General features: G+C 69.9%; 32 protein-coding genes and 1 pseudogene (1 of these 33 cut by a window edge). 21 read left to right on the top strand and 12 right to left on the bottom strand.

The features are described 5' to 3' along the window. A partial coding sequence (locus ACGFIG_RS29405) for an FAD-binding protein (RefSeq protein WP_393008415.1) occupies positions 1 to 612 on the bottom strand: 612 nt, incomplete at its 3' end. A gap of 204 nt (positions 613 to 816) precedes the next feature. Here ACGFIG_RS29405 and ACGFIG_RS29400 point away from each other — a divergent pair. Together ACGFIG_RS29400 and ACGFIG_RS29395 are read left to right on the top strand one after the other, a co-directional pair. Continuing rightward, positions 817 to 1,083: pseudogene (locus tag ACGFIG_RS29400) on the top strand (transposase family protein); the annotation flags it as partial. Positions 1,084 to 1,301: 218 nt separating this feature from the next. Continuing rightward, on the top strand, positions 1,302 to 5,090 hold the full coding sequence (locus ACGFIG_RS29395) for a S8 family serine peptidase (RefSeq protein WP_393008413.1): 3,789 nt from the start codon (positions 1,302 to 1,304) through the stop codon (positions 5,088 to 5,090). Between the two features lie 222 nt (positions 5,091 to 5,312). Here the strand turns inward: ACGFIG_RS29395 and ACGFIG_RS29390 are convergent, their stop codons facing one another. Continuing rightward, positions 5,313 to 6,587, bottom strand: coding sequence for a TolB family protein (locus tag ACGFIG_RS29390; RefSeq protein WP_393008411.1), 1,275 nt, complete (start codon positions 6,585 to 6,587; stop codon positions 5,313 to 5,315). Between the two features lie 116 nt (positions 6,588 to 6,703). Next, positions 6,704 to 7,162 carry a SigE family RNA polymerase sigma factor gene (locus ACGFIG_RS29385; RefSeq protein WP_393008421.1) on the bottom strand — a complete coding sequence of 153 codons (459 nt, stop codon included), beginning with the start codon at positions 7,160 to 7,162 and terminating at the stop codon, positions 6,704 to 6,706. Positions 7,163 to 7,247: 85 nt separating this feature from the next. On the opposite strand from ACGFIG_RS29385, the gene ACGFIG_RS29380 reads away from it, so the two are divergent. Next, positions 7,248 to 7,487, top strand: a complete 240-nt coding sequence (locus tag ACGFIG_RS29380; protein ID WP_393008409.1) for a hypothetical protein — start codon at positions 7,248 to 7,250, stop codon at positions 7,485 to 7,487. On the opposite strand, the gene ACGFIG_RS29375 is transcribed toward ACGFIG_RS29380, so the two are convergent. Together ACGFIG_RS29375 and ACGFIG_RS29370 are read right to left on the bottom strand one after the other, a co-directional pair. After that, complete coding sequence (locus tag ACGFIG_RS29375; RefSeq protein WP_393008407.1) at positions 7,465 to 8,523, bottom strand: sensor histidine kinase; 1,059 nt, start codon at positions 8,521 to 8,523, stop codon at positions 7,465 to 7,467. The genes ACGFIG_RS29380 and ACGFIG_RS29375 overlap by 23 nt on opposite strands. 70 nt (positions 8,524 to 8,593) lie before the next feature. Continuing rightward, entirely contained in the window at positions 8,594 to 9,247 is a 654-nt protein-coding gene (locus ACGFIG_RS29370; RefSeq protein WP_393008405.1) for a response regulator transcription factor, read from the bottom strand. 114 nt (positions 9,248 to 9,361) lie between these two features. Here ACGFIG_RS29370 and ACGFIG_RS29365 point away from each other — a divergent pair, with 114 nt between their 5' ends. The 3 genes from ACGFIG_RS29365 (at position 9,362) to ACGFIG_RS29355 (ending at position 14,389) form a co-directional block, all read left to right on the top strand. After that, positions 9,362 to 10,198 carry an ABC transporter ATP-binding protein gene (locus ACGFIG_RS29365; RefSeq protein ID WP_393008403.1) on the top strand — a complete coding sequence of 279 codons (837 nt, stop codon included), beginning with the start codon at positions 9,362 to 9,364 and terminating at the stop codon, positions 10,196 to 10,198. After that, the gene (locus tag ACGFIG_RS29360; protein WP_393008401.1) at positions 10,195 to 11,184 is read left to right on the top strand and encodes an ABC transporter permease subunit; all 990 of its coding nucleotides are present in this window, start codon (positions 10,195 to 10,197) and stop codon (positions 11,182 to 11,184) included. The genes ACGFIG_RS29365 and ACGFIG_RS29360 overlap by 4 nt, the downstream gene beginning before the upstream one ends. Positions 11,185 to 11,407: 223 nt before the next feature. Next, positions 11,408 to 14,389: a M20/M25/M40 family metallo-hydrolase gene (locus ACGFIG_RS29355; protein WP_393008399.1), complete on the top strand. Its 2,982-nt coding sequence runs from the start codon at positions 11,408 to 11,410 to the stop codon at positions 14,387 to 14,389. 157 nt (positions 14,390 to 14,546) lie between these two features. Here the strand turns inward: ACGFIG_RS29355 and ACGFIG_RS29350 are convergent, their stop codons facing one another. Beyond that, positions 14,547 to 15,116: a dienelactone hydrolase family protein gene (locus ACGFIG_RS29350; RefSeq protein ID WP_393008397.1), complete on the bottom strand. Its 570-nt coding sequence runs from the start codon at positions 15,114 to 15,116 to the stop codon at positions 14,547 to 14,549. A 65-nt stretch (positions 15,117 to 15,181) separates the two neighbouring features. Between ACGFIG_RS29350 and ACGFIG_RS29345 the strand changes: the two genes are divergently transcribed. Beyond that, a complete protein-coding gene (locus ACGFIG_RS29345) occupies positions 15,182 to 15,745 on the top strand; it encodes an ArsR/SmtB family transcription factor (protein ID WP_393008395.1) in 564 nt (187 codons plus the stop codon). A gap of 157 nt (positions 15,746 to 15,902) precedes the next feature. On the opposite strand, the gene ACGFIG_RS29340 is transcribed toward ACGFIG_RS29345, so the two are convergent. Both ACGFIG_RS29340 and ACGFIG_RS29335 read right to left on the bottom strand, forming a co-directional pair. Then, entirely contained in the window at positions 15,903 to 16,874 is a 972-nt protein-coding gene (locus ACGFIG_RS29340) for a transmembrane transport protein (protein WP_393008393.1), read from the bottom strand. Beyond that, entirely contained in the window at positions 16,871 to 17,758 is an 888-nt protein-coding gene (locus ACGFIG_RS29335; protein WP_393008391.1) for an ABC transporter ATP-binding protein, read from the bottom strand. The genes ACGFIG_RS29340 and ACGFIG_RS29335 overlap by 4 nt, the downstream gene beginning before the upstream one ends. 118 nt (positions 17,759 to 17,876) lie before the next feature. On the opposite strand from ACGFIG_RS29335, the gene ACGFIG_RS29330 reads away from it, so the two are divergent. From ACGFIG_RS29330 to ACGFIG_RS29320, 3 genes are read left to right on the top strand one after another with little or no spacing between them, the layout of a single operon-like run. Next, entirely contained in the window at positions 17,877 to 18,026 is a 150-nt protein-coding gene (locus ACGFIG_RS29330) for a hypothetical protein (RefSeq protein WP_393008389.1), read from the top strand. Between the two features lie 4 nt (positions 18,027 to 18,030). Then, positions 18,031 to 19,176, top strand: coding sequence for a sensor histidine kinase (locus tag ACGFIG_RS29325; RefSeq protein WP_393008387.1), 1,146 nt, complete (start codon positions 18,031 to 18,033; stop codon positions 19,174 to 19,176). Then, entirely contained in the window at positions 19,173 to 19,826 is a 654-nt protein-coding gene (locus ACGFIG_RS29320; RefSeq protein ID WP_393008385.1) for a response regulator, read from the top strand. The genes ACGFIG_RS29325 and ACGFIG_RS29320 overlap by 4 nt, the downstream gene beginning before the upstream one ends. Before the next feature lie 85 nt (positions 19,827 to 19,911). On the opposite strand, the gene ACGFIG_RS29315 is transcribed toward ACGFIG_RS29320, so the two are convergent. Both ACGFIG_RS29315 and ACGFIG_RS29310 read right to left on the bottom strand, forming a co-directional pair. Beyond that, complete coding sequence (locus ACGFIG_RS29315) at positions 19,912 to 20,262, bottom strand: VOC family protein (RefSeq protein WP_393008383.1); 351 nt, start codon at positions 20,260 to 20,262, stop codon at positions 19,912 to 19,914. A 166-nt stretch (positions 20,263 to 20,428) separates the two neighbouring features. Then, a complete protein-coding gene (locus tag ACGFIG_RS29310; protein WP_393008381.1) occupies positions 20,429 to 21,388 on the bottom strand; it encodes a sulfotransferase family protein in 960 nt (319 codons plus the stop codon). Positions 21,389 to 21,562: 174 nt separating this feature from the next. Between ACGFIG_RS29310 and ACGFIG_RS29305 the strand changes: the two genes are divergently transcribed. The 5 genes from ACGFIG_RS29305 (at position 21,563) to ACGFIG_RS29285 (ending at position 28,779) form a co-directional block, all read left to right on the top strand. After that, on the top strand, positions 21,563 to 22,111 hold the full coding sequence (locus ACGFIG_RS29305; RefSeq protein ID WP_393008379.1) for an aspartyl/asparaginyl beta-hydroxylase domain-containing protein: 549 nt from the start codon (positions 21,563 to 21,565) through the stop codon (positions 22,109 to 22,111). A 730-nt stretch (positions 22,112 to 22,841) separates the two neighbouring features. Further along, positions 22,842 to 24,113, top strand: a complete 1,272-nt coding sequence (locus ACGFIG_RS29300; RefSeq protein ID WP_393008377.1) for an MFS transporter — start codon at positions 22,842 to 22,844, stop codon at positions 24,111 to 24,113. Between the two features lie 451 nt (positions 24,114 to 24,564). Continuing rightward, entirely contained in the window at positions 24,565 to 26,574 is a 2,010-nt protein-coding gene (locus ACGFIG_RS29295) for a hypothetical protein (RefSeq protein ID WP_393008375.1), read from the top strand. Positions 26,575 to 26,606: 32 nt separating this feature from the next. Beyond that, positions 26,607 to 27,002: a hypothetical protein gene (locus ACGFIG_RS29290; protein WP_393008373.1), complete on the top strand. Its 396-nt coding sequence runs from the start codon at positions 26,607 to 26,609 to the stop codon at positions 27,000 to 27,002. A gap of 631 nt (positions 27,003 to 27,633) precedes the next feature. Continuing rightward, complete coding sequence (locus ACGFIG_RS29285) at positions 27,634 to 28,779, top strand: substrate-binding domain-containing protein (protein ID WP_393008371.1); 1,146 nt, start codon at positions 27,634 to 27,636, stop codon at positions 28,777 to 28,779. Positions 28,780 to 29,275: 496 nt separating this feature from the next. Here ACGFIG_RS29285 and ACGFIG_RS29280 read toward each other — a convergent pair whose 3' ends face one another. After that, positions 29,276 to 30,157, bottom strand: a complete 882-nt coding sequence (locus ACGFIG_RS29280) for a DUF1963 domain-containing protein (protein WP_393008369.1) — start codon at positions 30,155 to 30,157, stop codon at positions 29,276 to 29,278. A gap of 89 nt (positions 30,158 to 30,246) precedes the next feature. Between ACGFIG_RS29280 and ACGFIG_RS29275 the strand changes: the two genes are divergently transcribed. From ACGFIG_RS29275 to ACGFIG_RS29265, 3 genes are all read left to right on the top strand, one after another. Beyond that, positions 30,247 to 31,143: a hypothetical protein gene (locus ACGFIG_RS29275; RefSeq protein WP_393008367.1), complete on the top strand. Its 897-nt coding sequence runs from the start codon at positions 30,247 to 30,249 to the stop codon at positions 31,141 to 31,143. A 101-nt stretch (positions 31,144 to 31,244) separates the two neighbouring features. After that, complete coding sequence (locus ACGFIG_RS29270) at positions 31,245 to 31,613, top strand: DUF1877 family protein (protein ID WP_393008365.1); 369 nt, start codon at positions 31,245 to 31,247, stop codon at positions 31,611 to 31,613. Continuing rightward, the gene (locus tag ACGFIG_RS29265; RefSeq protein WP_393008363.1) at positions 31,610 to 32,596 is read left to right on the top strand and encodes a serine hydrolase domain-containing protein; all 987 of its coding nucleotides are present in this window, start codon (positions 31,610 to 31,612) and stop codon (positions 32,594 to 32,596) included. Before ACGFIG_RS29270 ends, ACGFIG_RS29265 begins: the two co-directional genes overlap by 4 nt. Before the next feature lie 284 nt (positions 32,597 to 32,880). Here the strand turns inward: ACGFIG_RS29265 and ACGFIG_RS29260 are convergent, their stop codons facing one another. Then, complete coding sequence (locus tag ACGFIG_RS29260) at positions 32,881 to 33,837, bottom strand: hypothetical protein (protein WP_393008361.1); 957 nt, start codon at positions 33,835 to 33,837, stop codon at positions 32,881 to 32,883. 512 nt (positions 33,838 to 34,349) lie between these two features. Between ACGFIG_RS29260 and ACGFIG_RS29255 the strand changes: the two genes are divergently transcribed. The 3 genes in view from ACGFIG_RS29255 to ACGFIG_RS29245 are tightly spaced (each overlapping or abutting the next) and all read left to right on the top strand, a layout consistent with a single transcriptional unit that may run on beyond the window. Further along, positions 34,350 to 35,279, top strand: coding sequence for an ornithine carbamoyltransferase (locus ACGFIG_RS29255; RefSeq protein WP_393008359.1), 930 nt, complete (start codon positions 34,350 to 34,352; stop codon positions 35,277 to 35,279). After that, entirely contained in the window at positions 35,276 to 40,225 is a 4,950-nt protein-coding gene (locus ACGFIG_RS29250) for an amino acid adenylation domain-containing protein (RefSeq protein ID WP_393008357.1), read from the top strand. Before ACGFIG_RS29255 ends, ACGFIG_RS29250 begins: the two co-directional genes overlap by 4 nt. Beyond that, positions 40,222 to 41,403: the 5' portion of an SDR family NAD(P)-dependent oxidoreductase gene (locus ACGFIG_RS29245; RefSeq protein WP_393008355.1), read on the top strand. The gene runs 4,095 nt beyond the window's last position; only the first 1,182 of its 5,277 coding nucleotides appear in the window; its start codon is at positions 40,222 to 40,224; its stop codon lies off the right edge, out of view. Before ACGFIG_RS29250 ends, ACGFIG_RS29245 begins: the two co-directional genes overlap by 4 nt.

Below are 41,403 nucleotides of genomic sequence, written 5' to 3'. Positions count from 1 at the left end.
GTGCTGCAACTCGGCCAGGTGGTCCAGGGTCCAGTCGACGGGCGCGCACCAGGACCGGCGGTGCAGCTGGTAGCGGGGCTGCACGGCCAGCGTGACCCGGGTGAGCACACCGAGGGCGCCCAGTGAGAGCCGGGCGGCCGGCAGGAGTTCCGGGTTGTGCTCGGCGTCGACGTCCAGCGTCTCACCGGTGCCGGTGACCAGCCGGACGCCGGCGACCTGGGTGGAGAGGTTGCCGAAGCCGAGACCCGTGCCGTGGGTGCCGGTGGCGGTCGCGCCGGCGATCGACTGATAGTCGACGTCCCCGAGGTTGTCCATCGCCAGGCCGGCGTCGTACAGACCCTCGCCGAGCGCCCTGAGCTTCGTGCCGGCGTGGACCGTGGCGAGCTGCCCGTCGTCGGCGATCACCCCGGCGAGGCGGTCGAGGCTGGCGAGGATCCCGTCGGTGCGCACCAACGGGCTCGACGAGTGCCCGGAGCCCACCGGGCGCAGGGTGGCGCCGCTCTCGCGGGCGCGGCACACCAGCGCCCGCACCTCGTCCTCGTCGGCGGGCTCGGCGTACTCGGCGGGGATGAACGACAGGCTGCCGGACCAGTTCACGAACCCGCGCCCCACGTCGCCTCCTCCCCCCGGCCGGTCGGGCGGCTTACCCGCCGACGGCCAGGGTAGTCGTCGCGCTGCCGAGGTCCGCACGTCCTCGCGGGTACGGCACCCAAGGCGGGCCGTTCCCATATCAGCGGGGTTACGTCGAGCCAGGTGACCGCGTCGGCGTACTTGGCACTCGGCGGTTCGTCCATTGGGGATCATGTCGGGGTGTAGGTGATCCTGACGGCCCGCCCGGAGCGGATCTTCCCGGGCGCCGGGCTGCAGCCCGCCCGGTTCCGCCGCCTCGTCAGGCTGGTCGCCGAGCGTGGCGGTGACGCCATCGCCGACCGTCGGCCGGGTCGGCAGTGGTCCCTCGACCTCGCCGACCGGGTGTTCCTGGTGGCCGCGTACCGGCACACGAACCTGGCCATGCGGCTGATCGGCCCGCTGTTCGGGGTGTCGCACTCCGCCGGTCACGCGATCGTGTCGGCGTCGCCACTCCACGAAGCGGTGTCGTTCCCTGTCCACGACCGGCCGCCCCACCACCCGTTGCCGACAGCCATCGGATCGAAACTCGGTGTCGTCGTTGTGGGCGGGCGGTCGCTGTCGAGTTACCGCCGTGGCGCAACTCCGCCAGCTCGGAAGCCGCTCAGCTGGGGCGCACGCTGCGACGATGCGTCGCGACGCCTTGCGTACCAGTGGAAGGATCCATCCCCGCCATGCCTGTTCTGTCGCGACGACGGCGCGCCGTCGTTCTGTCGGCCGCCGCCGCGCTCGCTTTGACGACGCTCGCCGCGCCCGGTTCGTCCGCCGCCGCGCCCGGTTCGTCCGGCGCCGCACCGAGCCGGTCGCTGCTCGGCACCGAGCCCACCGCGAACGGCACCTTGGTCACGTTGATTACGGGTGACCGCGCGGTGTTGACCACCGATCCGAACGGCAAGCCGGGGGCCACCCTGCTGCCCCGGCCCGGCGGCGACGCCCATGGATACACCACCCGGGCGTTCCGCGACGACCTCTACGTCATCCCGGCCGCCGCCATGCCGCTCATCGCCGCCGGCCGGGTCGACGAGGAACTGTTCAACGTCACCGGGCTGGTCCGCCAGGGCTACGACGACCGGTCCACCGCCATCCTGCCGGTTCTCGCGACGTACGGCGGCAGCCTGCGCCGCACCCGCCAGGCGCCCGCGGCGCCCGACGGCGCCACCGTCGCCGCGTCCCTGCCGGTCGCCGACGCGGTCGCGCTCGACGTCACCAAGGAGAAGGCCGCCGAGCTGTGGCGAGACCTGACCGACGGGAAGGGCCCGGCCATCGGCAAGCTCTGGCTCGACGGCCGGGTGACCGCCGCCATGGCCGAGACCACGGCGCAGATCAACGCGCCGCAGGCGTGGAAGGCCGGCCTGGACGGCGCGGGCACCACCGTCGCGGTCCTCGACAGCGGCTACGACGCCAACCACCCGGATCTCGCCGGGCAGGTCGTCGGCGAGAAGAACTTCACCGACGAGACCGGCGGCGCCGTGGACCGTAACGGGCACGGCACCCACGTCGCCTCCACCGTGGCCGGCACCGGTGCCGCGTCCGGCGGTGCCGAGAAGGGCGTCGCTCCCGGCGCCGACCTGCTCATCGGCAAGGTCCTCAACCGCGAGGGCAGGGGCCAGGAGTCCTGGATCATCGCCGGCATGCAGTGGGCCGTCGACAACGGCGCCGACGTGGTGAACATGAGCCTCGGCGGCAGCATCGGCACCGACTGCACCGACCCGCTCGGTGTCACCGCCCAGCAGCTGACCCGGCAGTCGCACACCCTGTTCGTGATCTCCGCCGGCAACTCCGGCTCGGCCGCCCGCACGCTCGGCTCGCCCGCCTGCGCGGACGGCGCGCTGACCGTGGCCGCCGTCGACGCCGCCGGTGCCACCGCCGGGTTCTCCAGCCGCGGCCCGGTCACCGGCTCGCACAAGGTCAAGCCCGAGATCGCGGCGCCCGGCGTCGACGTGCTCGCCGCCGCCATGGGCAGCCCCGGCGGCAACCCGTACGTCCGGATGTCCGGCACCTCGATGGCCGCCCCGCACGTGGCCGGTGTCGCCGCGCTGCTGAGCCAGCGGCACCCGAAGTGGAGCGCGCAGCAGCGCAAGGACGTCCTGGTGTCGTCCGTCCAGCCGGGCGGGCAGGGCAGCGTGTACGCCCAGGGTGCCGGCGTGGTGGACGCGTACCGCGCGATCAACGCCACCGTGTACGGCCCCGGCACCGTCGACGCCGGCTCGTACGCGTGGCCGCACCAGCACCAGCAGCCGACCACCACCACGGTCACCCTGACCAACACCGGCGACAGCGCGGTCACTTTCGCGCTGTCGATCGAGGGCGCCACGGGCGAGGACGGCCAACCGCTGGCCAAGCGAACGCTGAACGTCGGCGTGGACCAGGTCACCGTGCCCGCCCGCGGCACCGCCGACGTCCCGGTCGTGCTCGACCCCTCGGTGCGCCAGAGCGACGCCGGCTACGGCACCATCGGTGGCCGCCTGGTCGCCCGCGCCGCCGACGGCACCACCGTCACCACCGCCGTCGGCGCCTGGCTGGAGCCGCACACCGTGACCGTCACGCTGGACCTGATCGACCGACGCGGCCAGGCACCGACCGCCGGTTCCTTCGTGGACGTCGTCGACATCGACCGGCTCACCGCCCAACGGTTCAGCACCTTCGACACCGCCCCTCAGCTGCGCCTGCGGGAGGGCCGCTACTCGATCGCCGCGCTGATCGCCAGCCTCGACGAGGGCACCACCGGCGAACAGGGCCTGGTCAAGTCGATCGCCTTCATGGGCGACCCGGACCTGGTCATCAACAACAGCGCCACTGACATGACGATCACCTACGACGCGCGCACCGCGGTACGCCAGCAGGTCAAGGGTGAGCGCCCGTTGGAGGCGCAGAGCACCACTCTGCAGTACGCCCGCTGGTGGGACGCCGCCTACCTGGCCGCGTCGTACAGCGGCGGCAAGTCCGTCGACGAGGTGTACGTCGGGCAGACCGCACCGGTGCACTCCGGCAAGTTCGAGCTGGACACCTTCTACCGCATGTACGCCCCCGAACTGAGCCTGCGCAGCTCCACCGGGACCGCGCTGGCACCCGAGTACATGGTCGGCAATTTCATCCAGGGCACGGCCTCGGTGAAGCTCGACGGCTCCGGCTCGGCGCCGCTGGTCGCGGCCGGGGCGGGCACCAGGGCCGAGATCGAAGCCGCCGGGGTCGCCGGCAAGGTCGTGCTGGTGCACGACGCGGTCAACTCGGCGACGACGCTGACCGCAGCGGCAGCCGCCGGCGCCAAGGCGGTGCTGTTCGGCCAGGACACCCCGGGCCGGTGGCTCGCGGTGTCGACGGCCACCATTCCCGGCCTGACGCTGAGCGGGGCCGAGACCGCGGCGCTGCGTGCCGACCTGGCGGCCGGCCCGGTGACGCTGTCCTGGGACGCCGTCGCGGCCAGCCCGTACGTCTACCACCTGGCGTTTGTCGCCGAGGGTAAGACCCAGCCGCAGGTGCCGCTGCACGTGCGTGACCGGGACCTCGGCCGGGTCGACGAGCAGATCAACTCGCTGCGGACCGACCGGGCGGTCATCGACTACCTGCGGGCGTTCCGGCCGGACTTCCCGACCGTGTCCACCACGCTGTCGGAGGCGTTCACCGCGCCCATCCAGCGCACCGTGTACTACACCGCGAACCAGCAGTGGCAGCACATGGTCGGCGGGGCGGCGGTGTTCGACGAGGTCATGTTCGACATCCCGCGCACCTACGCCGCGGGTTCGCAGCGGACCGAGCGGTGGTACGGCGGGCCAGTCCGCTCCGTCGCCACGCGCCGGGCTGACGGTTTGGCCGAGCGCATCTCCGAGCGCCAGGGCAACCTGATCGGCGTCGCCATGATCCCGTTCGGTGACACCGAACCGGACCACTTCAGCACGGGTGGCGGGTTCGGTGACACGGGCGCGGCGATCCTGACCCGGAACGGCGAGCAGATCGAAGCGTTGGCCTGGCCGTCGGGCGTGTTCACGGTGCCGGACGGGGACGCCGACTACCAGCTGCGGGTGCTGACCATGCGGTTCAACCCGCGCCCGCCCTACCACCCGAACTGGAACCTGTTCCACCGCACCGACACCACGTTCCGGTTCCGCTCCGAGCGGCCGGCCGACGACGCGCTGCAGGCGCTGCCGATCGTCGTGCCGACGTACGACATCGCGCTCGACAGTCGCAACCTCGCGCCCGCCGACGCCGCGTTCGCGGTGCGCTTCGACGGGGTGGGCCAGCGCGACTACGACGCGGGCGACATCGTCGACGCGAAGCTGTGGGTGTCCTTCGACGACGGCACCACCTGGACGCAGGCCCCGGTGGCGGCATCCGGGCCGGGCTTCGTCGGCACGGTGGACCAGTCGGCGGCAGCCGGACGCGACGTGTCGCTGAAGGTGGACCTGACCGACGCGCACGGCAACGGCGTCGAACAGACCATCATCCGGGCGTACGGCGTGCGCTGACGCGGCGGAGTGGCGGGGCCCGGGACGGTCATCGTCCCGGGCCCCGCCCACCCTGGGTGCGGGGCGTGTGTGGGTGCAGGAGTACGCCGCCGGCTGCCCGGCTCGGACGGATCGAGCGTCTCCTGCAACGAGACGACACCCTCTCCTTTTTGAACGCGGTGAGAAAGCCGATCAGCGGAGCGGCCGGTGTACCGGGCGCCGTTCGATCTCCGGCCTCTGCGATCACGATGATCCCTCACCCTGCCCGCGCGTCCGCCTGACACGCCGGTTGTCGAGCCAGAGCGCCAGCCCCTTGCGACAGCGATATGCCGCGATGCCAGTCACCAGGACGGGGATGAGGATGGTCCAGAACCAGAATCGGGGGCCGACGCCATGGGGCGGACTTGCGTCACGGGTGCGACCGCTGCGGATCACGTCGTCGGAAACGTCGATCGCGACGACCTCCATTGGGGCGGTGAGCAGGGTGGTGGGAGCGTCCGCGCCACGATCGAGGGCGAGCACCCGTACGGTGCCGACGTTGCCGTACGCCAGTCGCTGATCCATCTCGAGGGGCCCGTCGAACGCGGCCGGAGCGTGGGGTGCGGGCTGGTAGGCGACGACCCACCCAGTCTCATCCGCCGTCCAGCCCAGCAGCCGGATGGCGGTCACACCGGAGACGGCCGGCGTGTCGATCGCGCCGAGGTCCCTCCCCGTGGCCGGGTCGATCCGCCGCAGGCTCCAGCTGGCGCCGTCCCGTCGGGTGACCGTCAGCGACCGGCCGTCCGTGCTCCAGGCGCCCTTGCCGGCCAACTCCGTTTCGGGCGCGAGAGCGAACGAGGAGAGCCGCCGGCCGTCGAGGTCGGCGACGGTGACCGTCCGCCCGGTTTGGAAGGCGAGCCGTGCGCCGTCCGGGGCGAATGCGACCAAGGACCCGTGTACCTCGTAATCGTCGGCCAGCCGGGTTCGGCGGTCGTCGTCCAGCCAGACGATGCTCAGCACCTGCCGGTAGGCGCTGCGCTCCGGGTTGGCCGGCACAGTGTCTCGGACGACCAGCGCACGCCCGTCCGGCGACCAGCCCGCCGGTTCGATCATGACGGTGCCGGCAACGCCGCTGGTCACGGTACGGCTGCGCCCGGTCACCAGATCGACGATTTCCACTCGGGGACGTGGGTGGCCGACTGCGCGGAAGGCGACGCGGCGACCATCGGGAGACAGGACCGTGTCCTCGCCGGCCTGCGCCTCGATTTCGCCTTTGATGATCCGGTAGCGGTCGGCGTCCGCACCGACGATCGCGATGATGCTGCCCTCGTCGCCGTACGTCAGACGCGGGGCCTGACCGGTGAAGATCACCGAGGCGGGACCGAGACGCGGTCGATCGTCGGCGTACAGGCTGCCAAGGGGTGGCTCGCCGACCCGGTCGGGCAGCGCGGCCTCAACGCCGGCTGCCGGGTCGACGGCGGGGATACTCGCCAGCGGCAGCACCGCCCCGGCCAGCGCGACCAGCATCAGCGCCGCCATGGCCGCCAGCGCCGTACGGCGGCGGGACCGGCGGGCGGTGGCGAGCGCCCGTTCGTAGACCGGGTACGCGGGAACGTCGGCCGCCGCAGTGTGCAGCGACTCGCGTAGTCGGGCGGTCATCGCGTGCTCCTCTCCGCCGCACGGTCGACCAGGTCGGGGGCGATGACGCGCAACCGGCGTACCGCGTCGTGGCCGTGCCGCTTCACCGTGCCGACGGAGCAGCCCAGCACCTCGGCGACCTGCGTCTCGGTCAGGTCCTCGTAGAACCGCAGCACGACCACGGCGCGTTGGCGCGGAGTGAGCTGGCGCAGCGCGGCCGCCACGGTCAGCCGCAGGGCGGTCGCATCGGAGTGGTCGTCGCCGGGCCGGTCGATGGGCTCCGGGTCCAGCCGTTCGGCGAGGCGGCGGCGCCGCCACCAGGAAACCTGCTGGTGGTACATCACCCGCCGCACGTACGCATCCGGGTCGCCGTCGCGAATGCGCCGCCAGTGCTGGTACGTCCTGGCCAGCGCGCTCTGCAGCAGATCCTCGGCGAGCTGGTGATCACCGGTGAGCAGATAGGCCGTCCGGGACAGCGCTGGTCAGCGGTGCGCCACGAACTCGTGGAACGTCTCGGTCATGCCCACCCCCTCGCCAAGTAAGACGCCTCCCGTCGCCGCGATGGTTGAGGCGGCACGGCGATGGCGCTGCACCGCCGTTCACGTCGACCACCGCGCTGGTCGCATCCTCGCCGCTCAGCAAGGTCGGCTCGAACCATGGATCATCCACGAAGTCGACCGCACCTGGTCCATCCGCGCCCTGGTGGTGGGCCTCGCAACGATCGCCTCCGCCGCCGTGACCTTGATCAGCTTCTCCAGCGGCGGTTCGTCGCCACAGGTCACGACATGGCCGGGAAGCTGATCTCGACAGTGAGCCCACCGCCGGGACGTGCGTGGGCCGTGAGCACGGCGCCGTGGGCGACGGCGATCGCCCGTACGATCGACAGGCCGAGCCCGTGGTGGGCGTCGTCAGCCACCCGTCGCAAACGCTGGAAGGGCTCGAACAGCCGGTCCACCTCCTCGGGTGGCACCACCGGACCCGTGTTCGTGACGGTCAGGAGCGCCTGACCGGCGGTGAGGCGGGTGGCCACCTCGACCATTCCGCCGGGAACGTTGTAGTGCACCGCGTTGTCGCACAGGTTCGCCACCAGGCGCCTGATCAGCGTCGGATCGCCGAGCGTTCTGGCCGGCCGGATCGTCGTTCTCACCCGCAGCCCGTGTCGGTCGAGGCCAAGCGCCCGGTCGCGTACCGCCTGCTCGGCCAGCCCGGCGAGGTCCACCGGCTCCGTCCGGCCTCGGCCGTGCTCGCTGCCGGCCAGTGTCAGCAGCGACTCCAGCAGCTGGCCTCGTTCCCGGCTGGCCGCGATCAGGCGCTCGAAGCTGGCCCGGTACGCCTCGACGGTGGCGTCCGGGTCGATGAGCGGCTCCTCGAGCAGAGCGTGCTCGACGGTCAGCGGCGTGCGCAGCTCGTGTGCGGCGTTGGCGACGAACCTCCTGTGCCCGTCGAGCGCGGTCTCCAGCCGGTCGAGCAGCCCGTCGACGGTGTCCGCGAGGTCCTTGAACTCGTCGCGCGGGCCCGCCACCGCGAGCCGCTCGTGCACGTTGCGGTCGGAGATCTGCTGCAGGCGCTCGGCCATCGTACGCACAGGGCGCAGCATCCGGCCGGCGATCACCCAGCCCGCCGCCAGCGAGAGCACGGCCATGATGGCCAGCGCGATGCCTGGCAGGACCAGGATTTCCGACCGGTAGTCGCTGAGCTCGACCCGCGCGGAGGCGGGCAGGTGGCCCGGCTCGGCAGGGATGCCCTGCGGCGTACCCGACCAGGGACAGCACCTCGCTCTGGGTGCGTCGGCTGGTGGCAGGCTGCGGGACAGCGCCATGATGATGAGCAGTAGCACGACGCCGGATGCGACCGAAGCCGCGCAGTACAGCAGCGTGAGGCGCCACCGGAGCCGGTTGACCCGCATGTCAGATCCGGTAACCGGCGCGGGCGACCGTCACGATCAGCGGTGGGTCGCCGAGCTTCGCCCGTAGCCGGTTGATGGTCGCCTTGACGGTCGTGGTGAACGGGTCGGCGGCCTCGTCCCACACCCGGTCGAGAAGCTCCTCCGCGGAGACCACCCGGCCCTGGGCGGTGAGCAGGTGCTCGAGCGCGGCGAACTCCTTCGGGCTCAGCGCCAGCCGCGCTCCGGCCCGGGTGGCGATCCGCCGCGCCGGGTCGAGCCGCAGGTCGCCGTGCACGAGGACCGGCGGTGCGGCCGGGTGGGAGCGCCGGCCGAGCGCGCGGATTCGGGCCACGAGTTCGGCGTAGGCGAACGGTTTGGGCAGGTAGTCGTCGGCGCCCAGCCCGAGCCCTTCGACCCGCTCGGCGACGGTGCCCGAGGCGGTCAGCATCAGCACCCGGCTGAGCGACTCCCGGGCCACCAACGCGCTGCACACCTGGTCGCCGTGCACGCCGGGCAGGTCGCGGTCGAGCACGACGACGTCGTAGTCGAGCACGGCGGTGCGCTGCAACGCGGCGGCACCGTCATAGGCGACGTCGACCGCCATCCCCTCGCGACGCAGCACCCGCGCCACCGAGTCGGCGAGCGCCGCCTGATCCTCGACCACGAGCACCCTCATCGGCCGAGGTTATCCGCACCGGCGTCACAGCGCGGTCACAGCCACGCTGACCGTGCTGTGACCGCCGGCTGGCTAGAACTGGCCCCACATCTACTCGAGACAGGGGATCGCACCGTGGCGACAGCAACGACACCGGCCATCGAGGCCAGAGGGCTCGGTAAACGGTACGGTCGCACGACCGCCCTGGCCGACTGCACCCTGCGCGTGCCGGCCGGACGGGTCGTCGGCCTGGTCGGCCCCAACGGCGCAGGGAAGTCCACGCTGCTTGGACTGACCTGCGGGATCGTCGCCCCCACGGCGGGCAGCATCGAAGTACTCGGTGACCGACCGGGGGCTGGCGCCGCACAGTTGTCCAGGGTCGGGTTCGTCGCGCAGGACGCACCGGTCTACCACGGTCTGTCTGTCGCCGACCACCTGCGGCTCGGCGCCCGGCTCAACCCCCGCTGGGACCGGCCGCTCGCCGAGCGACGGGTCAAGCGGCTCGGCCTCGACCCCGCGCAGAAGGCCGGCCGGCTCTCCGGCGGGCAGCGCGCCCAGCTTGCCCTGACCATCGCCGCAGCCAAGCGCGCCGAGCTGCTCATCCTCGACGAGCCGGTCGCGTCGCTGGACCCGTTGGCCCGCCGCGCGTTCCTGCGCGACCTGCTCGACTTCGTCGCCGACCTCGGGGTCAGTGTCGTGCTGTCCTCGCATCTGCTCGGTGACCTGGAACAGGTCTGCGACCACCTCATCGTGCTGGCCGCGGGCCGGGTCCAGTTGGCCGGCGACGTCGCCGACCTGCTGGCCGTGCACCACCGGGTGGCCGGTGCCCTGCCGCCCAGCGCCGAGCGCATTCACGAGGACGTCGTGCGCTGCGACGTCGCGGTGCCGGGCGCGCAGCCGGTCGACATCGAGGACCTGGGCATGGCATACATGACCCGCGCCGCCGTCGGGTCGATCGGGGGTGCCGCATGATCTGGCTGACCTGGCGGCAGTTCCGCACCCAGGCCCTGGTCGCCGCCGCCGCGCTGGTCGCGGTCGCGATCTACCTCGTGTACCTGGCCTTCCGTATCCGTGACGACTACGTCGACGTCCTGGGCTGCCAGCCCAGCGACTGCATCACCGCACGGCACACGTTCGAGGACACGTACACCGGCCAGCTGTCGGTCCTCGGCCTGCTACTCATCGCCGCTCCCGCCCTCATCGGTGTCTTCTGGGGCGCGCCCCTGATCACGCGGGAGCTGGAGGAGAAGACCGACCGCCTGGTGTGGAACCAGAGCGTCACCCGCACCCGCTGGCTGGCGACCAAGCTGGTGTTTCTCACGCTCGTCAGCGTCGCGGTCACCGGCCTGTTCAGCCTTCTGCTCACCTGGAGCGCGAGCCGCTACGACCAGTTCATCGGAGACCGCTTCAGTGCGCTGAACTTCGCCTCCCGCAACGTTGTCCCCCTCGGCTACGCCGCCTTCGCGTTCGTCCTCGGTGCCGTCATCGGGCTCATCGTGCGCCGCACGCTGCTGGCCATGGCGATGACCCTGGCGGTGTTCGCCGTTGTCCAGCTCTTCGTGCCCAATGTGGTCCGCGAGCATCTCATGACGCCGGTGACGAGCACCGTGGCGTTCGACGAGGACGCGATGAGCCGTGCGAACGGCTTCGGCATGAACGACCGTGGCGCCACGATCGTGGGCTACACCATGGCGGGCGCGTGGTCCCTGACAGACGAGGCCAAGGTGGTCAACGCCGACGGCACCCCGTACACCCACCAGCAGGCAGTGGCGTGCCAGAAAGGTCTGCCGGCCGAGAACATCACCTGTATCGCCGGCCAGAACCTGCACTTCAGCTACACCTACCAGCCGGCCGACCGCTACTGGCCGTTCCAGTGGATCGAGCTCTCGGCGTACCTCGGGGTCACCCTGTTGCTGGCCGCCTTCGGCTTCTGGTGGATCCGGTACCGCTCAAGCTGATGTGTCTGCGCCATCTACGGTCCGGCGGTGAGGGCGAGCCGCGAGGGCGTTGCACCTTGGGTGAAATGCCTATCCATGCCCCGTATGGTATGCCGACGCCGGCCTGGTGGAGACGGTACGCGGGGTGGGCCACCGGCTGCGGCCGAGCTGACGGCACCCAGCCGTTTCTCAGATCATGCTCAAGAAATCCCGTCCCGTCGGCCGCTGGCGGCAGGGCTAGCGTGTGCTGTCGCCACGGTGTCATCCCCCCTGTTCTGGAGCTTCTATGAGAGACAGACGGACGGCCATCTTCTCCGTCCTGACCGCCGCCACCCTCGCGGCGACGGTTGCGCCCGCGCCCAACGCGTCCGCGGCCAGCTTGGGCGAGGAGCGCTTCCAGCCGAGTGTCACCTACGATCTGTCGGTCACCGACGCCGAGCGGGACGCGATCCACGCGGAAGTCGAGGCGTTGGCGGGACGCGTCAACAAGGCGCGGGCGGGGGACGGCACGTACGACCCGCTCAGTCTGATCGGTGCGATGCTGGACGGGTCGAGCTATGACTCCATCTCCCGCGGCGGCACGGCCGCGACGGCGTACCCCTTCCCGGTCAGCAACACCGCAGCCAACCAGAACGAGTACGACCGCAAGGTCGCCAAGCTCGCCTGGGTGGTCAAGCTGGCCACCGACCTGGGTTTCCCGGTGGTCGTCCAACGCCAGCCCGACAAGTACGTCTACGCGGAGATCGGTGACCCGGACGCCCCGGAGATGGTCATGGCGTTGAGCCACCTCGACTCGCCGACGGCTTCCGTTTCGCCCGCCCAGCTGGCGCGGTGGCGGGACGCCGACGGCAACCTCGGCACTCCTGGTGCGTACCACTCGCCCTATGTCCAGGACGGCTGGGTCTACGGGGCGGGCCTCCAGGACGACAGCGGCCCGACGCTGGCGACGCTGCTCGCGGCCAAGGCGCTGCTCAAGGCGGGGTTGCCCCTTGACCGACGCATCCGCATCGTCATGGGAATCTACGAAGACGGCGGTCCCGGCACGCCCTCGACGACGAACACCGCCAACTTCCAGTCGATCCCGTACAACTCGAACCCGAGCTTCTACGACAACTGGGCCTACAAGAACCTGAATCGGGAGGAGATCCCGATCGCGGCCTACACCTCCGACTCGCGGTTCCCGGTCATCGTCGGCAACTCCGGATCGGTGACCCCGCCGGTGTCGATGAGCCTGTCCGCGGACAGCACCAAGGCCTTCCGGCTGACGGATGCCACAGCTGGCGTCACGCTGCGCGAAGGCGACCCGACGCTCAAGGACATCGCCTACGGCAGCACCACGCAGATCGCCTCGCGGGCCATCTTCACCCTCGACGTGGCGGGAGCCGGCTCCGCCGAGCGCGACCGATTCGTGTCGGCGATCACCGCCGCCGCGACCACGAAGGGTTGGCTCCCGGCCGCTCCCCGCACCACGCCCAAGGTGCAGACCACGATCACCGGTGACTCGCTCACGCTGGAGATCAACACCGATGTCGCGATGGAGATGCCGACCCCGCAGTACGGCAAGAATGCCGTCGTGTGGGGAATGTTCCTCCTCTCCAAGGGGCTCGGCGAGGTGGGAATCACGGCCGCCGACATGCAGTTGAAGAAGGCCGCCGACGGCATCGCCGATCTGTTCTTCCGCGACGGCGTCGAAGGCGAAGCCTATATCGGCAAGTACATGGGCATCCCGGCGAGTCTGTTGCGCAACCCGAGCAATGGCACGCCGAACCTGACCTTCGCCCTCATGGGTGGCATCAATTCGGAGACCCCGACGAGGTTCTACACGGACGCCTCCGGCGTCCTCAGCATGCCGATGTACGTGCGCAGCATGCATGTCAACGCCGCTGACTCCGGCCAGGCAACGGCGGCGGTCACGGCCGCCTTCCAGGCGCAGGGGTTCACCCTCGGCAACCTCGGCTCGCCGATCGGCGCCGGGTTGTACGTCACCCACGACAACCCGCTGACGGCTCTTCAGTTCGGCAGTTACCAGGCCTCGATCAACCGCAGCCCGGAGGAGTTCGCGGATCCGTATTCCCTCAGGGACGTGGTCTATCCGCAGGGCACGACCGGTGGCACCCTGGCCAGCAATTTCCGCAACAAGATGACCGCCTTCGGCGCCGTCATCCCGGGTAACGAGCGCTGGTGGCACACGGCCAACGAGCGGATGAAGGTCGACTCGGCGGTGCAGATGACCAAGATCATGGCGGATGGCATGCTGGAGATGGCCCGGTACTCCGGGCCCGCCGGTGCCAAGTTCATGTGGGCAGACATCCCGGGGCTGAACGCCGACCGGGCTGACCTCGACCTGCTCGACGTCACGATCGGTACCTACAAGGACGCGTCGGGCGCGGTCGGCACGAGCCAGTTGGGCAACCAGGCCCTGCTCGGCGCCACCTCGTTCAACATCCCGATGTGGAACGGGCGCGGCAACTCGACCCCGACCGCGGCGGCCTTCGCACTGGGGCACGCCCCGGGAGGGGTCTACCTGCCCCTGACCGACACCGAGTACCTCAACTCCACGTACGTGGCGCCGATGCGCCTGGAGTTCAAGGTGGAGCGCCCCGACCACATGTCGGACGCGGCCTGGGCGAAGTTCGTGGCCGGCGGCTACGGCGACTTCCAGTTCAACGTGCTCGTCGGTGACAAGGTTGTGCCGCTGGCCGTTCCTGCGGGCCAGAGTGCGGCCAAGTACTTCTCCTCGCGCATCTCGGCCAACAACCCCAACGCCATCTACCTGTCGGTCAACCTCGCGATCACCGATGCGCCGTACACCGGGGTGCAGGCCGTCCTCGCGGATTCCAAGACGGACCTGTACACGGTCAATCCGACGTACCTGGCCTCGAACCCGGATCCGTTCCCCGAGCGCGGGGCCATCGAACAGCGGGGCTTCTTCCTGTTCGGTGACGGGCAGAAGAACGCGGAGTTCTCCTCACCCGACGCGGTCTACGTGACGGTCGCCAACGCGGTCGTCGATGCGAAGCCGTCGGCGGTGGTGAAGAAGCTGAAGGGCAACACGAACGAGTTGACCATCACGGTGAAGCAGACCCGCATCGATGGCAGCGAGTCGCCGGTGGTGGCCACGTACACCATCGACAACAACGCTGCCGGCACCTACACCGTCGGCGATTACAAGGTGTACGTCGACACCAAGGGCAACACCCAGGTGCGGTCCATCTCCATTGTGTGACCGGGGGTCAGCGGCCGCCGGGACGTGCGGCACATTGACAACGGCGTGGAACCACTGCTGTCGGTAGTGGTTCCACGCCGTCTGTGCGCCATCGCAGCTCGAACCAGCCAAGCCCGTGGGTGACCGGAGGCAGTTGTCCACCTGCGGGCCACGCCGGTCAGACGGAGGCGAGGAACGCCCGTACCCGCTCCATGAGCAGCGCGGACGCCTCCGGGTCGTAGGCGTCGAGCGAGGAGTCGGCGAAGAGGTGCTGGTTCCCCGGATAGACGAACAGTTCGGCGTTCGCCGTGGAACCGGCGAGTTCGCGTGCGGCCGGCAGGTCCTCGTCGAAGAACTCGTCGCCCTCCTTGCCGTGGATCTGCACCGGCACGCCCTCGGGCCACGCCACCCCGAACTCCGTGACCGGGAGGCAGGACTCCATGAGGAGCGCCCCGCGGGCGCCGGGCCGGGTCTGCGCGAGTCGCTGGGCGATCGTCACGCCGAAGGAGAATCCGGCGTAGACGAGCCGGGGGCCGAGTTCGTCGGCCGCGGCGATGCCGCGTTCCCGGAGCGTGTCGAGCCCCCGCTCTCGAGCGAATCCGAACCCCTCCTCGATGCTGCTGAACGTCCGGCCGTCGAACAGGTCCGGCGTGTGCACGGTGTGCCCGGCCTGCCGCAGGCTGTCGGCGAAGCTCCGGACGCCGTCGGTCAGGCCTTGGATGTGGTGGTAAAGCAGCACGTCGGTCACGGCATCGCACTCCAAGCGAACGGTCGAAATTTTTGGAACGTTCCGCGATGCTAGTCTGTTGCGCCATGGCCGACAACCCTCCGGACTACGAGCTGGCCGATCGGATGGCGCTGACCAGACCGGACCAGGTGAAGGCCATCGGCCACCCGCTCCGTACGGTGATCCTCCAGCTCCTCCACGAGCGGGCCGCGACCGTGACCGAGTTGGCGGAGGCCGTCGAGCGCCCCAAGAGCACGGTCGCGCACCACGTGGACGTGCTTACCCGGAACGGCCTGCTCCGGGTGGTGCGTACGCGGAAGGTGCGGGCGGTCGAGGAGCGCTTCTACGGCCGCACCGCGCGCATGTTCTACGTGGCGGCGGAGCCCTCACCCGCTGGGGGACAGCTGCCGGGCGACTTCAACGACTTCGAGGTGGCCGCACACGAGTCCGCGACGGCGTTCGAGCAGGGAAAGCTCTGGGGCTTCATCCGGCATGCGCGCATCTCGGAGGATCAGGCCGCTCAGTTCTGGGAGCAGATGGCGCAACTGGTCGATGAGTTCGACCGGATGCCGAGGTCCGGCGAAACCACGTACGGGTTCGCGATCGGCATCTATCCCACCGACCACCCGACCCTGCCGACCGGGCAGTGAGGCACCTGCCCGAGAATCGCGGACGGCCTGGTCGCACACCTGGTCAAGCCGGCTGCTGCCGTCGTCACTGACGACCGGTCCGCCGGCAGACCAAGTCAGGCCACCGGTGGGGTCCCCGGATCTGCCGCCCCAGCGGGCTCCAGTGGCTCTGCGCGGGCTAGCTGGCTCGGCGCTGGACGCGCCACAGGCCGACCGCCGCGAGCAGCGCGCTGATACCGAGGTACAGCGCCAGTTCGATCCATTGGAAGGGCCAGAATCGCTGGTTGGGTTGAGAAAGCAGGTCCACGTGCAGGTCGAGCTTGCCGAGACATACCGCGGTGTCGCCGAACGTCCCGGTGGCGCCGGTCTTCGGGGCGTTGTCGAGACACTCGTTGAAGGCGGCGTCGGACAGTTGCCGGCCGTCGGATGTCAGGAGCTTGCTGGTGTCCGTGACCCAGGCGTCCCGTACCTCCAGTCCTCCGATGACCGGCCCGCCGGTGATGCTGCCCAGCGATCGGGCCTGGTTGATGGCGTCGGCACTCATCGCCACGGTGACCCGCTCGGCGGGCAGGTAGTGCGGTCGCAGCAGGTTCGGTACGGCGACCTGCACAGCGATCACGGCGAGGAACACCACCGCCATCGCCGGCAGGGTGCGGCGTGCCAGCAGCCCGGTGACGGCGCCGAGCGTGACGCCGAAGACGGCGTACCCGATGGGCGCGATGCCGCGTGCCCCGAACAGGAGGCCGCTGAACCGATCGCCGGTCACCTGGTCGACCGGGCCCGCCGCCCACGTCATCAGCGCGCTCAGCGCGCCGGCGACTGCCATGCTGGCAAGGCCGAGCACAGTCAACTTGACCGCCAGCCAGCGGCGGCGGGGCACACTCTGGTTCCACACCAGCCGATGGGTGCCGGTCTCCAGCTCCCGGGCGATGAGCGGCGCTCCCCAGAACGAGCCGATGAGCGCGGGCACCAGGCCGAAACCTGCGGCGAGGAACAGCATCGTCTGCGTGTACTGGCTCGGGAGCTGGGACGTGTCGCGGACGGCACGGATGTCCCCGCCCAGGCGCAACAGGTAACCGGCGGCCAGGACCAGCAGGATCGCTCCGACGAGCGCCTGGACGCGGAACTGCCGCAAGCTCATCCTGATCATCGCGACACCGCCGTACCCGCGTTGGCCCCGGCAGCCGATCCGGCGGCCCGCGACATGTAGGCGAGGACCAGTTCCTCCAGCGTGACCGTCTCGGCGCCCCCGGCCCGTACCGCCGCGTCGCCCCGAACCAGGGCGCGGCCGTGCTCGGCCCAGATGATCTCGTCCCCGGTGGGCGACGTGGCCGGCACCTTCGCCGGATCGACGGCGATCCGGCGGTGCGCGGCGAGCAGATCCCGGACCGGACCGGCGATCTGGATGCGCGAGGCGCAAAGCACGACGAGGTAGTCACAGACCTGCGCGACGTCGCTCAACAGGTGTGAGGAGAGCACGGCACTGGCGCCGAGTTCGCCTACGAACCCCACGAGGCTGCGCATGAAGCCCATCCGTGCCAGCGGATCCAGCGCGGCGGCGGGCTCGTCGAAGATGAGCAGCTCGGGTCGTTTCGCAGCGGCGATGGCCAGCGCGAGCTGCGCGCGTTGGCCGCCGGACAGCCGGCCCGCCTTCTGCGCAGGGTCCAGGCCGACCTCCGCGATCCGCCGCTTGGCCAGCGCCGGGTCCCAGGACGGGTTCAGCCACGCACCCATCTTCAGGTGGTCGGCGATGCTGAACGAGGCGTACACCGGGGTGTCCTGGGCGACGAAGCCGACCCGGGCCAGGTGCGCCGCGTTGGCCGCCGGCCTGGACCCGAGGACGGACAACGTACCCGAGGTCGGTCCGATCAGGCCGCAGGCCAGTTGCAGCAGCGTCGACTTGCCGGCACCGTTCGGGCCGACCAACCCGACGACATGCCCGCGCGGGATCCTCAGGTCACAGTCGGTCAATGCCGGGCGGCGGCCGTACCGTTTGGTCAGCCGCTCGGCGTGCAGGACGAGTGGTGTTCGCATGGGCTCATCCTGCGAACGGCGGGCGGGCCCGGGCATCGGTCCGAAGCAGGGGCGGGCACGCGGACGACCCTACTTTCGGCCGGTTCGCGGGGGCCGGCGACTGCCTAGCGTCCTCGGCATGGACACGACACACCGAACGACGATCAACGCCATCCTCGGGCTGGTCTTCGTCACCGGGCTCGGGCTCACGGCGGTGACCACCCTGAACCTGGCCGCTGGCTGCTCGCGGTGGCGCTCGGGATCACCCTGCGCGCGGCGCTCCTCGTAACGTGATGCGGGTGCGTATCTGGGACCGGCTCGCGGTCGCGGCCACCGTGGGGCTCGCCGTGGTCTTTCTCGCCGGGATCGGCATCGAAGCCGTGGCGATCGCCCAGACCTGGGGCGCTCGGTACTGGCTCGCCGGCGGTACGGCCGCCGTCGCGGTGTGTGCGCTGGCGCTGGTGCGGCGGCGGCACCGGGCGTGGGCGGCTGTCGCCGGCCTCGGGATCGCTGGACTGGCCGTCGTGGCGGCCCGGGTGTTCCACCTGCCGGCCGAACCAGGACCGGCGATGGCGTTGGCGCTCGCCGTGCTCGTCGGGTCGGCGGTGCGCGCGCTGCCACCCGTTCCGGCCGGTGCGCTCGCCGCCGGCGGGCTTGCCGTGGTCTGCGGCGCCTATCTGGCCGCCCGGCCGGAGTCCGGGGGCTCCTCCGGGGTCGTGGCGCAGAACGCCGCGGCCTGGCTCGGCGCGGTCACGGTCGGGCTGGCGCTGCGCCTGCTGGACGACCGGGCGGCGGCCACCGCCGAGAAGGTACGCCGGGACGAGCGGCTGGAGCTGGCCCGGGAACTGCACGACGTGGTGACCCACCACATCACCGGCATGCTGATCCAGGCGCAGGCCGCCCGCATCGTCGCGCGCAAGAACCCGGCGCAGGTGGCCGAGCCGCTGACCGGGATCGAAGCCGCCGGCACCGAGGCGCTACGCGCGATGCGCCGCGTGGTCGGGCTGCTCCGCGACGCCGAGGACGCGCCGCCGGCGTCGGCCGGGCCGGAACAGCTCGACGTACTGGTCGAGCGCTTCAGCCGGCAGGGCCCGCCCGTGCGACTGTCGGCACCCGACGAGAGCGCGGCCTGGCCGCCGGAGGTGACCAGCACCGTGTACCGGATCGTCCGGGAGGCGCTGACGAACGTCGCCCGCCACGCGCCGCGAGCCCACGGCGTCACCGTCACCGTCGACCAGAACCCCTCCGGCGTCACGGTCGAGGTGACCGACGACGCGCCACAGGGCCCCGCGCGCGCCGCGCACCGCAGCGGCTACGGACTCATCGGCATGCGTGAACGCGTCGAAACCCTCGGCGGTACGCTGCACGCCGGCCCCCGCCCCGATGCCGGCTGGTCGGTCCTGGCCACCCTGCCCCTCCGGGATGGACGATCCAGATGACGATCCGCGTCCTGATCGCCGACGACCAGGCCATGATCCGTGGCGGCCTGCGGCTCATCCTCGAAGACCAGCCGGACATCAGCGTCATCGCAGAAGCGTCGGACGGCGTCGACGCGATCGCCCGGGCCCGCCAGCTACGCCCGGACGTCTGCCTGGTGGACATCCGGATGCCCCGGCTCGACGGTCTCGAGGTGACCCGGGCGCTGGCCGGGCCGGCTGTGCCCAACCCGCTGCGGGTCATCGTCGTCACCACGTTCGACCTCGACGAGTACGTGTACGGGGCACTGCGCGGCGGCGCGGCCGGATTCATCCTGAAGGACGCCGGCCCGGCCCTGCTCGTCGAGGCCGTACGCGCAGCCCACAACGGCGACGCGCTCGTCTCCCCATCGATCACCGTACGGCTGCTACGCCACCTGACCGCGCCGGCGCCAGCCTCCGGCAAGTCGTTGCCGTCGTTGTCGGACCGCGAGATCGAGGTGGTACGGGAGATCGCGCGCGGCCGCACCAACCTGGAGATCGGGGCCGAACTGTTCATCTCCCTGAGTACGGTCAAGAGTCACGTCTCGACCATCCAGACGAAGCTCGGCCTCCGCAACCGCACCGAGATCGCCGTCTGGGCCTGGGAGAACCGGATCGTCGACACCGCGTGAACGGCAATCAAGCGGCGGCATCGGGTGGATGGGCGGCGACGTCGCGGGCGCGGGCGGTCGGGCGTGCCGGGCGTGGGGCCTCTGGTCATCCGGTCGTCGGCGAGACCTCTCCGCCGATTCCGGTCTCGTTGCCGTCGCTGTCGTGGAAGACGTACTTCCAGACCGAGTCGTGCTTCTCGACGTCGACCGGCTCCAGGCCCCGTTCGGAGATCCTCGCGACCTCGGCGGCTGGGTCGTCGACCCAGATCATGCTGACAGCTCCGCCGGCCCGATCGGGATCCTGGACGATGTACACGTACCGATCCTCGGCCAACTGCCAGACCGCCTCGATCTCGTTCGGATAGAAGGCCGGTTCGGCACCGAGCAGCCGCTTGTACCACTCCAGGGCGCTGTCGTAGTCGCGCACCGGGATGCCCGCAAACACTCCTACCGCCATGCCGGTCTCCTCAGCCGCGGTGTCGAGCCCGACCGGTGCCGGGCACTGGAAGACAGACCGGATCTGGCAGCGAAACCTGACGGGGGTCGACCTGATCGCCTTCGGACGGGTCCCGCGCCCAGGTTACCCCTTGCAGTGGCGGTGCACGCGGTGCTGGCCGGCGCAGTCACCACTCGTATCCCATGGCCGGGATGACCTCGCCGAGCGCTTCTTCGATGAACGCGCGGGTTTCCTCGTCGAACTGGCCGTTGCGGTTCGTCAGCTTGTGTGACTGAAACGTTGAAGAGGTGGCGAAGTCGTCGACGTCGAGCCGTGCGAACAGGGCGCGGCGCTGCCCGGGCCAGTCGGCTGCGAGATCCTCGGCTCTCACCTCGATGTATCGCCTGCCGGTCAGGTCGGCCGTGTTCTTCCAGGTGAGCCATCGGTGGTAGATCGGCTTGAGGTAGGCGAGCGCGCCCTCGACGGTGGGCGGTGCCCATGGCTGGGCCAGGTGGGACGCGAGCACTGAGACCGGGTGACGCTTGATGTGCACGATGGTCGCTTCGGGGACCAGTTCCCAGAGGAAGTCCATGCACAGCAGGTTGAACGGCGTCTTCTCGCACCAGGTCGGCTTGCCCGCGTCGGCGGCTGCTCCGCCGAACATGGTGTCGATCAGGCCTCGCAGGATTCCGAGCAGTTCGCCCCGGTCGCTGAAGTACCTGGGAAGTATGCGCCGGCGGCTGATGGGCGCGAACGGTCCGGCGGGCCGGTCGGCGTTTCCGAAGCCTTCCGGGGGCGCGGGTTCGTCGTACGTGTCCGCGATCAACTGCGGCCAGAGTCGTTGCACCGCGTCCCGGTAGCGCTGCTCGCCGACCAACTCGGGAACGGTCTTGCCGCGATCGTCGCGCCGGCCGGGCACTCGTACGGTGAGGAAGTCGCTCAGCCGGTGCAGGGCGTCCTCACCGACGGTGGGGTCGTACCGATGGGTGAGTGCGTCGGCCAGGTCCCGCAGGCCACCCGGGTCGACGAGAAACCTGGTCTCCATGGGAATCCGGTGGATCAGCGGATGCTCGCCGATGATGTCGGCGATCCGTGACGTCCCCGAACGACCCGTACCCGCGACGAAGATCGGTGAGGGGGAGGGCATGTCGAACAGTCAAAGTCCCACCGCGTCGCCCGCGCAAGCCATTTATCCTCTTCAGCCGCTGCTCTGGACCGGCGCCCGCCGCGCTGCGCCGCGTGCGCGTCGGACGGCACCCTCAACCGTCACGGGGCTGCGCCGTAGTCCGCGTCACCGGTCGTTGGTGCATCATGGCTTCTCATGTTCGTGGATCAGCGAAAGTTTCCCTTCCTGGCCGATCTGCGGGCACGGTGGGAGGCCATCCGGGATGAGTGCCTTGCCCTGCCGCGGGAGACCTATCAGCCGTGGGTGCAACGCGAGATGTACGGCCAGGGCTGGAGCGTGTACGGGCTTGTCGCCTTCGGGGAACGGATCGATGAGGCGCTCGAAGCATGCCCGAACACGGCCGCCGCGTTGACGAGGGTTCCTCACCTGACGACCGCTGGGTTTTCCCGGATGGCGCCCGGCACCCACATCAAGCCACATCAGGGGTGGGTCACGACCGTTTACCGCGCGCATCTCGCGCTGGTCGTGCCGGAGGACTGCGCACTGCGAGTGGGCGACGAGACCCGCCAGTGGCGCGAAGGTGAGACCTTCGTCTTCGACGACACCGTCACGCATGAGGCGTGGAACTACGGTTCCAGCGACCGCGTGGTGCTGTTGTTTGACTTCGCCCGTCCTGGCTATGAGGACGTGCCGCAGGACGAACTGCCGGCCTCGGTGGCAGGCTTCGTACGACGCGGTGGATGAGCGAGACATCCCCGTGCATCTCCACGGCCCTGCTTCATCCCGCTCTCCCGAGAACCCTGCCGATCGTCGGATGCTGCCCTGCGGGAAGTGGCTGCTGACGTCCTGGATCCGGGTGAGTTTGGCGTCCCGGTGCGGGTCGGTGGACTCCTTCCACGTTTGGTTCTCTGGAAGGTGATCCGGTGTCGGTGCAGGATCTGCCGCAGCCGTTCCCGCCCGATCCGGAGCCGGCGGGTGGCATGCGAGCTCAGGTGGTCTCGGCGAGCTTGCGGACGCTCCACCGGGTGAACGGCTGCCCAGCGCTTCGGGGCGGGTGCTGGCCGTCTCGACGATGAATTGTTCCTCGTCAGGGTTGATCTGGCGGGGACGGCCACCCGCCCACTGAGGGTCCAGGCTGGCCAACCCCATCTCGTTGAACCGGTGGGTGACCTGCCCAATCGTGTCCTAGTCGGCCTGAACGAGACGAGCGATTGCCGACACCGTATTCCCGCCGGCCGAGGCGAGCGCGATCATCGCCCGCCGTGGTCGGATCGGAGAGCCGGTACCTCTACGAGTAATCCTTCAGCAGTTGCTGCCCATCCTGGTCACGGAGCCGCCGAACGCGAACGAGTTCCGCCACCGCCACAGCCTGACCGCCACCCCACTACCGGCCTGGCACGCCAGATGGCGTGTCATCCGACGTCGCGAACGACGTGGGGCAGCAGCGGCGGGTCACGGAGACGTAAGGTGGGCGGTGATCTTCATCGGGAACCGGCGTTTCGGCCTGCTCTGGACCAGCACGTTACTGTCCAACCTGGGCAACTGGCTGATGATCGTCGCGGTGCCGGTCTACGTCTACACGATGACCGGGTCGACGCTCAGCAGTGGTTTCGCCTTCGTCGCGCAGACCCTGCCCGCGATCGTCTTTGCGCCCCTGGCCGGGGTGGTGGCCGACCGGTGGGACCGGCGCGCGGTCATGGTCGGGGCGGACCTGCTGCGCATGGTCATCGTGCTGGCGCTGCTCGTGGTCGACGATCCGGGCATGCTGTGGCTGCTCTACACGGCGATGTTCTTCGAGAGCGCGATCGGGCACTTCTTTCAGCCCGCGGCCCGAGCGGCGGTGCCCGCCATCGTCGGTCGGGGCGGTGACCTGGAAGCGGCGAACGCCTGGAACACGGTCGCGAGCGGCATCGTCCGCCTCGCTGGCGCGCCCCTGGGCGGCGCGCTCTACGCCCTCGTGGGTTTCGACGGCCTGGTGCTGATCGACTCCGCGACGTACCTGCTCTCAGCCGCGCTGATCTTCGGGATGGGCCCGCTGCGGGTGGCCGACAATGGGCGCCAGCCGGACAAGTCCTCCTGGCTGGCCGCCTTCTGGGAGCAGGCCCGGGAGGGCCTGGCCTTCCTCTTCAGGCACTCCGTACTCCGCGCGACGCTCCTCGTCTCCAGCCTCTTCCTGTTGGCCAACGCCGCTCTGAACGTGCTTCTGGTGCCGTACGTCCTCGACGTCCTCGGCGGCGACGCCAGCGACGTGGGCGTTCTGATGGCGGCACTCGGCGGCGGCTTCCTGGCCAGCGCATACGTCGGCAACATACTGTCCCGCAGCGGGCTTCTCCGACTGTCGTTCACCGGTTGTCTGGCGGCGATCACCCTCTGCTTCGCCGGGCTCTTCCTCATCCACCACTTCGTCGCCGCGCTGGTCTTCATCGCCCTGGCCGGTCTGCCCGGTGGCGCGTTGCTGATGCTGGTCCAGGTCCAAGTCCAACGCCAGACCCCGGACCGCCAACTCGGTCGGGTCGGATCCGCCTTCTCGGCCGCCGAGATGGCCGCGACCGTCGTCGGCGCGTCGGCGGGCAGCGTCGCCGGACAACACCTGCCCCTCACCACCACGGTCTGGCTCGTGATCGGCGTGTTGGCGGCCAGCGCGGTGCTCGCCGCCGTGCTGCTACCCACCCGGCCCGGACCGGCGGCAGCGGAACCGGAGGCTACAGCGGAACCGGCGATGGCGAAAACCGGTGACGATGCCTGAGCGGCATTCATCGCGGGCGTCGATCACCGCGACCCGATGGAGCCCAGACTGACGACGACCCCGCCATCGCGAGCTGACCGGTTGGTCCAGCGCCAGAGCGACACAGGCCAGCCGACCGTGCGTATCGCGGCTCGCGCGAATACCTGATCGAGCGCGCGTTCGCACGGTCCCTCGGCGCGAGCCTGGCGTGCCTGAGAAGTTGTTCGACCACCCAGGCCTGTCGGTGCCCGGGAAGGCAACTACAGCGTGAGCCGGGATGTACTCAACGGCGCCACCGGGTCAACTGGCGGAAACTGCTGACCGCCGGCCCGGCACCCCACCGCCGTACGGGCTCCGGTCGACTGACCGCCGGCCACCGGCGCCCGTCTGTGACCGTGCGGACAGCCGGAAACGCGTTCCTCCGATTGGCGTTCGCTGCGTAGGATCTCCGGCGATCAAGGGGGGTGGAACGGTGGGCGATTTCCAGCAGTTCGTGACGGATGTGACTTCGCGTCTGTCCACGATGTCCAGGGGTGAGTTGTACGCCGTCGGCGACGGTCTCGACCGGGACTCACTGTGGCTCACCTTTCTCGATTCCTTCCCCGCCGGCACCAATCTGCGGTTTCGTGAGCGATCCGAGTACGACTGCTCGACCTGCCGCGGTTTCATCAAGCACTTCGGCAACGTCGTCGAGATCCATGACGGGCGGGTCCGTACCGTCTGGTCCGGGGTGTCGGCATCCGACCCGGTCTTCTCCGTCGTCGCGGCCGCTCTGGACGAGTTCGTTCTTTCGCTGCCGTTGTCCACCATCTTCCGGTCCACTCAGGCGCAGTACGGGACGAAGACCACCCGAACGCTGCGCGACGGCCAGGTCGAGGTGTGGCACCACCTGCACGGCCGAGTGGAGAAGCGGCATCGCACCGAGGACGTCGGCGCGGCACAGAGCAGCTTTGACGCCGCGGTGCAGGTCTTCCAGCGTGGCCTGGCCGAGCTGACCCGGCACGCTCTGGACACCGTCGTCGACCTCGTCGACGACAACGGCCTCTACCGCGGTGCGGAGCATCGCCGGGCGGTGACCGAGTTCCGCTCGCTGCAGAACCGGTGGACCCAGGCGACCGACCGACGTGCCTTCGTCTTCGCCAACGCCATGAACCCGGCGGCCCGGTTCCGCAACACGGTGATCGGCACCCTCGTCCAGGATCTCTCCGCGGGCGTCGACCTGGAGCAGGCGGTCCGGTCGTTCGAGGCGAAGGTGGCGCCGCAGAATTACCAGCGCCCCACGGCGTTGATCACCCCGGCCATGGTCAAGGCCGCCATGAAGACCATTGACGAGCTGGGCATCGAGGAGTCGTTGCAGCGACGGTTCGCCCGACTGTCCGACGTGTCGGTCACCAACGTGCTGTGGGTCGACAACGACACACAGGCACGGATGAAGGACGGCATCGAAGGGCTGCTCATGCAGGCGGCCACCATGAAGTCGGCAGGTGCGCGCCTTCGCGACGCGAAGCCGGAGGAGATTCCCGTGGTCTCCTTCATCAAGGACATCCTGCCCGGCGCCACCACCATCGACCTGTGGGTCGCCAACACCTACGAGCCGCACCTCGTCAGTCTCACGACCGGCCGGCACCCGGCCGCACCGCGGTTGTTCAAGTGGGACAACGATTTCGGCTGGTCGTACGGCGGCAACGTCACCGACTCGATCAGGGAGAAGGTCAAGCGGGCCGGCGGCAACGTCACCGGCAAGCTGCGGGTGAGCCTGTCCTGGTTCAACCACGACGACCTGGACCTGCACGTGTACGAACCCAACGGCGATCACATCTGGTACCAGGAGAAGCGCAACAAGCTGGACGTCGACATGAACGCCAGCGGGCCGCTCTCCCGCGAGCCGGTGGAGAACGTCACCTGGACCGACCGTGTCCCCGACGGTGAGTACCGGATCGAGGTAAACCAGTACCGCAAGCGGGACAGCACCCAGGTCGGCTTCGTGATCGAGACCGAGAGCAACGGGAAGATCGAGCATTACAGCCACGAGCGCGCGGTCGGCCACAAGGAGACCGTCGAGGTGGGCCGGATGACGGTTGCCGGCGGGGTGATCACCGCTTTCCGGCCGGGTAAGGACGTGCAGCCGGGCAGTGCGGGCAGGGAGTTGTGGGGCATCACCACCGAACAGTTCGTACCGGTGTCCACCATCATGTACTCGCCGAACTACTTCGACGACAACGAGGTCGGCAACCGGCACTACTTCTTCATCCTGAAGGGGTGCGTGAACGACCAGCCGACGCGGGGGATCTACAACGAGTTCCTCCGCGGCGACCTGCAACCGCACCGCAAGGTGTTCGAGGTTCTCGGCGACCGCACCAAGTGCGAGCCGTCTCCGGATCAGCTGTCCGGCCTCGGCTTCAGCTCCACGGTCCGCAGCTCTGTGGTCGCCAAGGTGACCATGACCGGCGGCCGGCGCCGCCTCATCAGCATCCAGTTCTGATTTCCCTAGCCAGATATTCCAGAGAGGCTGCCGTGACCATTTTCGAGAAGGCCACGCGGGAGAAGTTCCGCTATCCGTCGGTCAAGGGACTGCTGACCACTGAACAGCTGTGGGAGCTTCCGCTGACCGCCAAGTCCGGCTTCAGCCTCGACGATGTGGCCAAGGCGGTCAACGCCGAGCTCAAGGCCGTCGACACTGAGTCGTTCGTGGCCACCGAGGCCAATCCAGCCAAGGCAACCTTGGAGACCAAGCTGGAGGTCGTCAAGCACGTCATCGCCGTCCGCCTCGCGGAGGACCAGGCGGCGAAGGCGGCGGCGGCCAGGAAGTTGGAGAAGGAGAAGCTGCTGGAGGTCCTGGCCCGCAAGCAGGACGCGGTCCTGGAAAACCTGACCGAGGCAGAGCTACTGGCCCGAATCAACAACCTGTAGCCCGCCGACAATCAGCGTCTGCCAGCGGACCCGCACATCGCCGAGAAGTACGGTCGCCATGCAAGACCTGTGCGGCCAGGCCGGCTCACGGCCACTTCTCGGCGATCCGCATCGGTACAACGGCAACCGCGACGCCCTCTCATCGGCACGACCGCGCACCGGAAGCAGCCGCCCACATGTCACACGTACCGTAACGCCCGGTCGGCGGCAGAAGCATGCACATGGCTTGGCCGACAGCTATCGACAACGGCGGCTGGTCCGCCAGGGCTGACATCTCGTTGGCAGCCTGAACCAGTGCAGCGGTCGCCCGTGACCGACTCGAACTGCGGAACGCTGCACGTGCGTACCCTGCAGCAACGCTTCGGCGTAGGAGATGGCCCAGCAGGCGAGGTTGGCCGGTTGGTCAGCGGTGCAGAGTTGGTCCGCCGCGAGAGGCGGCCCGCCGTCGCGAGGCTGGGTGCGGCATCCGTCGGGCCGGGGCGGTACTTCGACCTGGTAGCGGCAGAGGCGCCTGCGCCCGGACCCCACGGCTGTGATCGTATCGACCTACTTGCCCGACCGCCTATCGTGGACAGCGCGTTGCGTTGCAACTGATCGTCCGACCTGGGTGGTGTCTCGATGAGGTGGCAGCGTGGTTGATGGTGGGCGGCAGGAAAGGCTCCTCCGGGAGTTGTCGATTTCGCTGGTCAGCGGACTGATCCTCGCCATCGGCGGCAAGGTCTACGCCTCGTGGGCGGCGACCACATGGGCTACGTCGGTCTGGCTCGTGTTCTCGGCGATTGTCGCGGCCGGCGGGACGGCGTTCGCCGTCACCCGGTACCGCCAGCATTCCGGCCGGCGTCAGGTCTTCCTCCTTGTCTCGGCGTTTGTGCAGAAACACTGGGTCGCCGAACTGCTGGAGAACCTGATCCGGGCACTGGATCGGCACGGTGTCGACCTTGTCCTCAAGATCCCGCCGCACGAATACGGTGGGCACGGTCAGCTTCAACAGCTCGCTGAGCTCAGGAAGAACTCCCGGTCCTTCCTCGGTGGCTTCGTCATGGCGGCCGACTGCGCGGTCAACCATGTCGAGTTCGAACGATTCTGCCGTAGCTTACGCATCCCGATCGTGTTCGTCGACTCGTCACCTTTCGAGCACGTGCGCGAATACCCGGCGAACGTTGCATTCGTGGGGTGCGACGACGCCGAGATCGGCACCCGGTCAGCCGAATGCGTGGCCAAGATCCTGAAGGATCGAGAATTCCTTTGCCCGAACGTTCTCGTGGTCGCCAGCAGTGAGCATTCCGACCGGCAGAACTCCTTCGCAGCCCGGCTCCGAGCGGAGGTCGCATCCGTCGAAATAACCATCAACGACCAGGGCCGGTTCGATCGGGGCCGGGCCGCTGGGATAGTCGGCCAGACGCTGCAGGAGACTCACCGAAAGGGTGGCACCGTCCACGTCGTGTTCTGCACTAACGACGAGATGGCGCTGGGCGCTGTGGACGCGGTCCAGAAACGGGCGGCTGCCGGCGAAGACGTCGGGGACCTGGTGATCGTCGGGGTGGATGGCACTCGTGAGGCGATCGCGACGATCGACGCAGGCGGCACCTGGTTTCGGTCGACCGTCCTCCAAGACTCTGGCCGGGTGGCCGAGGCGGCGGTCAGCACCCTGCTCAAGCTCTGGGCGCATGAGCCTGCTGACATCAAGACGTTGATACCGACGACGACATATCCGCTCGGCAACGCTTCCTCGGAGCTGTGCGGCCCGAGGGCCGCAGGTAGAGCACCGCACCCCTGATCCCGTGAACCGGAAGTGGGAAAAGTCCGGTGAGTCTGAGTAGCCAGCGGCCCACTCTATTGTCTGATCCCGCACGGCCTGCTTCTCTCGGCACGTTCGCGCGTCGCCGCCCGTCAGCCGGCTGCGCTTCACGACGCCGTCTGCGGCATGAGCGTGCGCCTGACTCCCACATCGGCTGCAGGATCGTCGTCCTGGTGCTCAGCATCCCTGCATTCGTCAGGACGCGCCCGCCGTCGACCTAACCACGACCTTCGCACCCAAGAGTCCGAGGATCGTCGCGCTAACCTCCTCGGCAGGACTCGTTACCTTGTCGTACCCGGTCGAGGAGAGCCCCTACAGCCATAACACCGCTAACGCTACGGCAGTCGTGGCCCCACAGTCCGAACACCGCCACCGACTGCACGACATACGATCATCGACAATAGCGGATGCCCAGCACCTGGCGTGGGCATTGCCGGCGACGTAGATCGTGGTCGTATCCGGCACCGCCGGTGCTCTACGGGATCAACTCAGCCACGGAAAGCGCCTCGTCCAGCCGACCAGCGGCCAGATCGTCGTGACGGATCACGAAACTCCCGTCGCTCCGGTAATAGAACTCGTTATCGACCGGAAAGCGGGCGAGCGACACCCACTCGATCGTCAGCCGGTGCGTCTCCTTCTCCACATGGGAATACCATTTCGCGGCCGGGATGACGATCTCGCCGGTCTTCTCGCGCCACGCGAGGGTCTGCTCCGCAATACTCTTGATCACCTCCTCGTCGGCGTACCCGCCGATGTAGGCGCTGGCGTACCCGCTGTCAGGCGGCCAGAGATCGTTGGCCAGAGCACAGAGTTCGTCAAGGTGCGGCAGGTCACGCTCGAGGTCACGGGCCAACTGCTGCTGGAAGGGCGACAGGTCGTCCTCGTCCTCGTCGTCCTCGTCCGACCCGAACCAATCGGGGAACTCCGCGCGCAGCGTGGCGCCGACGTCGTACTGCTCGCCGGCGAACGCGTAGTCGGTGGATCCTGCCGCCACCTCGGTATCGGTGCCGGCCGGCACATACACGACTCGCCCGTACCTCCGCTCTCCGCTGGCAGCGGCCTGATCGTGGTCGAGGAAGAACAGCAGCGAGCCGTCTGCCGGCAGGGCGAAGCCGTCGACCCTTGGCAGCGCCGCACAATCGACCGAGAAGATGAACGGCAACGGACTGACCCCGTCGGACGGCCAGTCCATGCCCACCGGCAGCCGGGGCAACCCACCGAACTGCCCGACCGGAACACCGCTGGATCCTCCGCTCAACCGGATCGACAAACGGAGGTGCTGGCTGAACCGGCTGACCTCGTCGTCCGGGATGCCCACGGCGAGCGCTGCACGACGAAGCTGCCCCTGATGATCCATAGGGCGACATGGTGCCACGAGGGCGGGCCCGGCGACCCGGTGCCCACGGCCCGCACGCGCTGTCGTCGGCAGCGCTGCCGCCTGATCGGGTGCGCACATCTCGGCGGATCCGTGCACGTCAGCTGGCGGCGCGCGAGCTCGCCGAGCATCTGACCGAGGCGGCACTCGGGGTGGAGATCCGGCCCTTCGCAGGACGCAACCCCGCACGGGTGCGCCGGCTGGCCCTTCTCGTCATACCGGCTTCCGGATCGGTGACCCGGCGGGGCGTGAGTACCCACGCGGCGGGCACTGTCGGTGGCCGGCTCTATGGTGCGGCCATGACGATCAGAGACGGTTGGATCTCGTTCGATCTCGGGAGATTCCGCAGCCACGAGGCCGATTTCGCCACGTACAGCGGCAGCTCCCACACGGCGCTGCCGGCGCTTCCCCTCGGGCATCCAGGTGGTCTGCACAGCTGGATGCGGGAGTTGGTGCCACTCGGTGAACGTGCTGCCGGTCAGTACGGCCTGGACACACTGACCCACGGCGCGCCCGTGTCCGAGAATCAGGCGGCCCTGCCGGAGCAGTTCGTCGCGTTCATGGCTGATCCGGTACTGCGCGATTCGGTACCGACCTGTACGTCGTGTTACTGGGCTTCCGATCTTTCGCGGGCGCCGAGCCCTGTCCGCCATGGGGCACAGCTGGTGCGGTTCCTCAACGACCAGCAGGGTTGTCTGTTCTGGTATCTGCACCTGCTGCCAGACGGGCGCCACGAGGTGCTGTGCGGTGGTGAGGCGTACGACCTACGGGTGGTTCCCCGGGAGGAAGCGCATGAGGACCTGGTCCGGGTGGCCGACGACTTCGACCGGTTCATTGCCCGGTTCTGGATCGAGAACCTTGCCTGGTACGAGGTGGTGGGACAGAAGCGATCCGATGAGGATCTCTCCGAACCGGTCTGGGAGTACGTACGCCAATATGTGCCTGCGGACCCGTCGGCCGTTGGGTGACCAACAAACGGCGCGGTGGCATCCCACTACCAGCGCCGGCTCGTCACTACGCCAGCCGAAAGATCAAGTGACGTTGGAGTAGGAGTCGAGAGGAGCTACCCATGGGCATGGAGTTGATCGGACGCCGTCTGTCAGCTGATGAGCTGCGGACGGTGCTGGACGATCCGACGATGGTTGACCCGCTGCTCTTCGGCGACCTCGACGACGATGACGCCGGGATGCCCGATCCCGAGCTGGATCTGAACAAGTCCTGGCACGGCCTGCACTACCTGCTGACCGGTACCGCGTGGCAGATCCGTGACGGGGCCGGTGCGGCGATCCTCGGCGGCGAGACTGCGTCATGGCTGCGGCGGACATCTGCGGCGGGCCGGGCCTGGGCCTCCCAACCGGGTCGCCACAAAAACGGAAACTCCGGTATAACGAGCATGTTGTTCCGCTGGCCGGCATCGCCCCCCTCGGAGTGCCCATGACAACGCAGGTGCGTGACCGTCTCGACGAACTACTGCGGGCTGGCCAGGTCGGCGGTCTGCACGCCGTCGCGGCGGTTCGCGATGGTCACACCGTGCTGGAGTACTACGGGGCCGGTGAGGACTTCGCCTGGGGCGACTCGCTGGGCGTCGTCGAGTTCGGGCCCGGGGTCCTGCACGACATCCGGTCCGTCACCAAGAGCGTGACCGTCCTGTTGTACGGCATAGCGCTCGGCGAAGGGCTGGTCCCGTCGCCGGCGGAGCCGCTCCTGCAGCGGTTCCCGCAGTACCCCGACCTGGCGGCCGACCCCTGGCGGGCCCGGCTCACCGTCGAGCACGCACTGACAATGTCGCTGGGCGTGGAATGGTGCGAAGATCTCCCGTACAACAGCCCGACCAACGCCGAGATCGCGATGGAGCTGGCACCGGACCGGTACCGGTACATCCTGGAGCGGCCGATCCTCGAACCGCCCGGCACCCGATGGACCTACTGCGGCGGTGCCACGGCTCTGCTCGGCCGACTGATCGCCGACGGCACCGGGCAGTCGCTGCCGCAGTACGCGCAGGCCGTGCTGTTCGCGCCGCTGGGCATCGGCAGCTTCGAGTGGATGACCGGCGCGGACGCGGTGGCCTCCGCCGCGTCAGGGCTGCGACTCGCGCCCCGCGACCTGGCCCGCCTCGGCGAGCTGGTGCTGGCCGAGGGAACCTGGGACGGCCAGCGGATCGTCCCCGCCGACTGGATCCACACGATGCTCCAGCCACGCCTGCAGACCAGCTGGGGCGCGCGGTACGGCTACCAGTGGTACATCGAATCCATCGAGGGCCATCGGCTGGTGGCCGGCATGGGCAACGGCGGCCAACGGCTGTTCGTCATGCCCGACCTGGACCTCACCGTGGCCATCACCGCCGGCAACTACGACGACCCCGACCAGTGGCGGACCCCGCTCACGGTGCTGGAACGGGTCATCCTTCCCGCGATGGCGTGACGGCGCCGCGCCCGACCAACGTCCGGTCACCGGCAGCAGCGGCCGACAGCGACGAGAGGCCAGGTGGCGGGGCTTGGGCCGGGCTGGTGGCGGCGCGACAGGTGCTCGGCCGCCCACGACAGACGCTCGGCGGGGACAACCCGGCCGAGCGTCTGCGTGATCTGTCGACGACCAACTGAGCCGTCAGGTGTTGCGAGGCCGTCCGGAAAACCGCCCCAGCAGCCCGGCTCCGTCGGCCTGTGCGCCGACGGCTTTCCCGCTCACCCCTGACGACGGGTAGGCGGTCAGGACGGGAAGAGCTCCCGGTAGACGGCAGCGGTGCCGAACGACTGCCCCCGGTAGTGCGACACGAAGCTGCCCGTGACGACGCCGAGGGATCCGGTCAGCGTGGCGTCCACCAGGTAGTCGGGATGGACGCCGTCGGAGCTCGTCCGGCGTTCGAAGCGCACCGTCAGGACGTCGCCCTCGCGTACGTCGAGGTTCTCGTCGAACAGCGGAAGATAGGCGGGCGTCCAGTTGGTCTTGCCCAGGAGCGAGTCGATCGTCGTGTCGGCCCCGAGACCGGCGTCCAGCCGGATCCAGCACAGCAGCCCGTCGACCCTTCCGGCCCGCTCGATCCGCAGCTCCACCTCGATCGTGGCGTCGAGTTGTTCCGGACGGTCGAACCGCAGCTGCTCCACGACCCCGCCGCTCGACAGGACGCAGTTCGGATCAGGGTTGACGACCGTCAGACGCAGGTCGAAGGGGCCGCCGTTGAAATCGAAGATCTGACGGACGTACGGCAGCGCGTCGCTGGAGAAGGCGAGGCCCTCAGGGAACAGATCGCGCAGGGAGACCGGGGCGACGAGCGTGGTGCAGGCGGCCGGGACCACCACCGCGCCGGGGTTCAGCAGCCGTGCGTGCGCGTCCGCCATCGCCGCCAGCATCCCCTCCGAGCTGGCGAACGAGCCGATGAGCTCGGCGACGCAGACGTCCGCCCGGGGATCGAGGTCGTGGTCGAAGGACACCCCGTAGCGAAGTTCGATCTTCTCCCGCTCCGGTGCCCGGGCCAGCCGCTGCGTCGCGACGGCATGGCTGCGGGGCATGGCTTCCAGGGCGACGACACTTTCGGCCCCCTGACGGGCGGCCTCCAGCGCCCAGTGGACGTTCTCCCCGGTGCCGATGTCGAGCACCCGGCGATCCGGGCAGGCCGGCAGCAAGGCCGCCCGGAAGGCGTCGTTCCGGACGGTGTCGTTGCTCATCGCATAGTAGAGGTACGGATCGTAGATGGGATATTCGCCGACCGAGGGCCAGATGTCCGGGCGGCTGCCGTACCCGGGTGAAGAGTCGACCGCGATGGCGATACGGCCATCCCGGTGATCGTAGGTTGCTCGGCTCAACGCCATGGTTCTTCCCTTGATTCGTGTGGCCGCACCCGTGGTCGGGCGGAGCCGCCTGCCTGCGCGCCGCGACAGCCTAAGACCGGTGCGGCCGGTGATCCGCGGAGGTTCGCGGTGACGGCCTGGTAGCCGGCGGCCACCAGCGCTGGCGCCTGCCGGGTGTGCCAGGTGTCGCCCGAGGTCGCTGCCGGTGGAGGCATGAGCACGGGGCACATCCTTCGCCACTGGACCGCCAGGCCAGCGACACCGGGTTTCACGTCAGGCATGCGTCGAGATGATGCGATCCGTCTGCGCTGGTCAAGGTGGTGACGAGTTCTCGCCAACGTTCTTCGGCAGCGTTGATGCCCGGTCATCGCTCGGCCAGGCTGTACGGCGTGCGACACCTCACCTCGGTTGACAATCTGAGCGATGACGAGTTGTACCGGCTCGTCCGGCGATCCGCCTGGTACGCGGAGCAAGGTGAGGCCGTCGGGCAGCCGCTGCGCGGCCGGGTCGTCGGCAGCTACTTCCGGGCGACCTCGACCCGGACCCGGACGGCCTTCGCTTCGGCGGCGCTGAGGCTCGGTGCGGCCCACATCGCCTACGGTCCGCACGATCTCCAGCTCAACACCGGCGAGACCATGGCGGACACGGCCCGGGTGCTCGGCACGATGCTGGACGCGCTGGTGGTCCGTACCGCCGGAGACCCGGCGGAACTGGCCGCCCTCACCGCGCAGGACGGCATGGCCGTGGTGAACGCGATGACGGCCGACGAACACCCGACCCAGGCCATCGCGGACCTGTCCATGATCGAGTTGCAGTTCGGGCGGGTCGACGGCATCCGCATCCTGTACGTGGGCGAGGGCAACAACACCGCTGCCGCGCTCGCGCTGGCGCTGGCCCGGTTCCGCGACGTCAGTCTCTGCCTGGCCACCCCCCGGGGATACGGGCTGGACCCGGCGCTGCTCGCCCGCGCCCAGCGCGCGGCGCAGGCCAACGCCAGCAGCATCACCGAGACGCACGAGCTGGCGGCCGGGCCGTCCGAGGCCGACGTCGTCTACACCACGCGCTGGCAGACGACGGGGACGTCCAAGCCGGATCCGAACTGGCGGGACACGTTCGCGCCGTTCCAGGTCGACGGTGCACTGATGGCCCGGTACCCGGAGGCGGTGTTCATGCACGACCTCCCGGCACACCGTGGGGAGGAAGTGACCAGCGCAGTCCTCGACGGGCCGGACAGCATCGCCTTCCGCCAGGCGGAGCAGAAGTTCCACAGCGCGAAGGCGGTTCTGGAGTGGTGCGTCGGCGGGACCGACAGCCGGTGAGTTGCCACAGCCAGTTCCGCACGGTCGTCGCGGACCGGCCGGACGCACCCGCGGTGGTCGACGGTCCGCGGATCCTGACCTACGCGGAACTCGACCGCCGCGCGGACGCGGTGGCGGGACTGCTGCGCGGTCACGGGGTCGGCCCGGAGTCGCTCGTCGCGATCATGGTGGATCGTTCGGCCGCGCTGCCGGCGTGCGTACTCGGTGTCTGGCAGTCAGGTGCCGCCTACATCGCCCTGGACCCGCACACGCCGCGTAGGAGGCTGCGGTCGATCGGCGGCAGGCTGCGGCCGGCCGCCGTCCTCACCGACTCGGGACTGCGCCGACGAGCGGACGCGCTGGGCGCTCCCGCGCTGGTCGTCGACGATCTGTGCGCGCAGGACGACGACGGTGGCGCAGACGGCGTCCGCGACCGTGCGGCGGCGTCGCCGGCGGCACCGGTGCACCCCGACAACCTGGCCTACGTCATCCACACCTCCGGGTCGACCGGCCAGCCGAAGGCCGTCGCCGTCAGCCACCGGTCGCTGCTGTCCCTGGTCGACTCCTACCGCCGGCTGTACGGCGTGGGGGAGAAGGTCACCAGGGTTCTCCAGCTCGCCGGCTTCGGCTTCGACGTCGCCACCGCCGACTTCGCGCGTACCCTGCTCACCGGCGGGTGCCTGGTGATGTGCCCGGAGCAGACGGTGCTCAGCCCGCCGGACCTGGTCCGGCTCATCCGCGCCGCCGACGTCGAGTACGTCGAGATCACCCCCTCGGTGCTCCGCCCGCTCGTGGCGCACCTGGCGGCCGCCGGGGAGCGGCTGGACAGCCTGACCTACCTCGTCGTCGGTGGCGAGCTCTGGTCCGGGGCCGAGTACCGTGCGGCCCGTGCGGTCACCGGCCCGGGTGTCCGGATCTTCAACACCTGCGGTCTGACCGAGGTCACGGTCGACAACACCTGGTACGAGACGGACGTCGACGCCGGCTACGCCCAGGGCAGCGTGCCGATCGGCACACCCTTCGCCTCGACCGAGGTGCTGGTGCTGGACGAGGACCTGCAGCCGGCGCGGCACGGCGAGTTGTACCTCGGCGGCGATCAGGTCGCGCGCGGGTACCTGGGCGATCCGGCCGCGACCGCGGCCCGCTTCGTGCCCGCTCCGGACGGGCCGCCGGGAGCCCGCCTCTACCGCACCGGAGACGTCGTCAGCTACGACGCCGACGACGTTCTGGTGCACCAGGGGCGCCTCGACGACGTCGTCAAGGTCAACGGCGTCCGGGTCAGTCTCGCGGAGGTGCAGACCGCCCTGGCCGACTGCCCGGGTGTGGGCGCGGCCCGGGTGGACCTGCTCGAACACGACGCGCGGACGGTGCTCGCGGCCTACCTGGTCGCGGCCGATCCGACCGCCGAGCTGGACGTCGCCGAGGTGCGTCGGTGGATCGCCGCGCGCCTGCCCCGGGCGATGGTGCCGACCGTGATGGCGGTCGTGCCGGTCCTGCCGACGACCTCCGGCGGCAAGGTCGACCTGACCGCGTTGCGGTCCGAGGTGGCCGCCGGAGGGTTCGAGGCGGTGCCGGCCGAGGAGACCGCGCACGGTCCTCGCGAGGCGCTGCGGCGGATCTGGTCGCAACTGCTCGCCGCCGACCGGGTACGCGGCACCGACGACTTCTTCGACTGCGGTGGGGACTCGCTCCGCGCGGCGGAACTGGTGATCCGGGTCCGCGCCGAGCTGGGCGTGGACCTGCCGCCCGGTGTGCTCTTCACCCAGCCCACCTTCGGCGAGCTGGCCGGACTGGTCAGCCGGGCCGTCGCCGCCGAACCGGTTCCGGTCGACCCGGCCGCCCTGGTCGGTCCGCTCGCTCCCGAGCAGCAGCGACTGTGGCTGCTGGACAAGACGGACAAGGCCTCCTCGGCGTACAACATCCCGGTCGTCCTCGCCCTGCGCGGACAGGTGGACGTGCCCGCGTTGACTGCCGCCGTCGCTGGTCTGGTTCGCCGTCACCGCGCGCTGCGCACGGCGTTCGAGGTCCATGACGGCCGGCCCCGGCAGCGGGTGCAGGACCCGGTCGCACCGCCGTTGCGTCAGGTCGAGGTGGCCGGCCCGCAGGAGGCCGAGGAGTGGATCACCGCCGAGATCCGGCGTCCGTTCGACCTGGCCCGGCCGCCGATGCTGCGGGCCGCCCTGGTCCGGCTGCCCGACGCGGAATCCCGGCTGGTGCTCACCCTGCATCATCTCGTCGCCGACGGGCAGAGCGTCCGGATCATTCTCGACGACCTGGGCCGGCACTACCGGGCCGCCGTCGCCGGGGACCCTCCGCCGGCCGATCCACCGGGCTCGTTGACCTATCTCGACTACAGCGCCTGGCAGGCTCGCCGGCTCGCGGCCGGAGCCTACGACGGGCAGCTCGCCGAACTCGTCGAACGGCTGGACGGCTGCGCCCCGGCGGAGCGCTTCCCAGCCCCGGCTGACGACCTGCCCGGGACGGTCACCCACCGCCGTGACCTCGACGTGGACCGGACGGCCGAGCTCAGGGAGCTGGCGACCGAGTACCGGAGCACCATGTTCGTGACGCTGCTGGCCGCCTACGCCGGCCTGCTGCGCCGGTGGAGCGGGCAGGACGAGATCCTGGTCGGGGCGCCGTTCGGTGCCCGTACCGTGCCGGGCACCGAATCGCTCGTGGGGTTCTTCGTCAGCACCGCCGCGCTGCGGGTGACCCTGCCCGAGGCGCCCTCGTACGCGGACCTGATCCGCGCGGCGAGAGCGGCGGTGGCGCACGCGGCCGCCAACCCGGACGTGCCCTTCGAGGTGCTGCACCACCATCTGCGCAGACGCGGGACGGACCTGTCCTTCACCTCCTGGTTCAACTTCCTCGGCGGCCCGGACATCGCCCCGGAGCTGCCCGGCCTCACCACCCGCGTGATCGACCAGGACCCGGCGGGGGCGATCTTCGACCTGAACGTCTACCTCACCGATCTCGGTGACCGGATCGCGGTGACCGTCGTGCACGACCGGGCGACGATCGAGCCCCGCCTCGGCGCGGAACTGCTCGACCAGTTCATCGAGCTCCTGTCAGCGATGTCGATCGACCCCGAGCTGCCGCTCGACGGGCAGGTCCCGGCCGCCGGTCGCGGTGCGCCGGCACCTGCCGCGCTCCTGACCCCGGGGCCGGACCACGCCGGAAAGGTCGTGGTCAGCACGCGCTTCGCGGAGCAGTCGCAGCGCGTGCCGGAGGCGACGGCCCTGAGCGCGTCCGGCGGCACGCTCACCTATCGCGAGCTCGGCGACTGGGTCGGCGCCATCGCCCAGGACCTGTCGCTCGGCGAGGTGCACCGTCGGGACCTCGTAGCGGTGTTCGCGCCGCGCGGCGTCGCACTGGTCGCGGCGTTGCTGGCCGTCTCGTCGGTCGGCGCGCGGTTCTGCGTCCTGGACCCTGGATATCCGCCCGCCCGGCTGGTGGCGCAACTCCGCGAGATCGCGCAGGCCCGAGCCATCCTCGTCGAGGGTGATCTGCCGTCCGCTCTCGCCGCGATCGCCCCGACCGTGATCCAGGTCGGCCCGGTCCGCGGCGGTGACCGGTTCTCCCCGATGGCCGGCCCGGCCGGTCACGTGGGCTTCACCTCGGGTACGACGGGCAGACCGCGCGTCGTGCGGGCCGGCGACGCACCGCTGGCCCACTTCCTGGCCCGCTACACCGCGGAGTTCGGCCTCGGGCCGGCCGACCGGTTCGCCCTGCTCTCCGGTCTCGGCCACGACCCGTTGCTGCGGGACGTCTTCGCGCCGCTGACCGTCGGTGCCACGCTCTGCGTACCGCCCGAGGAGGTGATCCGTTCCCCGCACGAGCTGCACGCCTGGCTCGTCCGGGAGCGCGTCACCGTCGTCCACCTGACGCCACAGCTGTTGCGGCTGCTCCTGGTCGCGAACCTGCCGCTGCCGCACCTGCGGCTCGCCGTCGTCGCCGGCGACCAGCTCTTCGCCGGTGACGTCACCGGAATCCGGCGGTCGGCCCCGGGAGTGACGGTGGTCAACGCCTACGGGGCCACCGAAACTCCGCAGGTCGCGGCCTGGTCGGTGATCCGGCCGGGTCAGCCGGTGGGCCGACCGGATCGCCGGATACCGGTCGATTCCGGCATCTACGGCGGCGGCGTCGTCGTGCTGGGCGGGCACGGCCGTCCGGCCGCGGTGGGGGAGCGCGGTCGCATCGTGGTACGCGGCGAGTCGCTCGCCGAGGGGTGCGGTCCGGAATACCACACCGGCGACCTGGGCCGGGCGCTGCCGGACGGCATGATCGAGGTGCTCGGCCGGGACGACGGCCAGGTCAAGATCGCCGGATACCGGGTCGAACTCCAGGACGTGGACGTGGCGGCCCGGAGCCTGTCGTACGTGACCGACTGCGTCACCGTGCTGGTCGGCTCGGGTGACGAGGCACGCCTGGTCAGCTATCTCACCTCCGTCGACGGCCAGGCCGTGTCCACCGCCCGGCTGCGAGCGGACCTGCGCACCCTGCTGCCGGCGCACATGCTGCCGGTGGGGGTGGTCCGGTTGGACCAGCTGCCGTTGACCGCCAACGGCAAGCCGGACCGGACCCGCCTGCCGGCCTGGCGGCCCGACGTCGACGGAGCCTCGGAGGACACCCCCGCTCCGGTCTACGCCACGGCCGTCGAGGAGACGATCGCCCGCACCTGGCAGGAGGCGCTGGGCGTCGCGCAGGTCGGCCGCGAGGTCAACTTCTTCGACCTCGGTGGCACCTCGCTGCTGGCGATCGGCGTACAGCAGGCACTGGAGGAGCGCCTCGGACGCCCCGTGCCGGTGCTCAAACTCTTCGAACTTCCGACGGTTCGATCGCTCGCCGCCTATGTCGCGGGCGAGCAGGAGGCAGCGGTCGAGGTCCGCTCCGTCAGGCGACCAGTCTCCCTGGACTCCGCGCGCCGGCTGCGGATACGCGAGACATTGCGAAGGGACATGTCATGAGCGACCGGCACCACATCGCGATCGTCGGGATGGCTGCCCGATTCCCGGGAGCGGCGGATCTCGACCAGTACTGGGCCAACCTGCGGGACGGGGTGGAGAGCGTCCAGTTCCCCACGGACGACGAACTGCGCGCGTACGGGGTCTCGGAGGAGATGCTGCGGCATCCGGACTACGTCAAGGCCGTGGCCACGGCCCCGGGGGTCCAGGACTTCGACTCGGCGCTCTTCGGCTACACGCCGAAGGAGGCCGACTTCACCGACCCGCAGATCCGGATGTTCCTGGAGAGCGCGCACGCGGCGCTCGAGCACTCCGGCTACGACCCGTACCGCGAAGAGGCGACCATCGCGGTCTACGGCTCCGCCGGCACCAACCGGTACGTCGACAACCTGGGCCTGACCGGCGACGCCGCGGCGAGCACGAGCTTCGCGCTGACCTCCCTGAACAACACCGACTACGTCGCGATCACCGCCGCGTACAAGATGAACCTGCGGGGGGCGGCGATCTCCGTCTCCACGGCCTGTTCGAGTTCCCTGGTCGCCGTGCACCTGGCCAGCCAGGCGCTGCGCAACGGGGAGTGCGACCTGGCTGTCGCCGGTGGCGCCGAGGTGGAGATGCCGTTCGGGCACGGCTACCTGTGGACGCAGGGCAGCCCCTTCTCCCGCGACGGCCACGTGCGGCCCTTCGACGGCAAGGCCGACGGCACGCTCTTCTCCACCGGCGCCGGCGCCGTGGTGCTCAAGCGGCTCAGCGACGCGCTCGCCGACGGCGACACCGTGCACGCCGTCCTACGGGGCACCGCACTCAACAACGACGGATCGGCGAAGGCCGGTTTCACCGCCCCCTCCGTGATCGGCCAGGCGACGATGCTGGCCGAGGCGTTCGCCATGGCCGAGGTGACCGCGAGTGAACTGGCGTTCGTCGAGTGCCACGCCACCGGCACCCCGCTCGGGGACCCGATCGAGGTGGCGGCGCTGCATCGCGCGCTGCAGGCGGTGGGCGACGACACCGGGACCACGGTGGCGCTCGGCTCGGTCAAGTCGAGCATCGGACACCTTGGCCATGCGGCGGGCATCGCCTCGCTGATCAAGGGCGTCCTCGCCCTCCGGCACGGTGCTCTCCCCGGCACGGTGAACTTCCAGGAGGCGAACCCCAAGCTGCACCTGGACTCGACGCCGTTC

It is taken from the genome of Micromonospora sp. NPDC049048 (assembly GCF_043197615.1).
Taxonomy (GTDB): Bacteria; Actinomycetota; Actinomycetes; order Mycobacteriales; family Micromonosporaceae; genus Micromonospora.
The sequence above is the reverse complement of the archived record's forward strand: the minus strand, read 5'-3'. Positions and strand labels throughout refer to the sequence as shown.

Bases quoted from the DNA above. Each gene is read 5' to 3' on its own strand.
- ACGFIG_RS29380 (WP_393008409.1), top strand. From the start codon at position 7,248: ATGGTTGAGGCGGCACGGCGATGGCGCTGCACCGCCGTTCACGTCGAC.
- ACGFIG_RS29315 (WP_393008383.1), bottom strand. From the start codon at position 20,262: ATGGCGGTAGGAGTGTTTGCGGGCATCCCGGTGCGCGACTACGACAGC.
- ACGFIG_RS29265 (WP_393008363.1), top strand. From the start codon at position 31,610: ATGACAACGCAGGTGCGTGACCGTCTCGACGAACTACTGCGGGCTGGC.
- ACGFIG_RS29395 (WP_393008413.1), top strand. From the start codon at position 1,302: ATGCCTGTTCTGTCGCGACGACGGCGCGCCGTCGTTCTGTCGGCCGCC.
- ACGFIG_RS29345 (WP_393008395.1), top strand. From the start codon at position 15,182: ATGGCCGACAACCCTCCGGACTACGAGCTGGCCGATCGGATGGCGCTG.
- ACGFIG_RS29270 (WP_393008365.1), top strand. From the start codon at position 31,245: ATGGGCATGGAGTTGATCGGACGCCGTCTGTCAGCTGATGAGCTGCGG.
- ACGFIG_RS29325 (WP_393008387.1), top strand. From the start codon at position 18,031: ATGCGGGTGCGTATCTGGGACCGGCTCGCGGTCGCGGCCACCGTGGGG.
- ACGFIG_RS29340 (WP_393008393.1), bottom strand. From the start codon at position 16,874: ATGATCAGGATGAGCTTGCGGCAGTTCCGCGTCCAGGCGCTCGTCGGA.
- ACGFIG_RS29310 (WP_393008381.1), bottom strand. From the start codon at position 21,388: ATGCCCTCCCCCTCACCGATCTTCGTCGCGGGTACGGGTCGTTCGGGG.
- ACGFIG_RS29320 (WP_393008385.1), top strand. From the start codon at position 19,173: ATGACGATCCGCGTCCTGATCGCCGACGACCAGGCCATGATCCGTGGC.
- ACGFIG_RS29335 (WP_393008391.1), bottom strand. From the start codon at position 17,758: ATGCGAACACCACTCGTCCTGCACGCCGAGCGGCTGACCAAACGGTAC.
- ACGFIG_RS29360 (WP_393008401.1), top strand. From the start codon at position 10,195: ATGATCTGGCTGACCTGGCGGCAGTTCCGCACCCAGGCCCTGGTCGCC.
- ACGFIG_RS29305 (WP_393008379.1), top strand. From the start codon at position 21,563: ATGTTCGTGGATCAGCGAAAGTTTCCCTTCCTGGCCGATCTGCGGGCA.
- ACGFIG_RS29260 (WP_393008361.1), bottom strand. From the start codon at position 33,837: ATGAGCAACGACACCGTCCGGAACGACGCCTTCCGGGCGGCCTTGCTG.
- ACGFIG_RS29370 (WP_393008405.1), bottom strand. From the start codon at position 9,247: ATGAGGGTGCTCGTGGTCGAGGATCAGGCGGCGCTCGCCGACTCGGTG.
- ACGFIG_RS29390 (WP_393008411.1), bottom strand. From the start codon at position 6,587: ATGGCGGCGCTGATGCTGGTCGCGCTGGCCGGGGCGGTGCTGCCGCTG.
- ACGFIG_RS29280 (WP_393008369.1), bottom strand. From the start codon at position 30,157: ATGGATCATCAGGGGCAGCTTCGTCGTGCAGCGCTCGCCGTGGGCATC.
- ACGFIG_RS29330 (WP_393008389.1), top strand. From the start codon at position 17,877: ATGGACACGACACACCGAACGACGATCAACGCCATCCTCGGGCTGGTC.